A 57,671-nucleotide genomic window follows, 5' to 3' on the forward strand; every position below is an offset into this window, starting at 1 on the left:
TCCGGCACCGGGTCACCGAAGTCGTCGGTGACGGTGGCGGTCACGGTGTGCGTCTGGCCGGGCGTGCCCAGCTCGTTGACCTCGTGCTCGGGCTCCACGTCGATGGCCGCGGCGCACCCGCGCACGTTCACCGTCGGGTTGTCGAACGCCACCACGTGACCCTCGGCGTCGGTGTAGGCGACCGACGGGTTGACCGCCAGTGCGCCGCCACCGGCGGCCGGGAGGTGGGTCGCGGTGAACGTCAGCGTCACCGATTCGGTGCCCAGCTTGTCGATGGTCCAGGTGAGCTGGTTGCCCGCCTGGTTGACGACGCCCTTGGACACCGCCGCGCCGCTGACCGAGAACTGCGGCGCCACCGTGTCGACCACGGTCACGCCGGTCGCCGCGGGCACCACGATGGCCGCGCCGATCGCCTCGAAGACCTCCTGCAAGTCGCCCGCGCCGGGGGCGAAGAAGTAGTGCGTCCCGTCCGGGTCCGTGGTCCAGTCCTTGATCTCGGCCTCGTTGACCGAGCCGAGGCCGATGCCGAAGATCTCGGTGCCGGCCGCGCGTGCCGCCGCCGCGTCGCCGCTCGCGTCGCCGCCGGCGGTCGTCTCGCCGTCGGTCATGATGACCATCTTCTTGGCGTTGCCGGGCAACGAGCCGGCGAGCTGCGCCTGGCCGGTGGAGATGGCGTCGGAGTGGTTCGTGCTGCCGTTGGCGACCAGCGCGTCGATGGCGGCCTTGACCGCGTTCGCGTCGGACGTGAGCGGCGTGTCCACCGAGGCGGAGGAAGCGAAGCTGACCACGCCCAGCCGGCTGCCGTTGGCCACGACGCCGTTCAGCGAGCCGTCGGTGGCCTCGTCGATGATGTCGACGAACGCCTTGGCGGCCACCTTCAGCGCGTCGATCGGCTGGCCCTGCATGCTGCCGGACCGGTCGAGGACCAGTTCGATGTCCACCGGGTTGCCGGCGATGCCGTTCTCGGCGTCGAGCGTCACGGTGACCGGGACCGAGCCGCCGCAGGCGATGTCCGTCGCGCCGAGCGTTTTGGAACCGGTCACCGTCCCGCCCGCGGCCGAGGCCGCGGGGGTGGTGGCGAGTGGGGCGGCGAGTGCGGCCAGCAGGACCGCGGTCACGCCGAAAGCCCGTCTTCGAGTGTTCTTGTGCATTCGGTGTCGCACCTCCTCGTGCGTGCCGACATAACGTGAATTCCACCCTGGAATCACGTTTGCACATTCCGGCGAAGCCGGGTTTGTCAGTCCCCGAACAGGCGTGGACCAGGAACGATCCGCCCAATGACGGTTCCGTGCGAGTCGGGTGGCGTCGGCAGGGTGAGATTAATGGCAGCGAGGGTGAACGCCCAATATGTTCACCCGGACGGCCTATGGGGGAATTCGTGGTCGTTCCGGGGTGGTAGATCGTTACATTAGTCGATTGAATTGTGACGGCAAAGCGCCGGGTGAAGCGGTTTGTGGCACGTTTGTACTAATGACGTCGGCGCGGGACGCACTCTCAGTGGTCCAGTTGCGGCCCGAACAGCGCGTGCGGCTGGAATACTCCGCGTCGTGGCGCGAATCGAACTCGTCCTGGGCGACATCACCGAGCAGCACGTCGACGTCGTGGTGAACGCCGCGAACTCGTCCCTGCTGGGCGGCGGCGGTGTCGACGGCGCCATCCACCGCAAGGGCGGCCCGGACATCCTCGCGGAATGCCGCAAGCTCCGAGCGGGTCACTACGGACGTGGCCTCAAGACCGGCCAGGCGGTGGCCACGACCGCCGGCCGCCCGCCCGCGACCGGCTGAGAGGCCGGGCCGGGACCGGGGGTCAACACGGTCGCTCTGAAATGCGGCGGGCTCTACGCTCGCGCCATGACGGTCGCTCCGACGTGCGGCGGGCTCTACCCTTGCGCCATGACGGTCGAATTCCAGTGGCCCTACGTCCCGCCGGATGGCTGGACGGCGGCTGATCTCGATCACATCAGCGCGGACGGCCCCAACGGCGAACTCGACGTGCTCAAGCACATCGAGTTGATCGACGGAGAACTCATCGTCATGAGCCCGCAGACCGAGTTCCACCGCCGAGTCGTGCAGCGCTTGTGTGACGAACTCGATCGGCAGGCTCCGGAACCTCTCACCGCGACTCGCGAGATGGATGTCGTGCTTGCCCCACGGCAGCGACCGTGCCCGGACGTGTCGGTCGTGACGAAAGCGGCGGCGGCCGATCTCGATCGCACGTACTACGAGCCGGCTGATGTGGTTCTCGTAGTGGAAGTGGTGTCGAAGTCCTCGGAGATCCGCGACCGCGAGACCAAGCCGAGGCGGTACGCGCAGGGCGGCATCAAGCACTTCTGGCGGATCGAGAACAGCGACGGGCAGCCGGTGGTCTACGTGTACGAACTCGACCCGGCCACGACCACCTACGCGTTGACCGGAATTTTCCACGACCGGCTCAAGACCGGTGTTCCGTTCCCCGTGGACATCGCCCTCGACGCGCTGGTCCGGTAACGACGGAAGGGCCGCCCACCCGGAGGTGGACGGCCCTTCACGCGCGATGACTAGCTGCGGACCATCTTGCGCAGCACGTACTGCATGATGCCGCCGTTGCGGTAGTAGTCGGCCTCACCGGGGGTGTCGATGCGGACCACCGCGTCGAACTCCACCTTCGAGCCGTCCTCCTTCGTCGCCACCACGTGCACCGTGCGTGGCGTCTCGCCGTCGTTCAGCGCGGTGATGCCGGTGAAGTCGTAGGTCTCCGTGCCGTTCAGACCCAGCTCCGCGGCGGACGAGCCGTCGGGGAACTGCAGCGGCAGGACGCCCATGCCGATCAGGTTCGACCGGTGGATGCGCTCGAACGACTCGGCGATCACGGCGCGCACGCCGAGCAGCGAGGTGCCCTTCGCGGCCCAGTCGCGGGACGAACCGGAGCCGTACTCCTTGCCCGCCAGCACGACCAGCGGCACGCCCGCCGACGCGTACGCCTCGGACGCGTCGTAGATCGTGGTCTGAGGCGCGCCCTCCTCCAGGAAGTTCCGGGTGAACCCGCCCTGCACGTCGTCCAGCAGCAGGTTGCGCAGCCGGATGTTGGCGAACGTGCCCCGGATCATCACCTCGTGGTTGCCGCGGCGCGAGCCGTACGAGTTGAAGTCCTTGCGGTCGACACCGTGCTCGGTCAGGTACTTGCCCGCGGGCGAGTCGGCCTTGATCGAACCGGCCGGCGAGATGTGGTCGGTGGTGACCGAGTCGCCGAGCAGCGCCAGCACGCGCGCGCCGCTGATCTCCGTCACCGGAGCCGGCTCCATCTGCATGCCCTCGAAGTACGGGGGCTTGCGCACGTAGGTGGACTGCGCGTCCCACTCGAACGTCTTGCCGGTCGGCGTGGGCAGCGACTGCCAGCGCTGGTCACCGGCGAACACGTCGGCGTAGCCCTTGGAGAAGCCCTCCGGGGAGATCGACGACGCGACGACCTCGGAGATCTCCTGCGGCGACGGCCAGATGTCGGCCAGGTACACCGGCTGACCCTGCTGGTCGACGCCCAGCGGCTCGGTGGTGATGTCCTTGTCCATCGAACCGGCCAGCGCGTACGCCACCACCAGCGGCGGGGACGCGAGGTAGTTCATCTTGATGTCCGGGTTGATCCGGCCCTCGAAGTTCCGGTTGCCCGACAGCACCGACACCGCGGCGAGGTCGCCGTGGCCGATGCCCGCCGAGATCTCGTCCTGCAACGGGCCCGAGTTGCCGATGCACGTGGTGCAGCCGTAGCCGACCAGGTGGAAGCCCAGCTTCTCCAGGTACGGCAGCAGCCCGGCGCGCTCGTAGTAGTCCATGACGACCTTGGAGCCGGGCGCGAGCGTGGTCTTGACCCACGGCTTGCGCTCCAGGCCCTTCTCCACGGCCTTCTTCGCCAGCAGCGCCGCGCCGAGCATCACCGACGGGTTGGACGTGTTCGTGCACGACGTGATCGCGGCGATCGCCACGGCGCCGTGGTCCAGCTCGAACTCCGCGCCGTCCAGGGTGACCTTGACCGGGTTGGACGGCCGGCCCTCGCTGCCCTCGGCGGCGGAGGCGAACACGCGCGGCTTGCCGTCGCCGTTCTCCGGGTGGCCGTAGGCCGGGGCGTCACTGGCCGGGAACGACTCGTCGGACGCCTCGTCCACCGGGGAGGTGCTGGTGGGCTCGGTGTGCGAGACGTAGGCGCCCAGCGCCTGGCGGAACGCCTCCTTGGCGTTGGTCAGCTCGATGCGGTCCTGCGGGCGCTTCGGCCCGGCGATCGACGGCACGATCGTCGACAGGTCCAGCTCCAGCGTCTCCGAGTACACCGGCTCGACCGCCGGGTCGTGCCACAGGCCCTGCTCCTTGGCGTAGGCCTCGACCAGCGCCAGCTGCTCGGCGGAACGGCCGGTCAGCTTCAGGTAGTCGATGGTCTCGCCGTCGATCGGGAAGATCGCGCAGGTGGAGCCGAACTCGGGGCTCATGTTGCCGATGGTGGCGCGGTTGGCCAGCGGCACCGCGCCGACGCCCGAGCCGTAGAACTCGACGAACTTGCCGACCACGCCGTGCTTGCGCAGCATCTCGGTGATCGTCAGCACCAGGTCGGTCGCGGTCGCGCCGGCGGGCAGCTCGCCGTGCAGCTTGAAGCCCACCACGCGCGGGATCAGCATGGACACCGGCTGGCCGAGCATCGCGGCCTCGGCCTCGATGCCGCCGACGCCCCAGCCCAGCACGCCGATGCCGTTGACCATGGTGGTGTGGCTGTCGGTGCCGACCAGCGTGTCCGGGTACGCCTGCCCGTTGCGCACCATGACCACGCGGGCCAGGTGCTCGATGTTCACCTGGTGCACGATGCCGGTGCCCGGCGGGACGACCTTGAACTCGTCGAACGCGGTCTGGCCCCAGCGCAGGAACTGGTAGCGCTCCTTGTTGCGCTCGTACTCCAGGTCCACGTTCAGCTCGAACGCGTCCGGCCGGCCGAAGATGTCGGCGATCACCGAGTGGTCGATGACCAGCTCGGCGGGCGCCAGCGGGTTGACCTTCGTCGGGTCGCCGCCGAGCTGGGTGACCGCCTCGCGCATGGTGGCCAGGTCGACCACGCACGGCACACCGGTGAAGTCCTGCATCACCACCCGGGCGGGCGTGAACTGGATCTCGGTGTTCGGCTCGGACGACGGGTCCCAGCTGCCCAGCGCGCGCACGTGGTCGGCGGTGATGTTCGCGCCGTCCTCGGTCCGCAGCAGGTTTTCGAGCAGGATCTTCAAGCTGTACGGCAGACGCTCGGCGCCGTCGACGGCGCTCAGTCGGAACACCTCGTACGAGGCGTCGCCGACGGTGAGCGTCCCGCGGGCGCCGAAGCTGTCTTTGCTGGGTGCAGTCACGTGAAACTCCATCTGGTGACGCGCGAAGTCGGTTGGGGAACTTCTGCTGAGTCTTCCGCACCGGGTGGCGCGGCGCCCTCTCGCCCCAAACAGTACGCGCGTCCTGTATTCGGCTTCAAGTCGGCCCTACCTTGATCCGGGCATCATCACACCCGTGGTGCGTCTTGATCGAATCGGCAAGCGCTACGGCCGCGGTCCCTGGGTGCTCCGCGACGTCTCGCTCGCGGTGGAGCCAGGTGAGGTGGTCGTGCTGCGCGGCGGCAACGGCTCCGGCAAGTCGACGCTCCTGCGCATCGCGGCGGGCGTGACGGCGCCGTCCAGCGGCCGGGTCAGCCGTGGTCCGTCGGTCGGGTACGTGCCGGAGCGGTTCCCGACCGGGGTGAAGCTGTCCGCGCGCGACTACCTGCGCCACCTCGCCGCCGTGCGGGGCGTGCCGGTGCGGTGGGAGCTGGTGGAGGCGCTCGGGTTCGTCGGCGACCCGTCCGCGCCCATGGCCACCCTGTCGAAGGGCAACACGCAGAAGGTCGCGCTGGCCCAGGCGCTGCACGCGACCGACCTGCTGGTCCTGGACGAGCCGTGGTCCGGGCTCGACGCCGCCGCGGCCGGGGTGCTGGGCGGGCTGGTGGCGTCGTCGGAGGCCGCTGTCGTGCTGACCGACCACCACGGGCACGACGTGCCGGGTGCGCGTGAGGTGGCGCTCGGCGCGGTGCGGTCGGGTGGCGTGGTGATCGAACTGGACCGGGTGGGGGAGGCGTTCACGCTGATCAGCTCGTTGGAAGGGGTGTTCGCGGCACACGAGGTCGGTGGCGGGGCGCGGGTCGAGGTGCGGGCCGGGTTCAGCGACGGCGTGCTGGCCGAGGCGCTGCGGCTGGGCTGCTCGGTGCGGAGCGTGCGGTCGTGACGTCGTTGGTGCGGTACCTGCTGGTGGACGTGCTGCGCACCCAGCGCTGGCTGCCGCCGTTGCTGCTGTACGTGGCCGTGCTCGGGATGCTCTACGCCTCCGACGCCGGGCCGCCGCTGCCCGCGTACGCCGGGACGTGCGTGCTGGTCTACCCGGTGTCGGTGTGGCTGACGGTGGTGATCGCGACCGCCGAGGACCCGGTCCGCCGGACGATCACGGTGGTCACGGCGGGAGGCTGGGCACGCGCCCAGGCGGCGGTGACCGCGCTGTCGGTGCTCGCGGCGCTGGGCCTCGCCCTGGTCGCCGCGCTGGTGCCGGTGGTGACGCAATCGCGCCCGTACCCGCCGGCCACGGTGGCGGAGGGGTTCGTGGCGCTGGCGGTGTGCGCGCTGGTCGGCGTGGGTGTCGGCGTGCTGTGCGGCCGTCCGGTGATCACGCAGGCCGGCTGGTCCGTGCTCGCCGCGACCGCGCTGGTCGTGCTGGTGTTCCTGTTCGGCCGCACCCCGCCCGTGGGCAACGTGCTGTGGTCGCTGTCCCACGACGACGGCGTCACGTCCGCGTTGACGATCTCCGGCGTGCTCGCGGTGCTGTTCGTGGTCGGCGCGACCTGGCTCGGGACAGCGGTCGGCCCCCGCCGCGGGTAGTGCGTCGCGACGGGGGCCGACCGGTGGAGCGACAGCGGGTTACTTGATGGCCTTGATGAGCTCGTCGATGTCCGTCGGCTCCAGACCGCGCATCAGCGTCAGGGACAGCTCGCTGTAGGTGCGGAACGGGCTGACGTACCACTTGCCGTCGACCTCGGTGGCGACCACGCCGATGCCGTCCTTCAGCACCTGCGCGCCGATCCGGGCGATCACGTCGACCGCCGCCGGCGGGATGTCGCTGCCGCCCTGCTGCTCGACCAGCTGCGTGATCTCGTCCGCGCACAGCCGCTGCGTCTCGCCCTTGGCGCTGGCGTTGTAGCAGTCGCCGTCGCGGCTGATCTCGACCTGCTCGCCCTCGGCCTCGATCACCAGCTTCCGGATCGTCAGCAGGGAACCGCCGGTGACGTCCTTGGCGTCGGTCTCCAGCTCGATCAGCTTCCCGCCCGTCGCGGGCACCCGGCCGATCTGCTCGAGGATCACCGGGCCGACGTCCTGGAGCACGCCCATCTCGTCCGGGGGCAGCAGCGCGATGACGCCCTTGATGTCACCGGCGAGCGCCTTCTCCACCATCTGCTTCGCGGCGTCGTTGCCCGAGCCGGCGCCGGCCGGCGCGATGCCCTGGGCGGGCCACTTCAGGTCTTCTTCCTCCAGCGCGGCGTTCGCGATGGTGTAGAAGAGGCTCGGGTACCAGTCGTCGCCGACCTTGATGGTGGCGATGCCGAACGGCTTGCCCTTGCGCTCGGTCTTCACCTCGGCGAAGTCGATCGTCTCGGTCTGCGGGCCCTTGGTCGCCTCGGCGCCCATCGCGTCGACCAGCTTGTCGGTCAACGGGATGTCCTTGACGTCCGAGGTGATCGTGATCTTGCCCTCGACCACCTTGTTGATCGTCAGGCGGTCGTTGACCTTCTCCGCGGCGGCGTCGTCGAACTTGATGCCCTCGGCCTTGAACTGCACGCCGGTGAGCTTGTTCGGGTCGGCGTCCGGCTTCAGGATCTCCAGCCGCTTGGCCTCGCTGACGGTGGCCTCGGTGTAGTCCTTGCTGAGCTTGGCCTCGGCGGGCGCCAGGCCGTTCATGATGCCGAGGACGTCACCGCTGCCCAGCGCGTTGAGCAGGTTGTTCGCCGCGGTGGACGGGCTTTCGGAGCCGGCGGCGACGTCGTCGGAGCTGCGCAGCGCCCACACCGTGGCGACCGTGCCCGCGGCCAGCGCGAGGACGGCGACGATCGCGGTGATGACGAGGCCGGTGCGCTTCTTCTTCGGCGGCTCGCCACCCGCGTAGCCTTGCGGCGCCTGGCCGTAGGGCTGCTGGCCGAACTCCTGCTGGTAGCCCGGCTGCTGGGGCTGCGCGAAGCCCTGCGGACCGGTCTGCGGGTAACCCTGCTGCGGCTGGGGGCCGGTCTGCGGGTAGCCGCCCTGCTGGGGGTAGCCGCCCGGCTGCTGGCCCTGCTGGGGAAAGCCGCCCGGCTGACCCTGCTGCGGGTAGCCCCCCTGCTGCGGCTGGCCGTACGGGTTGTTCTGCGGTGGCCATTCGCCTCCGCCGCCACCTGGGTACGTCACGGTGCTCCTCCTGGAGTGCTGATCGCTGTGCGGGTTCTCGCGGTGAGCACGGTGATCGCCCCTGCGACCCCCAGCACAGCACCACCGAGTGTGACTACCGGTCCGATCACGCTGATCCCGACCAGTGCCGCCTCGTTGCCCCCTTGGACGGCGGCAAGTGCCGCCACCGTTCCCGCAATCGTGCCAAAAATAAGGGCGAGGCAAGCGGCGATTCGCCGAAATCGCACCGCCCACAGGACCACACAGCACACCGCCAATGGGGTGAGTCCCACCCAAACACCGCGCACGACCTCGCCCGACACGCCGTCCAACCCGGCGAAACCACGCAGAGCGAGCACTTCGTAACTGGTCCTCGTGACGCTGCCGGACCGCAGCCAGGGCAGGAACGTGCCCACCACCGCTGTGATCAAGCCGATAACTCCGAGCACCGCGCCCGTCCGTCGTCTGACTGTCGGCTCCGCCGACGGTGTCCCGCGCATTCCGCCATGCTCGCAGGCGTGTGGGACGGTGGGGGCATGAGTGCACGGGACGTGATGGCCGTCGCGCGGCGGATCACCGCGCTCACCGGCGCCGGGGTGTCCGTCGAGTCGGGGGTGGTGCGGTTCGGGTTCGACGCGTCGTCGTTCCTGACATCGGCGGAGGTGCGGCGGGAGGCTTGGGAGTCCTGGCTGGGCGATTCCTTGTGGACGGCCGCGCCGAACGCCGCGCACCGCGCGCTGGCCGGGTTGGCGCGGGCCGGGCGGGTGCGGTCGCTGTTGACGCAGAACGTGGACGGGCTGCACCAGCGGGCCGGGTCGTCGGTGGTGGAGCTGCACGGGTCGATGTCGCGCTTCGTGTGCGTGGCGTGCGGTGCCACCGGTGCGATGAGCGAGGCTTTGGCACGGGTGCGCGGCGGTGATTCGCCGCCGGATTGCCTGGTGTGCGGCGGGATTCTCCGACCGGCGACGATCGCGTTCGGTGAGCCGTTGGCGCCCGATGTGTTGCGCGCGGCCCGCATGGCGGCGTTGGACTGCGACGTGATGTTGGTGGCCGGGACGTCGCTCACGGTCGAGCCGGCGGCGCAGCTGGTGCCGTTGGCGGCGAGGGCGGGCGCGTCGGTGGTGATCTGCAACCTGGACCCGACGCCGTACGACTCGCTGGCGGCCGCCGTGGTGCGCGAGCCGGCCGGTTCGGCGTTGCCGGAGCTGGCGGCGGTGCCCGTGGTGGCGACCGGCCCGGTCCGCACGTGGGGCGACCCCAGCACCTGGTGACCACAGGTGACCCCAGCACCTGGTGACCACAGCACCTGGTGACCACAGCACCTGGTGATCACCCGTTCGCGCAGCTCAACCATCCTCTCGTGATCAGCCGCCGGTGGCAGCATCGACGGCGTGGGAGAGCAGCAGTCACCGATCAACATCCGCGGCGCGGTGGTGGTGCCGCGGCTGGCGCAGGAGCTGGAGGTGCGCTGGCGGGCGGACCAGTTCAGCGCGGCCGAGGAGGGCCACGGCTGGCGCTTCCGCCCGAAGGGCGAGCACGTGGTGTGCCTGGCCGACCGGGAGTTCCGGCTCGACAACATCCACTTCCACCGGCCGAGCGAGCACTGGGTCGACGGTCGGGCGCGTGGTGCGGAGATGCACGCCGTCCACGTGCGGGCGGACGACGTCCTGCGGGCGTGCGTGGTCGCGGTGTTCGTCGACCTCGGTGAGCCCGGCGCGTCGAACTCGAAGCCGCCGAGCGGCATCGACCTGCCCGCCCTCCTCCCGGACGGCGGCTTCCACCGCTACGAGGGCTCCCTGACCACGGGCGAGTTCGACGAGGTCGTGAGCTGGGTGGTCATGAAGGAGCCGGTCCAGGTGGAGGACCCGGCCCTGCGCGCCTTCGTCCGGGCCCACGCCGACCGCGCCCGCCCCGTGCAGCCGGTGAACCGGAGGTTCGTCCTCTCGACCGGGTGACGTGGCGCTAGCCGGAATCGAGCCCTGTTCAATAAAGTCAACCCGTATGCGCGTACCCCTGACCGTCGCCGATTTCCTCTACCGGGCGGAGCAGGTCTTCGCCGACACGACGGCCACCGTCGACGAGCCCGAACAGCCCGCCGCGCCCGTGCCGACCACCACCTACGGCCAGTTCGCCACCCGCGTCCGCGCCTGGCAGGCCGGGTTCGACGCGCTCGGCCTCGCCGAGGGCGAACGGGTCGCCGTGGTCAGCCACAACTCGGCCCGGCTGCTCGAACTGCTGCACGCCGTGCCCGCCACCGGCCGCATCGCGGTCCCGGTCAACTTCCGGCTGCGCCCCGACGAGGTGTCCTACATCGTCGAGCACAGCGGCGCGTCGGTCCTCCTCGTGGACCCCGAGCTGGACCTCGACGGGGTCACCGCCCGCCACCGGTTCGTGCTCGGCGAGCAGACCGAGTCGGAGCTGATGCGCTTCGACACCGAACCCCGCCCCTGGAGCGAGCCGGACGAGGACGCGACCGCCACCATCAACTACACCTCCGGCACGACAGCCCGACCCAAGGGCGTCCAGATGACCCACCGCAACATCTGGATCAACGCGGTCACGTTCGCCATGCACGCCCGCGCCTGGGAGCGGGACGTCTACATGCACGTCCTGCCGATGTTCCACTGCAACGGCTGGGGCATGCCGTTCGGCCTCGCCGGGCTGGGCGTGCCGCAGGTCGTGCTGCGCAAGGTCGACGGCACCGAGATCCTCAACCGGGTCCGCGACCACGGCGTCACGCTGATGTGCGGCGCCCCGGCGGTCTGGAACGCCGTGCTCGACGCCGCCCAGGAGTGGGACGGCGAGATCCCCGGCCGTGACCGGGTCCGCATCATCTGCGCGGGCGCGCCGCCGCCCAGCCGCACCACCGCCCGCGTCGGCGAGGAGCTGGGCTGGGAATTCCTCCAGCTCTACGGCCTGACCGAGACGTCACCGCTGCTCACGTTCAACCGCTCACGGCCGGGCGACGACGCGCTGTCGCCGGACGAGCGGGCGCGGAAGCTGTCGCGGGCGGGCGCGCCGGGGCTGGGCGTGCGGCTGAAGGTGTCCGAGAGCGGCGAGGTGCTGGCCCGCGGGAACGTCGTCATGGCCGGCTACTGGGAGAACCCCGAGGCGAGCGCCGAGGCGTTGGAGGGCGGCTGGTTCCACACCGGCGACGGCGGCGTGCTGGACGACGAGGGCCACCTCACGATCTCCGACCGCAAGAAGGACGTGATCATCACCGGCGGCGAGAACGTGTCGTCCATCGAGGTGGAGGACGCCCTGTTCAACCACCCCGCGGTGGCCGAGGCGGCGGTCATCGGGGTGCCGCACGACAAGTGGGGCGAAACGGTCAAGGCGCTGGTCGTGGTGGCCGAGGGCGCGGAGGTGACCGAGGCGGAGCTGATCGCGCACTGCAAGGCCCGGCTCGCCGGCTACAAGGCGCCGACGTCGGTGGAGTTCCGCGACGCCATCCCGCGCACCGCGACCGGCAAGGTGCAGAAGTTCAAGCTGCGCGAACCGTACTGGTCCGACTTGGAGCGCAAGGTCAACTGACAGGCGGTCACTCCCCGCAACCGACCGTCCTCCCGCTGCGCCTGCTGTGACCCGTGTGGCTGATGTTCACGCCTGGTCGACTGGAGGCGTTGAAGCGGTAGTGGCACAGTCGCTCTCTGTGACGCCATTCGGCGTAACGCGGATAGTCCGAGTGCGCGGGGAGGCGGAGTCGTGACTCGATGGGTGATTTCGACCGTGGTCGCGCTGACCGCCGTCCTGGGCGTGACGGGCACCGCGCTCGCCGCGCCGCCACCGCCGCCCAACCCCGACGACGCCGAGATCAGCGCCGGTCGGCGGCAGGCCGACGCCAAGGCCGCCCGCGTCGGTGAGCTGACCAGTCAGCTCACCGCAGCCGAGGCACGCCTGCAGGAGCTGACCGACGACGTCGCGTTCAAGATGGAGCTGGCCAACAAGGCGCGGGTCGACCTGGAGACCGCCCGGGACGAGGCGGAGAAGGCGCGCCGGGACGCGGACGCGGCGAAGGTCGAGGCCGACGCCGCCGGTCGGGCCGTCGAGGACACGCGCGTGCAGCTGGACGAGTTCGCCGCCGCCAGCTTCCGGCAGGGCAGCGTCATCGGCTCCGTCGCCGCCTACTTCGGCGCGTCCAGCCCGGAGGACCTGCTGGCCCGCGCGCAGCTGCTGGAGGCCGTCGGCGAAGCCGGTCTCGACGCGCTGGACGACGTCGAGCGCAGTCGGAGCGAGCAGGCGAACAAGGACTCCGCCGCCCGCGCCGCCCTCGATCTGGCCAACCAGAAGCAGGCCGCCGCCGACCGGGCCAAGCAGGACGCCGACGCGGCGCAGGCCACCGCCGTGCAGGCCCAGCAGGGCCAGGCCGCCGCCGCGCGGAGCATCCAGGACGACAAGGCTCGCGTGGAGGGTGAGCTCGCCCAGGCGTTGAACGCGGTCGAGGGCCTGGAGGGTCAGCGCGTCCAGTACCACAAGTGGCTGGACGACAAGCGCCGTGAGGACGAGGAAGCCGGACGCCAGGCGGCACTGGCCGCGGCGGCGCCGAAACCGCAGGCTCCCCGTCCGCAACCCGTGGTGGCGCCGAACAGCGGCGGCGTGGAGACCGTCATCGCCCGTGCCATGCGGCAGCTGGGCGTGCGGTACTCGTGGGGCGGCGGCAACTACAACGGCCCGACCCTCGGCATCCGCGACTGGGGCGTCGGCGACGCGCACGGCGACTACTACAACGTCGGCTTCGACTGCTCGGGGTTGATGATGTACGCGTTCGCGGGTGTCGGCGTGTACCTGCCGCACTACAGCGGCTACCAGTACAACGTCGGCCGCAAGGTGCCGCTGGTCCAGGCGCAGCGCGGCGACATGCTGTTCTGGGGTCCGGGCGGCGGCACCCACGTGGCCCTGTACCTCGGCGGCGGCATGATGATCGAGGCGCCGTACTCCGGTTCGTCCGTCCGCATCGCCCCGGTCCGGTACGGCGGGATCATGCCGTACGCCACGCGCGTGCTGTAGCGCTGACGCCGCGTCCGCCGCCGGCCGGCTCAACCTCGATCGCCCACCGGTTCCAGGCGCAGCGCCCGGACTTCCTCGCGCAGTGCCTTGATCTCGTCCAGCAGGCGGTCGTCGGGCGGGCTCGCCGGCGCGGGCGCCTCGGACTCCATCGCGCTGCACACCACCGCGATGAACAGGTTCAGCATGGTGAACGTGCCGACCAGCAGGTAGACCAGGAAGAAGACCCAGGCCAACGGCTGGGTCGCCATCAGGTCCCGCATCACGTCCGACCAGCCGTCGCCGGTGGTGATCTGGAACAGGGTCAGGATGGTCGACCCGAGGTCGTCGAACCGGGGATCGCCGCTCGCGCGGAACAGGTTGATCGCGACCACGCTGCCGACGTACAGCATCAGCACGAGCAGACCGGACAGCGACAGCAGGCCGGGGATCGACTTCACCAGCGCGGCCACCACGCGGCGCATGCTCGGCACCATCGAGACCAGCCGCAGCACGCGCAGGATGCGCAGCGACCGGATCACCGACAGCGGCCCGGCGGCGGGCAGCAGGGAGATGCTCACGACGACGAAGTCGAAGCAGTTCCACGGGTCGCGGAAGAACCGGAGGCGGTGCGCGTAGAGCCGCGCGACCAGTTCCGCGACGAAGATCGCCAGGGCGGCGCGGTCCAGCGCGGTGAACAGGTCGCCGTAGGACGCGACCAGTGCCGTCGACGTCTCGCAGCCGAGGGCGATCGCGTTGACCACGATCACCGCGATGATCATCCGCTGGAAGCGCCTGCCGTCCACCACATCGCGGACGCGATCGCGCAAAGCCATGCCGAACTCCTCCAACACGCGTCGGGGATCTTGCTCGATCGAGCACCCGCCCATCGGCGTGCCGCGCATACGGCTTGAGTCGATTCACCTGGTCGAGCGGAAGAACTCCGATTTCGCGCGGGTGTAGTCGTCGTAATCGGCGTCGTCGGCGTGTGTTTCGGCCGCGCGGGCTTTAGCGGCCTCGTACGCGTTCCGCACGGCCGGGTCGGCGCGCAGCCGGTCGCGGAATCGGACCGTTGCTTCGGGCCAAGGGCTGCCGAACCGCCGCACGTGCAGGATCGCGGGCTCGACCGGATCGGGGCGGACGTAGAGCCGTTTCCGGTAGAGGTCGGGTGCGATCGCCGGGTCGGTGTGCCAATCGCGGTCCACGCCGGGGGAATCCGGGCGGGCGCCCTTCGCGGCGCGGAAACCCAATGCGGCCACCGCGTGGTCGAACGCCGAGTCGTGGTCCGGCAACGCGGTCACGCCGAGTTGGAGGTCGATGAAACGCTTGGCGCGCAAGCCGGGCACGGCGGTCGAGCCGATGTGGTCGTAGTTCCACGGCTGCTCGGGGAAACAGCCGCGCAGCCGGTCGAGCAGTCGTCGCGCGGCGACGGGCAGGCGGGGGTCGTGGTCTTCCAGGACCGGCGGTGTGCGCGGTGGCGGGTCGATGCCCGCGAACCGACGGGCGAAGGGCGCGATCCGGTCGGACCACAGCGCGTCGACTCGAGGCAGGGCCAGCACGACGTCCGCGCGTTCGTGCTCGACGTCCGACACGACGAGCGCGGCGGGTCCGGGCCGGTCGAGCACGGTCACCAGCCCGGTCACGTCCAGTTCGCGCAACCGGTCGGCGATGGCCGGCCCGGACACCACTTCGACGCGCAGTCGATGATCGCTCATGGGTCCATGATGGCGCGGGCCCCGGAGGTCCGGGACCCGCGCACCGCGTCAGCGGTCCATCAGGGCGAACACGCCCCAGCCCAGGTATTCACGCTGGTAGCGCGCGTACCTGGCCGGTTCGGTGTCGAGTTCGGCGCGCATGGTCGGCGCCAGCTCGTCGTCCGGGTTCCCGTCCAGCCAGCGGCGGGTGTTGAGCCACTGCGCCGCGGCGTAGCGGTCCCAGCTGTCCTGATCGGCCAGCACCATCTCCACCACGTCGCAGCCCAGCTCGCCGAACTGCTCGATCAGCTCGGGCAGCGGCAGGAACTCGTCCCGGCTGGTCGCGTGGCTGCCTTCGACGGCCGCCTGATCCGGCGGGTCGAGCCGCCAGAACGGGTGGCCGATCAGCAGCAGACCGCCGGGACGCAGGCTGCGCCGCAGCAGGTCGACCGTGCCCGGCACGCCGTCGCCGATCCACGCCGCGCCGATGCACGCCGCGATGTCCACCGGCTCGTCCGCGACGTGACCCGACGCGTCGGCGTGCACGAACTCGATCCGGTCGGCCACGCCCAACTCGGCGGCACGGGCCTTCGCGGAGGCGAGGAACGTCGCGCTGAGGTCGACGCCCGTGCCGGTCAACCCGTGATCACGGGCCCACGTGCACAGCATCTCGCCCGAGCCGCAGGCCAGGTCGAGCAGCTGCGAGCCGGGTGTCAGGCGCAGTGCCCCGCCGAGGACGGCCAGCTTGGCGTCGTCGAGCGGGTTGTGGATGCGGTGGCCGCTCTCGCGGATGGTGAAGCTACGGGGTATGTCCACTTCCGGTTGTCCTCACGTCCAAGGGAAAGGTCTGCGTGAACGGCCGCTCGGCGGCCGTGACCCGGACGGACATCAAATGCACCTCTTCGACGTCGGGAGGACAGAACGCGGCCGAGGGTAGGCACGCTCCGGACGCGTCGTCCACCGGTTTTCGTCGCGTCTCAATTGGCCTGCCCATTGTGGACCGCGGGTGGATATGTCCCCCTATTGGGTGCAACCCCAGGAATTCGCCCCCAGAAATGAGGCGGTGTCGTCCTGATCACCTGAATGCGCGGCGTGGATTCGGTAGCGTTTGAGGCCTGAGGGAGGAAGTCAAGTCCAGGGGGGACCATGACGGCCGGCCGTTTGATGCTCGCTGACGGGGAATTGAGTTACGAAAGACGTGGCGATGGGCCACCGGTCGTGCTGCTGCACGGCGGCGGGCTCGCGCGCCTCCGTGCCACCACCGATGTGGACGACGCGGCGGAGTGCCTGCTCCGGATGTGGGTCGACGGTCCTGAGTGGTCACCGGGGGAGGTCGACCCGGCGGTGCGCGAGCTGTGCCGCGGGTTGATCGTCGGCGACCTCGACTCGTCGGACATCCACGTGGTGGCCGATCTGGTGCACGGGTCCGCGCCGCGTGCGGAGAAGGTCGTCGTCGAGGGCGCGGGTCACCTGGTGAACCTCGACCGGCCGGACGAGTTCGACCAGGCCCTGCTGCGGTTCCTCAGCGCGTCGCGATGAACGGCGGCTTCCACCAGGCGGTGCTCGAACGGGCCGACGCCGCCGTGCTGGTGGTCGATCCGAGCGACCTGGGCGTCCGGTGGGCGTCCCCGGCGGCCCGGCGGTTGTTCGGCGGCGCGTCCGGCCTGCTGCCCGATCTGGTGGCGACCGGTGACGCGGCGGCGATCGGCACGTTCCTCCAGGCGGCGGGCCGCACGGGCGCGTCGCGCTGCACGTGCGCGGTGCCCGTGGAGGGTTCCGCGCACCGGCGGGTCGACCTGGTCGCCCGCGACCTGAGCACGGACCCGGACGTGCGCGGTCTGGTGGTGGTGGCGCTCGACGTCACCGGGTGGGCGGAGACGGCGGACGAGTTGGGCAGCCGGCTCAACACGGACGCGTTGACGGGCCTGGCGAACCGCGCCGGGTTCCTGCCCCGGCTGGAGCAGGCGGTGCGCGGCGCGCCGGGGCCGGTGCTGGTGTTCCTCGACCTCGACCAGTTCAAGGAGGTCAACGACCGCTACGGCCACGCCGCCGGTGACCACGTGCTGCGCCTGGTGGCGTCCCGGCTCGCCGCCGTCGTGGCCGGTCGCGGCACGGCGGCGCGGCTCGGTGGTGACGAGTTCGTCGTGCTGCTCGACGAACTGGACCAACAGCAGGCGATCGCCGCCGCACGGGAGATCCTGGCCGTCATCGCCACGCCGGTGACGTTGGACGAGGGCGTGATCCGGGTGTCGGTGTCGGCGGGCATCACGTTCGTGCGGCCGGGTCACGGCGCGGAAGACCTGCTGCACCAGGCGGATGTCGCGATGTACCGGGCGAAGACGATCGGCACCGTGGGCGTGGCCGTCTACCACGAGGACCTGGAGGACTGGGCGCTGGCGCGCAAGCACCAGGTCGACCGGCTCGCGGAACGGCTGGAGGAGCTGCACGCGGAGAACCGGGCGCTGGCCGAGGCGGCGACCATCGACCAGCGGACCGGCCTGCCGAACCCGGCGACGTTCGACGCCGACCACGCCCGCCGCAACCGGGTCGGCGAGCCGTACAGCCTGCTGCTGGTCGACATCGACCGCTTCCACACCTACAACACGCTGTACCGCTACCTGGCCGGGCACGAGACGTTGCGCCGGGTCGGCCAGGCGATCAACCGCACCGCCCGGTCGGCCGACCGGGTGTACCGGTACGGGGGCGAGGAGTTCACCGTGCTGATGCCGAACACGCGGCTGGAAGGTGCGATGGCGTTGGGGGAGCGGATCAGGCAGGCGGTGGAACGGCTCGGCGTCGAGCACCGGGGCAACGCCGGCGGGGTGGTCACGGTGTCGATCGGAGCGGTGGAGGTCCTGCCCGGCGCTTCGGTCATCGACGCGGTGGAGGAGGCCAGCGTGGCGGTCCTGGAGGCCAAGGACGCCGGCCGCAACCGGGTGGCCGGTCGGCGGACCGGCGCGTGACTCCGGTGACAGTCCTGAACAGGATTGCCGCTCTGCGCAAACACCTCGCCACCGGACCTGGTCGGCAGACCGCCGTGCTCACCACCGCAGTTCGGCCGGGAACTGGTGGTCACGCTGGACAGCGCGCCCACGATGTCCAGCATGATCCGGGTCATTCGTTCCGCTCCGGCGGAGTACCCCACCACTCCGGAGAACCCGGCGGCGGCTCAACCCCCAGCGGCTGGTCGACCGGCGGGTGCGGGCCCGGCACGGACCCGGCCATCGGACGGCCTTGTCGCGGCGCAAACCAGACGCGGACGTCGTAGCTGAACAGGTTGACCAGGACCAGCACGCACAACGCGATGTTGACGACGTTGGTGACCACCCCGGACGCGACCGCGATCACCCCGCTGACGACACCGAACAACTCGACGACCGCCACCGGGACGCGCGCCCAGGAAATCCCCCGGGTCAGCAGGATGGCGCCGCCGAGCAGCACAATGCCGATCACCACCGACACCCACCCGAGGATGTACAGCTCCGGCGCTTCTCGGTTGTGCTCGGTCTCCTCAGCGGCGAGGGCCAGTACCAGGGCTCCTCCGCCAACGTTGAACACCGTCTGGACGTACAGGATGATGATCGCGGTCCAGAGCTGCCGCGGGCGTTTCGCAGGGACGTAGGTAGTCATATGGGCCTCCTCGCCAGCACCGGCACCGTCCGCGCGGTCGTGCTCATCGTGTCCCTGGGCCTGGTGACCGGATCCGTGCCCGGCATGAACCTGCCGGCGCGCGAGCCGTCGACCACGGCCGTGACGACGTCGAGCACCGCCCGGTGACCGGGCACGAGCCCGCCGCATCGGACGCAAGGTCCTGATCCGCACCGACGCCGCCGGCTGCACCCACGAGTTCGTGGAATGGCTGCACGCGAGGAAGTCGGGCTACTCGCTCGGGTTCACCCTGTCCGACGACGCGGTCGAACGCCTCGCCGGAATCCCCGCGCGGGCGTGGACTCCCGCCTACGACGACGAGGTCCCCCCCGCAACGGCGCGTGGGTGGCCGAGGCCACCGGCGCTCGCATCGCCCGCCGTCCGGGGGCATCACCGTGCGCAGGATCGCCGGCGTGGCCGGTTCTGAGGGGGCGGGGATCCTGCACTGGATCCCCGCTACCCGACCACCCGGCCACTCGTTCACTCGTTCACTCGTTCACCCGCATGGAGCACCGCCGAGTCGCCCAGGCGCGCGAATGGATACTCACAGTAGATTAATTCGCGGGCTTTACCTGAACGTGATCACGCAGGGTTACGTATGGAATAGTGTCACGCTCTCGGGGAAGGGCGGGGCGCACTTCTGAAATCACGGATCGGTGCCCTGTGAACCACGATTCGATACAGCACTTCTCTGCCGGCGCCACCACGTTCGTGATCGCGTACGTCGTCTCGGTCATCGGCGCGCTGATCGGCCTGGCCTGCATGTCGAGAGCCCGCGCCGAACCCGCCAAGGCCGCCAGGGTCCGCTGGACCGCGTTCGGCGCGTTCGCCATCGGCGGCGTCGGCATCTGGCTCATGCACTTCATCGCCATGCTCGGCTTCGACGTCCCCGGTGTCACGATCAGGTACTCCGTGCCGCTGACCGCGCTGTCGGCCGTGGTGGCGATCGCGATGGTCGGGGTCGGGCTGTCCCTGGTCACGCTCATCCGGTTCACCAGGGTGCGACTGCTCGTCGCGGGCGCGGTGGCCGGGCTCGGCGTGGCGGCCATGCACTACCTGGGCATGGCCGCGATCCGGTTCCGGGGCGGGATCTCCTACGACCCGGTGATGGTCGTGCTGTCCTGCCTGGTCGCGGTGGTCGCGGCAACGGCCGCGTTCTGGTTCACCGTGGTCGTCCGGACCGCGCCGGCCACGGTCGCGGCCGGGCTGATCATGGGGGTGGCGGTCACCGGCATGCACTACACCGGCATGGCCGCGGTACGGGTCGGCCCCGATCCGGGCGCGGCCGTGCCGCGGGGCGCGAGCGTGTTCGACCTCGTGTTCCCGGTGTTCGTGGCGGGCGGCCTGGTGATGGGCGTCCTGCTGTGGATGCTCTTCACCACCGATGACGACGACGTGCTGGGCGAGACCGCCTAGGCCGCGGCTACCGTTGGGCCCGTGTCCGAACCCGAGCCGTCCTGGGCGGCGGTGGTCCTCGCCGGTGGTCGGGGCAGCAGGCTGGGCGGGGTCGACAAGGCGTCGGTCGTGGTCGACGGCCGCACGCTCCTCGACCACGTGCTGGACGCCGTCGCGTCCGCTCGACCGACCGTCGTCGTAGGGCCGCGGAAGGACGACGTTCCCGGCGTGACGTGGGCCCGCGAGGACCCGCCCGGCGGGGGACCGGTGGCAGGCCTGGCCGCCGGGCTCGCGCACGTCGACACCGACCTGGTGGTGGTGCTCGCCGTGGATCAGCCGGGGATCACGCAGTCCACAGTGGACCGACTGTTGGCGGGTGTCGGCGAGACCGGCGCGGTGCTCGTGGACGACGAGGGCCGGGCGCAGTGGCTCACCGGAGCGTGGCGCACCGAAGAGCTGCGCCGAGCCCTGCCCGCAGACCCGCGCAACGCCTCGATGCGGTCGGTCCTCGGCCCGCTCGACCCGGTGCCCGTCGCGGCCCGGCCGGGGGAGGCCCGGGACGTGGACACCCCGCAGGACCTCGCCCGCTGACGACGCCCGCTGACGACGCCCGCTGACGCGCCCGAGGCCCGCTGAACGAGCGCCGAACGCGGGTCCAAGATCATGTGAGAACGGCGTGAGCTGCGTCGCTGCCCGATTCGGGCACCAACCCCTTCACAAGAGCCATACCGCCGGCAGGGGAGACTGGTCCACAGTCGCACAACCCTGTCGAGGAGGACCCTTGTCCGAGCCCGCCGCCGAGGCGCCCAACACGCCGGCTCGTGACGCCCAGTTGCTCGAACGCACCGTGTTCGAGGTCAAGCGGGTGATCGTCGGTCAGGACCGGCTGGTCGAGCGGATGCTCGTCGGTCTGCTCGCCAAGGGCCACCTGCTGCTGGAGGGCGTGCCCGGCGTTGCCAAGACGCTGGCCGTCGAGACGTTCGCGAACGTCGTGGGCGGTTCGTTCTCGCGCGTCCAGTTCACCCCCGACCTGGTGCCCGCCGACATCCTCGGCACCCGCATCTACCGCCAGGGCAGCGAGACGTTCGACGTCGAGCTCGGCCCCGTGGTGGCGAACTTCGTCCTCGCCGACGAGATCAACCGCGCGCCCGCCAAGGTGCAGTCGGCGATGCTCGAGGTGATGGCCGAGCGGCACGTGTCCATCGGCGGCAAGACGTTCCCGATGCCCACCCCGTTCCTGGTCCTGGCCACCCAGAACCCGATCGAGAACGAGGGCGTCTACCCCCTGCCCGAGGCGCAGCGCGACCGGTTCCTGTTCAAGATCCAGGTCGAGTACCCGACGGCCGAGGAGGAGCGGGAGATCGTCTACCGGATGGGCGTCGAGCCGCCGGTGCCCAGCCAGGTGCTCGGCCCGGACGAGCTGGTCCGCCTCCAGGGCGTGGCCTCCCGGGTGTTCGTGCACCACGCGCTGGTCGACTACGTGGTGCGGGTGGTCATCGCGACCCGCGCGCCCAAGGAGCACCAGCTCACCGACGTCGCCGGGTGGGTCGCGTACGGCGCCTCGCCGCGTGCCAGCCTCGGCATCATCGCCGCCGCCCGCGCCCTGGCGCTGGTGCGCGGGCGCGACTACGTGCTGCCGCAGGACATCGTGGACGTGGTGCCGGACGTGCTGCGCCACCGCCTGGTGCTGTCCTACGACGCGCTGGCCGACGGCGTCCCGCTGGACCACATCATCACCCGCGTGCTCCAGACCGTGCCGTTGCCGCAGGTCTCGGCGCGTCCGCAGACGCCGCAGCCCGCGGGCAGGCCGTGACCGAGCCGAGCGGAGCGACCTCGGAGCGTCCGAGCTGGGCGCCGCCGGTCCTGCACGGCGGCCGGATGGAAGCGGCGCTGCGCACGCTCGAACTGGAGGTCCGCCGCCGGCTCGACGGCCTGCTCCAGGGCAACCACCTGGGCCTCGTCCCCGGGCCGGGTTCCGAGCCCGGCGAGGCGCGGCCCTACCAGCCCGGCGACGACGTGCGGCGGATGGACTGGGCGGTCACCGCCCGCACCACCGTGCCGCACATCCGGGAGACGGTCGCCGACCGCGAGCTGGAGACGTGGCTCGCGATCGACCTCTCGCCGAGCCTCGACTTCGGCACGGCGGTGTGCGAGAAGCGTGACCTGGTCGTCGCCGCGACGGCCGCGGTGGCGCACCTGACGCGTGGTGGCGGCAACCGGATCGGCGCCCTGGTGTCGACCGGTGACCAGCTGGTCCGGGTGCCCGCGCGCGGTGGTCTGGCGCACTCGCGCGGTCTCATCCGCAAGGTCGCCGAGACGCCGCGTGCGCCCGAGGGCACCCGCGGTTCGCTGGCCGAGGTGGTCGAGCAGTTGCGCCGCCCGCCGCGTCGGCGCGGCCTGGTCGTGGTGATCTCGGACTTCCTCGGCGGCACGGAGTGGCAGCGCCCGCTGCGCGCGTTGTCCGCCCGGCACGACCTCGTGGCGATCGAGGTCGTCGACCCGCGTGACATCGACCTGCCCGAGGTGGGCACGGTCGTGCTGGCCGACCCGGAGTCGGGCCGGCAGCGCGAGGTGGTCGCCTCACCGCTGCTGCGCCGGGAGTTCGCCGCCGCGGCGGCCGAGCACCGTGCCGACGTGGCGGCCGGTCTGCGCCGTGCCGGCGCCGGCCACCTCGTGCTGCGCACCGACTCGGACTGGATCGCCGACACCGTGCGCTTCGTCGTGGCACGCAAGCGTCGCTGGTCGGGAGGGGTGGCCTGATGAGCCTGTCGGGGTTCACCGCGCCGTGGTGGTTCCTGCTTCTGGTCGTGGTGGTGGGGCTGACCGCGTTCTACGTGGTGCTGCAACGCGTGCTGCGCAAGCGGACGCTGAGGTTCGCCAACCTGCCGATGCTGGAGAAGGTCGCGCCCAAGCGGCAGGGTTGGTACAAGCACGTGCCGGCGGCGTTGCTGCTGGTGGCGTTCATCTTGCTGACCGTGGCGCTGGCCGGGCCGACCGCCGAGCAGAAGGTGCCGCGCAACCGCGCCACGGTGATGCTGGTGATCGACACGTCGCTGTCCATGAAGGCGACGGACGTCAAGCCGTCCCGGCTGGAGGCCGCGCAGGTGGCCGCCAAGTCGTTCGCCGACGGGCTCACGCCGGGCATCAACCTCGGCCTGATCTCGTTCGCCGGTTCGGCCACCGTGATGGTCGCGCCGACCACCGACCGCGGTGCGGTCACGCAGAGCATCGACGGGCTCAAGCTGGCCCAGTCGACCGCGACGGGTGACGCGATCGTGGCCGCGCTGGCGGCGATCGACTCGTTCGGCAAGGTCGTCGGCGGCGCTGACGGCCCACCGCCCGCGCGCGTCGTGCTGATGACCGACGGCAAGGAGACCGTCGGCACCCGCAAGGCGTTCGACGCGGCCGAGGACGCCAAGAAGGCCGGTATCCCGATCTCCACGATCTCGTTCGGCACCGAGGAGGGTGTGGTCGAGATCGAGGGGCGGCAGCAGGACGTGCCGGTGGACGACGACTCCATGCGGGAGATCGCCAAGCTGTCCGGCGGCGAGTTCTTCAAGGCCGCGAGCGCCGAGGAGCTGCGCCGGGTGTACGACACGCTGGGCGAGCAGATCGGGTACGAGAAGAAGCAGTCCGACGCGTCGCGTCCGTGGGTGGCGGTGGGCACCGTGCTCGGGATGATCGCCGTGGCCGGTGCGCTGATGTTCGGGCAACGCCTGCCCTGAGCGGGGTCTGCTGGTTCAACGTTCGCGTCCGGGCGCGGGTACCTGAGTGTTGAATTCAGGGGTCGCGAACGTAGGACACACCTGTTCTGAACGTAGGACACACCGCACGCGAACGTAGGACACACCGCACGCGAATGTAGGACTCTCGCGCTTTTGGGTCAGCCGTGTAGGTCTTGGTAGGTGGTGGCGGCGCCTGGGTGCAGGGGGAGGCCCGCGGTGCCGATCAGGCTGCGGACGTCCAGGAACTGGGTGCCCAGGGCTTGTTGGGGGACCAGGGCGGCGGCGCGGGAGATCAGGGTGCGGGTGATCGCGGCGGCTACGGCGTCCGGCATCGAGGCCCGGCAGACCAGCAGGTTGGCCACGCCTATCGTGGGCACCTCGCGGGTCGCGCCGTAGACGCCCGCCGGCACGGGCACCTGTTCGTACACCGAACCGTGTGCCGCGCGCAGGCCGGGCACCAGTTCGGCCAACGGCAGCAGGCGGATGCCGGACAGGCGGGCCAGCGTCGGCGTCGGCACGCCGCCGGACCACAGCAGGGCGTCGATCCGCCGGTCCGCCAACGCCTGCGCGGCGTCGGCGATCCTCAGGTGCTCCACCCGCACGGAGTTCCGCAGGCCCAGCGCGACGAGCATCCGCTCACCCGACAGCGACGCGCCGGAGCCCTCCGCGCCCAGGGACACGGTCCGCCCGGCCAGGTCGGCGGGCAGCCGTGCCGGATCGTCCTCGCGCACCACGAGCTGGAGGTAGTTCTCGTAGACCCGACCCAGGGCACGCAGTTCGAGGCCGGGGTCGGCGACGCGGGCCGAGTCGGCGAGGGTGAGCGCCACCTGCGCCTGACCGTCGGCGAGCAGCGCCAGGTTCGCCAGGCTGCCCTCGGTCTCCAGCACCCGGCCGCGCACGTCGGTCAGCTGCTCCGCGAGCAGGGTGGCGAAGTCGAAGTACATGCCCCCGCGCTCACCTGCGGCGATGGCCAGCTCGCCGGACGGCGCGCCGGACGTGCAGCCGGCTGAGAGGCAGGCCAGGCCGAGGAGGAACACCCGGCGGTTCACAGCGACGGCTCCAACGGCAGGGTGATGCGGGCGGTGAACCCGTCCGCCGACGACAGGCTCAGCACGCCCTGCCGCGCCTTGACCAGCTGGTCCGCGATCGCCAGGCCGAGACCCGTGCCGGGCTGCCCGGACCGGCCCCGCCAGAACCTCGCCGTGGCCAACGCCAACTCCTCCTCGGTGAGCCCGGGCCCGTCGTCGTGCACCTCGACCCACCCCTCGCCCGCCGCCCGGTCCGCGCCGAGCGACACCCGCACCGCGCCGCCGTACTTGACCGCGTTGTCCAGCAGCACGTCCAGCACCTGCGCCAGGTCCGATTCCGGGCAGCGCACCAGCACCGTCAACGCCGGCGTCTCGGGCAGCGGCACCTGCCAGAACCCGGCCCGGTCCACCGCCACCGCGCCCAGGTCGGTCAACTCCGGCTCACGCCCGCCCGCCGCGACCTCGGTCGCCACGCTCTCCGCCGACGCCAACGCCAGCAGGCCGTCCAGCAGCGATTCCAGCCGTTCGATCTCGGCCACGCCCGCCGTGTACGCGCGCACACCCTCAGGTTTCACCTGACCGCTCAACGTGTCCATGCGCAGCCGCAACGCCGCCATCGGGTTGCGCAGCTGGTGCGAGGCGTCCGCGATCAGCCGCCGCTGCTGGTCGGCGGCCTCGGTCACGGCGTCCGACATCCGGTTGAACGACTCCGACAGCTCGCGCACCTCCGGCGGCCCGCTGCTCCCCGCCACGTGCGCCCGCCGTTCACCCGCGGCCACCGCGCGGACCCCGATCGCCAACTCGGCCAGCGGTTTCAGCAGCCACCTGGTGACGGCCAGGACCAGCAGCACCGAGATCACGGCCGCCGCCAGCGCGCCACCGAGAACCAACAGCCACTGCGTGGTCACGTCCGCCGCCGCACGGTCCACCGACGCCTTGAGCACCACCGCACCCGCCACCCGCGTGCCCGTGCCGACCGGGCGGGCGAACACCACGTGCCCGGACGACCACGGCTTCACCGTCGGCACCGACGACGCGGGCTGGTTGCGCAGCGCCGCGTCCAGCACCTGCGCCAACGCCGGGTCGTCCGCGGTGAGACCGGCCTGGGCGACCGGCTGCCGGCGCGCGTCGACCACCACGACCGGCTCGCCGTACAGCTCGACGTACGCGGCGACCTCGTCCACCAGGGCGGTTCTGTCGCCCGTGGTCTCGGCCTGCTGCGCGAGCGCGGCGAACCGGTCCAGGTCGCCGGTGCGGGTCAGCACGAACCGCTGGGTGCGCTCGGCGGCCGTGGCCGACAGCAGCGGCACGGCGAACCCGGCCACGGCGGCGGCGGAGAACAGCAACAACACCAACAGCAGGCGGCGGCGCATTCACTCACCGAGCCGGTAGCCGAAACCGCGGATGGTGGTCAGCAGGCCGGGCCGGTGCAGTTTCGCCCGCAGCCCGGCCAGGTGCACGTCCAACGACCGCGACACCGCCAGGTACGCGTCGCCCCAGACCTCGTCCATGAGCTGCTGACGGCTCACCGCCGTGCCCGCGCGGCTGGCCAACGCGGCGAGCACCTCGAACTCCTTGGTGGTCAACGAGACCTCCGCGTCGCCGACCACGACCCGTCGGCCCTCCAGGTCGATCTCCACGTCACCGACCCGCACGGTCCGGTCCTTCGGGCCGGTGAGCGCCGCGCTGCGCCGCGCGACCGCGTCCATCCGGGCCAGCAGCTCGCCGAGCCGGACCGGTTTCACCAGGAAGTCGTCCGCGCCGAGGCGCAGGCCGCGCACTGTCGACCGCTCGTCACCCCGCGCGGTGAGCACCAGCACCGGCACCGACGAGACCTTGCGGATCTTGCGCAGCACCTCCAGGCCGTCGGTGTCGGGCAGGCCCAGGTCGAGGAGCAGCAGGTCGAAATCGCGGTGGACGAGGAGCGCGTCCGCGCCGCGGGCCACCCGGCTCGGCCGGTGGTCGTTCGCCTCCAGCGCCTCGACCAAGGCGTCCGCGACCCCGTCGTCGTCCTCGACCAGCAGCACGCGCACCCGGCGACCCCCTTCTGTTGGGGCGATTATGTCGTCAGGGGTGTAGAAAGGGCTGTGACCATCGAGGAACACGTACCGGCGAGCCTGTTGGACGAGGCCAGCGAGGCTCTGGAGGAGCTGGCGAGTGTGCTGGCCGGCGGCCAGACGCTGAACGAGGCCCTCCAGCAGCTGGCCGAGTCGGCGTCGCGCGTCATCCCCGACGCGGAGAACGTCAGCGTGACCGTGGTCGGTCCGGACGGCGCGTCCACGGCCGCCGCGACCGACGAGAAGGTCATCGCGATCGACAAGGACCAGTACGACGCGGGCAACGGGCCGTGCCTGATGGCGGCCCGGATCCAGCGGCCCGTGCGGGCCACCGCGGAGGGCGGCCGGGAGAAGTGGCCCGAGTTCGCCGCGGCGGCCGAACGCGCGGGCGTGCGGACGTACCTGTCCGCGCCGATCGTGGTCGAGGACCAGGTGGTCGGCGCCTTGAACCTCTACAGCTCGCAGGAGAGCGCCTTCGACCCGTTCGACGAGGCGTTGTTGCGGCTGTTCGTCACCGCCGCGTCCACCTCGATCACCGGGTTCCGGCGGTACGAGCGGTCACGTCGGCTGGTCGAGCACTTGCAGCACGCGCTGTCGTCGCGGGCCGAGATCGACCAGGCCAAGGGCGTGCTGATGGCCGCGCACGGGGTGGACGCCGAGGAGGCGTTCGCCCGGCTGGTCACCGAGTCGCAACAGCGCAACACCAAGCTGCGCGACGTGGCCCGGAACCTGCTGGACTCGGTTCGCAGACCCTGATCGACCAACCCTGGTTGTCACGCGGCTGACAAAACCGGTATTCGATTTTTGGTTTTCGCAACAGCCGTGAATTCGTCGGCCCGAGTGCTTCTCGATGCGGTTAGAGTGTCCGGGAAAGTCGATTTCCCCATTCTGGTCCGAGGAGGAGCATGCGCAAGAACCGTGTCGCCGCGGCGGGTTTCGCCGTCGTGGTTTCCGCTGCGCTTTCCGCGTGCACCGACGACCCGTCGTCGACGATGAGGACGTTCGACACGCCGCAGGCGCTGGCCGAGGCGAACCGGGTCGCCGCCGAGGCCAGGCGTTCGGTCACCGTCGACCTGGACCTCGCGACCAACGGCAAGGGCAGTTGCGGGTTGCGCACCGACGATTTCGCGGCATCGTGCCGGATCTCCACCGCCGACGCCGACGCGGTCGCGTACGTGATGGTGCCGGACGGCATCTTCGTGCGGATACCGCAGGGCCAGGCGCCGCAGCCGGACAAGCCGTGGCTCAAGCTCGACCCGGACGACCCCGACAACGCGCTGGGGCGGGCCATGGCGGACGTCGCCGTGCACATCCGTGACACCGCCGACATCCGCAAGGCGCTGCCGGAGGGCGCGCAGATCGTGGAGAAGGCCGAGGAGTCGGTGTCCGGCAGGCAGACCGTCCGGTACACCGCGCACGTCGCGGTGAACGGGCGGGCGTCGGTGTTGAAGCTGTGGGTGGACGACCAGGACCTGCCGGTGAAGACCGAGGTCAGCACGCCGGTCGAGGGCGGCGAGCCGGTGCGGGTGGTCGCGAACTACCGGGACTGGGGCAAGGCGGTCGAGATCACCCCGCCGACGCCGGAGCAGATCAGCGAGCTGCCAGCGTTGCCGGGCTGACGGTCGCGCACGTGGATCGGCCCCCTCCCAGCAGTCGGGAGGGGGCCGATTTCGTTGCTGCCGCAGAGGATCGGTACGGGGGTTCGTCAGGCGCGGCGGCGGGTGTGGCGGAGGTAGAGGAGCACGCCGGCGCCCAGGGCCAGCAGGGCGCCGCCCAGGACCAGCGGGCCGCGGATCGAGGAGCCGGTGTAGGCCAGCTTGCCGTTCTTGTCCGGGTAGTTCCCGGCGGCCGGGGCCGGGGCCGGTGTCGTCGTGGTGGTGGTCGTGGTGCTGGTGGCCGGCGTCGTGGTGGTGGTCGACGAGGCGCTCGTGGTGCTGGAGGACGGCGTCGTGGTGGTCGTCGACGAACCGCTCGTGGTCGTCGTCGTGCTGGTGGTGGTGGTCGTTCGGGACGTTGTCGTTGTCGTGGTGGCACTTGTGGTCGTCGTACTGGTCGACGTCGAGGTCGAGGTCGAGGTCGAGGTCGGAGTCGTGGTGGTGGTGGTCGTCGGCTCAGTGGTGGTCGTGGTGGGGGAAGTCGTGGTGGTGGTCGGATCCGTCGTCGTCGTGGTCGGATCCGTTGTGGTGGTAGTGGGATCGGTGGTGGTGGTCGTCGGATCTGTTGTCGTGGTGGTGGGGTCGGTTGTTGTTGTTGTCGTAGTAGTCGTGGTGGTGGTGTCCGGCCGCACCGTGAACTGGTACAGCTGCGTCGCCTGCCCCGGCTTCAGCGTGCACGGCGAGGTGAACGTGCCGAGACCCGTCTCGCTGCCGTCGGCCGTGCGCGGTGTCAGGGTGGTCTCGAAGTCGCCGACGGTGAACGTGGTGAGGCCCGCGTTGGGGAAGCTCACCGGCGGCGTGGAGCCGGAGGCGATGGTGTCGAACGTGCCCGAGGACGGCACCGGGGTCTTCGCCACGGTCAGGTTCGGCTCGATGTCCAGCTCGAAACCCGCGTTGTCCACCCGCGTCCGAGCCTTCGCGGTGCCCTCGACGGACACCGCGCCGACGAGCGCCAGACCCTGCGTCGCCAGCTCCGGCACCGTCGCCGTGGCCGTCACGCGCGCCTCGGGGATGGGGCTGCCCACCACCGCGTCGTCGGGCAGGTTCTCCACCACGATCTTGACGCTCATGTCCTGCGCCCCGATCAACGGGAACGGGCAGTTGTAGACCAGGGTGAGCGTCGCCGTCGCGGCACTGCCGACGCCCGCGCCCCACAAGGCCGAGCCGCCGACCACCACCGCGCTGACGGCAAGCGCGGCCACCCGGTGTCGCAATCTCATGTCAGGTTCTCTCCTGCGGAAATGCCCCGAGCGGGCCGGCGACGACGCCGACCCGCTCTGTCGAGGCTGGTGGGATCACTGCCTGGCGATCTGGAGGTCGAGCGCGTTGTCCGGACCGGGGATGGTGCCGTTGACCACGGCGGTCACCAGACCGCAGCGGTCGAACTGGGCGATGTCGTACGTGCCGCCGAGGCCGCCGCCGTTGAGCGGGTCGAAGCCGGGCTTCGACGTCAGGTTGATGTCGCTCGGCGTCACCGTCTGGCACTGGTCGGTCGGCTTCACGACCTGGATGCCCAGCACCCGCACGTCGGTCAGCTTGATCGACGCCGTGGTCCGCGCGGTGACCGCGCCCGCGGCGATCGTGCCCGTCGTGCGGCCCTGCGGGAGCAGCCGCACGGTCGCCGTGGTCGGCACGAAACCGAACAGCTTGAACGTGCCGGACGCGTCGGGCAGCGCCAGGTCGCCGGTGAACTTCCCGGCGGCCAGGTCGACTTCCGTGGCCAGCGTGCCCGGTCCGAGCGGCAGGCCGGAGTTCAGCTTCTTGATGGTCGACGAACCGTTGACGCCGAAGTTGATCCGCAGCGGGTCGTTCGGCTGGGTGGTGGTCGTCGTCGTGGTGGTGGTCGGGTCGGTGGTGGTAGTGGTGGTCGTGGTCGTCGGCTGAGTGGTGGTCGTGGTCGTGCTGGTGGGCACGGTCGCCGGCGACACGGTGAACTGGTAGAGCTGCGTGTTCTGGTCGGGCTTCAGCGTGCAGTCCGAGGTGAACGTGCCCAGGCCGGTCTCGGTGCCGTCGGCCTTGCGCGGCGTCAACGTGGTGCTGAAGTTGCCGACCGTGAAGGTGGTGAGACCCGGGTTGGTGAAGCTGACCGACGGCGTGCTGCCGGTGGCGACCGTGTCGAACGAGCCGGAGGTGGGCACGTCCGTCTTGGCCACCACCAGGTCCGGCACGAGGTCCAGCACCGCGCCCGCGTTGTCCACCCGCGTCTGCGCCTTGGCGCTGCCCTCCACGGTCGTCGCGCCGACCAACGACAGGCCCTGCGTCGCGGTCGGCGGCACGGTCGCGGTGGCGGTCACCTCGGCCACCGGGATCGGCTCGCCGACCACCGCGGTGTCGGGCAGGTTCGCCACGTCGATCTTGACGCTCATGTCCTGGGTGCCGATCAACGGGAACGGGCAGCTGTAGACCAGGGTCAGGCTCGCGGTGGCGGCCGTGCCGGTGCCCGCGCCGGCGAACGCAACCGAGCCCACGACCGCGGTGGCCACCGCCAGCCCACCGACGACCGATCGACCAGTTCGTTTCAGCATGTGCCTCTCCTCGTCGAGAGCAGTGCGAAAACAGTGCTTGCGATGTCCCGCAAGAGCTACTGGTGAGTAAAGTAGCTTTGTCGAAGAGTGGCGGCAAGCATTGTTTTCACATTTTCCCGCACCATGTCAGCTGTGCGACAAAACCGGTCGAAAGGTTTGTCACGCGCATGACAAATCGCTGATCGGCGCTTGTGCGGCGACAGTCCCGAAAGTAGTTTTGAAGAATGAGTGGAGCCGGCCGGTGAGGGTCGCGGTGGTCATCGCCGCGGTCGCCGCGCTGCTGGGCGCGACGCTGACCCCGGGCTGGGTCGTGCGCCACGCCGAGGTGCGCGCGCCGCAGCCGGTCGTCATCGTCAAGATCAAGTACAAGGTCGAGGTGGTCACCCGGCTCGCCAGGCTCCAGTCGGACCTCGCCATCGGTCCGGGCACGTTCGACGCCGAGATCGACTTCGAGGACGGCACCATCACCGGCGTCCTGTGGCTGCCGCCTGCCTACGGCTATTTCGTCGTGTTCGGCTTCGTGCCCACCACCTCGCGCGTCGACCTGATCCCGGCGGGGGAGGGCGCCGGCCGGATCCAGGACGGCCAGGTCAAGATCAACGTGAAGGTCTTCGTCAAGCTCGGCGAGGTCGCGGTCGACCGGCAGCCGCTCGACGTCGGCCAGACGTGCCAGACCGCCGAACCGGCGTCGATCGACCTCGAAGGCCCGTTCGGGCTGGACCGGATGGTGTTGAAGGGCGTCTACCCGATCCCGTCCTTCGGTGGCTGCCAGGGCCGGGAACGGCTCGACCCGCTGATGACCGGTCTGGTCTCCGGGCCGGGCAACACGATCGAGGTCACGCTGACCGCGCTCCCGTCGACCCCGTGACTCCCGTCGGCCCAGCCGATCCCGCGGCCCCGGTCGCTCCGGTCGATCCCGTCGCTCCGGTGAGCAGGCGCAGCGCCCGCAGCGCGATGCCCATGTCGAACAGCGCGTCCGGGTCGTGCAGCTTCTCCCCGAACAGCTCCTCCAACTGCCGCAAGCGGTAGCGCACCGTCTGCGGGTGCACGGCGAGGCTGGACGCGACCTCCGGCGCGCTGCCCCGCGTCTCCACCCACGCGGTCATCGTCTCCAGCATCCGTTGCTGCTGTTTGGGTGTCAGCCCTTCGAGCGGCGCCAACGTCCGCTTCACCAGCTCGTGCACCAGCTCCTCGTCACCCAGCAGCAGCAACGTCGACAGGTGCTCGGTGGTGTCCACCATCGGCTTGTCCTCGATCACCCCGGACTGGATCAGCGTGATCGTGCGGCGCGCCCAGCGCAGCGACTGCCGCGCCGAGGCCAGCGGCACGATCGGCCCGACCGCCGCGCGCCACCCGCCGAGCTTCTGCTCCAACGCGACCAGCTGCCGTTCCGGTTCGGTGAGCAGCAGGCACGGTTCGCTGCCCTCCAGGTCCATCAGGATGTCCTCGTGCAGCGCCGGTATCGGCAGCTGGTGCTGGTCGGTGCGCCGTTCCAGCGCCACCACCAGCACTTTCTCCGGCAGCCGCCAGTGCGCCGCCTCGGCCAGCTCGGCCAGCGCGTTCGGGTGGTAGCCCGGCTCGCCGAGGAGCAGCTCCAGCAGCCGCTTGCGCCGCCGTTGCAACGCGCCCGCGTGGCGTGCCTGCGCCTCGGCGTAGCCCTCCATCGACCGCAGCGACAGCTCGTCGATGTAGGCGAAGATCGCCTCGGCGATCAGGCACATGGTGGCCAGCGGCACGCGTTCGGTCTGGCCGAACTCCGAGATCCGCCGCCACGCCACCCGGGCGCCGATCCGGTAGGCGGTCTGGAGCAGGTCGAGGCTTCGGCCCGCGCTGACCTCCAGCTTGCCGAGCAGCCGGAACAGCTTGGCGCGGTCCTCGCGCTGCACGGTCGGGTCGACCATCCGGTCGATGAACTGGTGGATCGCCTGTTCCACCCCTTCGACCACCACTTGGCCGAACATGCCCTCCAGCTTTTGCGAGTATTCGGCGATCTGGTTCTGGATTTCCCGGACCATGTCCACGGCCACGTCGCCGGCTCTCGCCCGGAACTTCGGCGCGAGGTCGGCCGGCAGTTGCTCCCACAGGTCCGCGTTCCCGATGAGCGGTAACTCGGAGGCTCGGAGTTCTCCGGTTCTGTTCATGCTGTTCGCCCACCACCAAACGATTGGGTGTGATTCCGAACACTGTATTTTTGATCATGAACGCGGTCAACCGGTGCATCCACCAGTCCACCAGTGCCCGATACGGCACGTGCACGGCCGATGGTGCAGGCGGGTTCGAGGCCGAGTCGGGCATCACCCAAGTGGCCGCACACGTGCGTCCCGATTTGTCGTCGACGGACACATTGGTAGCCGCCGGATCGGTCGGCGCGCCAGGGGGAACCGGGTTTTCGTATCTGGGTGAGTGTTTCGCGGACCATCTTTGTCACCCGCCTGACAAGCCCTTTCGGCTGCTTGTGCGGTCGGACATCCGTTAGTAACGTACTCGTCGGTAATGTTATTTCCGGCTCATTCACACACCCTTCCCGGAGAATACCCGTGGCATTGCGCCGACGCCTGCTCGGGCTGGTGTTCGCGGCCCTTCTGGTCGCGCTCTGCGGTTTGTCCATCGCCGCGTACCAGAAGGTGTTCACCACTCGGGTGACCGTGCTGCTGCGCACCGACCACGTCGGCAACCAGCTCCAGTCCGAGTCGGACGTGAAGCTGCTCGGTGTGCTGGTGGGCGAGGTGAAGGCGATCCGCTCGCACGGTGACGGCGCCGAACTCGAACTCGGCCTGCACCCGGACCAGGTCGGCCGCATCCCGGCGAACGTGTCCGCCCGGCTGCTGCCGAAAACGCTGTTCGGGGAACGGTTCGTCAGCCTGGAACTCCCGGAGGACCCGACCGGCGCGCTCGACGAGGGCGACGTGATCGAGCAGGACCGCACGTCCGGCGCGATCGAGCTGGAACGGGTGCTCAGCGACCTGCTGCCGACCCTCCAGGCGGTGCGGCCGGACAAGCTCTCGTCCGCGCTGACGTCGATGGCGCAGGCGTTGGACGGGCGCGGCCTGACGCTGGGCCAGACGATCGTGGAACTCGACGCGTACCTGCGCGAGTTGAACCCGCAGCTGCCCGTGCTCAAGCAGGACATCACCAAGTTCGCCGACGTCACCGGCGTGTACGCCGACGCAGGCCCGGACCTGGTGCGGGCGTTGAAGGACGCGACCTCGGTCAGCCGCACGATCGCCGAGCAGCGCGCGAACCTCGACGCCGTCTACACCAGCCTCACCACCGCGGCCGCCGACCTGACCGGGTTCGTCCGCGGCAACGGCGAGACGCTGGTCGCGCTGTCCGACCGGGCCCGGCCGACGGTCGAGCTGTTCGCCACCTACTCGCCCGAGTTCCCGTGCGTGCTGAGCGCGGTCAACGCCCTGCGCCCGCGGATGGACCAGGCGCTCGGCAAGGGCACCGACCAGCCCGGCCTGCACGCGCAGATCACCGTCGTGCCGCCGGCGGAGGCGTACGTGCCCGGCCGCGACGACCCGGTCAACCGCGGTGGCGGCGCGCCGCACTGCCCGGCCGGCCCGGTCAACGCCGTCGCGCCGGACCAGGTGCCGGACTGGGCGGGCCTGCTGATGGGGGTCGAATGAGGAACATCGCCGCGCCGTTGATCAAGTTCCTGGTCTTCGTCGTGGTCACGGTGGTCGCGACCGGGTTCCTGGTGGCGACCATCGCGGGCAGCCAGGTCGGCACGACGGCCACCTACAAGGCCCGGTTCACCGACGTCACGGCGTTGGCCGAGGGCGACGACGTGCGGATGTCCGGGGTGAAGGTCGGCCAGGTCGAGTCGCTGGAGCTGGTCGACGACGAGCTGGTGGACGTCGGGTTCTCGGTCGCCGACGGCCGGTCGCTGTCCGCCGACGTCACCGCGACCATCAAGTACCGCAACCTGGTCGGCCAGCGGTACGTCGCGCTGGAGCAGCCCGCCGGGCGGATCGGCGCGAAACTGCCGCACGGCGGCCTCATCCCGGTCGAGCGGACCAGCCCGGCGCTCGACCTGACCACCCTGTTCAACGGGTTCAAGCCGCTGTTCCAGGCGCTGAACCCGGAGGACGTCAACAAGCTGTCCTACGAGATCGTCCAGGTGCTGCAAGGCGAGGGCGGCACGATGGAGAGCCTGCTCGCGCACACCGCGTCGCTCACCTCCACGTTGGCCGCCAAGGACGACGTCATCGGCAAGGTCGTGGACAACCTGAACGCGGTGCTGGAGACGGTCAACTCGCGTGACGACCGGTTCGGCTCGCTGCTCACCTCGATGCGGCAGTTGGTGTCCGGGTTCGCCGCCGACCGGCAGCCGATCGGCAACGCCATCACCGGCCTGGCGGCGTTGAGCGACAGCACGGCGTCGCTGCTGGAGCAGGGCCGGCAGCCGTTGAAGGACGACATCGCCGCGCTCGGGCTGCTCGCGGGCAACCTCGGCAACGCGCCCGAACTGGAGCCGTTCATCCGGAACCTGCCGGTGAAGTTCGAGGCCATCGGCCGCACCGCGTCCTACGGCTCCTGGCTCAACTTCTACCTGTGCTTCGCCTCCTCGGACGCACCGCCCGCGCCCGGCGGACCACCGGTGGGCATCCCCGTCACCGAATCGAGGTGTCACCGATGACGCGCAGACCGGCGCTGCTGGGAGCCGTCGGGCTCCTGGTCATCGCGCTCACCGCCCTGCTCGCCTTCTTCCTGGAGGACCTGCCGTTCTTCGGCGGCGGTGTCAGGCACACCGCCGAGTTCACCGAGGCGGCCGGCCTGCGCGTGGACGACGAGGTCCGCGTCGCGGGCCTGAAGGTGGGCCAGGTGACGGACGTCGAGCTGCACGAGGGCAAGGTGCGGGTGGCGTTCCGGGTCAGCGGCGTGGAACTGGGCGACCGCAGCCGTGCCGAGATCCGGATCAAGACCCTGCTCGGGCAGAAGTACCTGGCGCTGGACTCCGAGGGCCGCGACCCGCTCACCGACACCATCCCGTTGGAGCGCACCACCTCGCCGTACGACGTGATCGAGGCGTTCAGCGATCTGTCGACCACGGTCGGCGCGATCGACACCGAGCAGCTGGCGGAGAGCTTCCAGGTGCTGTCGGACACGTTCCGCGACTCGCCGCAGCACGTGAAGCAGGCGTTGGAGGGGCTGTCGTCGCTGTCGAAGACCATTTCCTCGCGTGACGAGCAGCTGGCGTCGCTGGTCAAGGGCGCGAACCAGGTCAGCCGCGCGTTGGCCGACCGGAACAACGACTTCGCCGCGCTCATCACCGACGGCAACCTGCTGCTGGAGGAGATCGGGCACCGCCGTGACGCGATCAGCAAGCTCCTGGACGGGACGCGGGAGCTGTCCAAGCAGCTGTCCGGGCTCGTGGCGGACAACAACGAGCAGCTGCGGCCCGCGTTGGAACAGCTGGAACGCGTCACCGACGTGCTGCGGAACAACCAGGACGCGCTGAACCGGGGCCTCGCGTCGGCCGGGCCCTACTACCGGCTGCTGAACAACTCCCTGGGCAACGGCGAGTGGATCGACACCTACGTGTGCGGGCTCGTGGTGGAGCCCGGCGCGCGGCGCGACTGCTCGCCGGGAGGCCGCTGATGTTCATCCGGACGCAGGGCCGTCGGCGGCTGTTCGTGGTGTTGGCACAGGTGTTGGCGCTGGTGCTGGTGGCGACGGCCGCCGTGTGGTGGATCTTCCTGCGGCCCGGGTCGACGCGGATCGCCGCCTACTTCACCGCGGCGGTCGGCGTGTACGAAGGGTCGGACGTGCGGGTGCTCGGGGTGAAGGTCGGCCGGGTGGTCGGCGTGCTGCCCGACGGCGGCGCGGTGCGGGTGGACCTGGAGTTGGACCACGACGTGGACGTGCCCGCGGACGCCCGCGCCGTCGTCGTGTCGCCGAACATCGTGGCCGACCGGTACGTGCAGCTCACGCCCGTGTACACCGGGGGCGACAAGATCGCTCCCGGTGCGGTGATCACGAGCGTGCACACGGCCGGCACGGTCGAGTTGGACGAGCTGTACTCCAGCCTCGACACGTTGCTGACCGCGCTCGGCCCGAACGGCGCCAACCGCGAGGGCGCGTTGTCCGACCTGCTGCGCACGGGCGCGGCGAACCTCGACGGGAACGGCGGCGCTCTGCACGAGTCGATCCGGCAGCTCGCGGACGCGGCGAAGACGTTGGCCGGGTCGCGGGAGGACCTGTTCGGGACCGTGGACAACCTCCAGTCCTTCACATCGATGCTCGCCGCGAACGACGAGCAGGTGGGTCGGCTGGCCGACCAGTTGGCCGACGTGTCCGGGTTCTTCGCCGCCGAACGGGACGACCTCGGTGCGGCGTTGGGGGAGCTGGCCTCGGCTCTGGAGCAGGTGCGGGGGTTCGTGCACGACAACCGGGACCGGGTGAAGTCCAGTGTGGAGGATCTCGCCGTGCTGACCGGAACGCTGGTGCAGCAACAGCAGTCGTTGACCGAGATGCTGGAGGTGGCGCCGGTCGCGCTGCACAACGTGGTGAACGCCTACGACCCGGCGACCGGGACGTTGAACGCGCGGGCCAACCTGAACGAGTTCGTCGCCGACCTGCTGAGCGTGCCTGACCTGGGCGTGCCCGGAGGTGCGCGGTGAGGCGGTTGCTCGCGCTGGGGTTCGTGCTGGTGCTGACCGGGTGCTCGGCGATACCGAGCGCGTACGAGCTGCCGCTGCCCGGCGGCGCGGACCTGGGCGACCGGCCGTACCGGGTGACCGTGGAGTTCGACGACGTGCTCGACCTCGTGCCGCACGCCGGGGTGAAGGTGGACGACGTGCCGGTGGGCAAGGTGGAGGACATCGCGTTGTCCGAGGACGGTTCGACGGCGTTGGTGCGGGTCGCGGTGCGGGGTGACGTCCTGCTGCCGGCCAACGCGTTCGCGTGGTTGCGGCAGTCGAGCCTGCTGGGTGAGAAGTACGTGGAGCTGGCCGCGCCCGACGAGCGGTCGGCGTCGCCGTTGGTGGACGGCGCGGTGATCCCGGTGACGCGGACCAACCGCAACCCCGAGGTCGAGGAGGTGTTCGGCGCGCTGTCGATGCTGCTCAACGGCGGTGGGATCGCGCAGATCCAGGACATCTCGCGGGAGCTGAGCGCGGCGTTGTCGGGCAACGAGGCGGCGGTGAAGTCGCTTCTGTCCACTATGGACTCATTTGTGGGCGCTCTGGATTCGCACAAGGGTGAGATCACGCGTGCTCTGGACGGGATGGACAAGCTCGCGTCGTCGTTGGAGGCGCGCAAGGCGGACATCGGCGAGGTGCTGGACGGGCTGGAGCCGGGGCTGCGGGTGTTGCACGAGCAGCGCGGGCAGCTGGTCGGGCTGCTGAACGCGTTGCGCGACCTGTCCGACGTCGCGGTGGACACGGTGAACCGGAGCCGGGACGACCTGGTGGCCGACCTGCGGGCGTTGGAGCCGACGTTGCGGCGGCTGGCCGAGTCCGGGCAGAACCTGCCGCAGTCGCTGGAACTGCTGCTGACGTTCCCGTTCACCGACGCGGTGCTGGACGGCGTGAAGGGCGACTACCTCAACACGTACCTGACCCTGAAGCCCGGAGGGCGTTGATGATCACCCGGCGGATCAGGTTGCAGATCGCGCTGTTCGCGGTCATCGCGCTGCTCGGCGTCAGTTACGTGAGCGCGAGGTACGTGGGGCTCGTGGTCGTGGACGACGGGTACGTGGTGAAGCTGGAGCTGGCGCGGACCGGTGGGTTGTTCACCGGTGGTGAGGTGACGTACCGGGGTGTGCCGGTGGGGCGGATCGGGCCGATCCGGTTGGGTGACGGCCAGGTCGAGGTCGAGTTGCGCATCGGGGCCGGCGCGCCGCAGATCCCGACGGATCTGGAGGCCGTGGTCGCCAACCGGTCGGCGGTGGGCGAGCAGTACGTCGACCTGCGGCCGCGCGGGAACGGCGGACCGTACCTGTCGGACGGGTCGGTGATCCCGCGGTCGCAGACCAAGCTGCCGTTGCCGGTGGAACAGGTGCTGACCAGCCTCGACGACCTGGCGCGTTCGGTGCCGGTGGAGTCGTTGCGCACGGTCGTGGACGAGCTGGACAAGGCGTTGCGGGGGACCGGGCCGGACCTGCAGGTGCTGCTGGACGCGACGAGCGAGTTCATCGGGACGGCGGGTGCGCACCTGCCGCAGACCACGCGCCTGTTGAACGATTCGCTGGTGGTGCTGCAGACCCAGTTGGACCACTCGGCCGCGATCAACTCGTTCGCGGACAGTGCTCTGCTGGTGGCGTCGCGGCTGCGTGAGGCGGACGGCGACCTGCGGCGGTTGATCACGGCGGCACCGGGGGCGGCGTCCGAGGTCAGCGCGTTGCTGCGGGAGTCCGGCCCGAACCTCGGCATCGTGCTGGCCAACCTGCTGACCACGGCCGACGTCCTGGTGACCCGGCAGGGCGCGCTGGAGGAGGTGCTGGTGACCGTGCCGGACGCCGTGTCGGTGGGCGCTTCGACGGTGGCGAGCGGCCAGGCGCAGTTCGGCCTGGCCCTGACCTTCTTCGAGCCCCCACCGTGCCACGCGGGCTACGAGACCACACCGCGCAAGAGCGGCCTGGACACCTCACCCGGCCCCTTCAACACCGCCGCCTCCTGCACCCTCCCCAAGGGCTCGGCCACCGGCGTCCGAGGCTCCCAAAACGCCCCCCGCTAACCCCCGAACCCAGAACCTGAACGCAGAACTCACCCCTCCCGAACGTTCGACTCTCGCGCTCTGAACGTTCGACTCTCGCGAGAGTCGAACACTCAGGTGGCGTGAGTCGAACGTTCGGGAACCCTGAGTTCTGCGTTCAGGGGGCAGGATCAGGTGGGGGAGAGGTAGAGCCAGGTGCCGTTTTCGCGGACGAAGCGGCTGGTTTCGTGGAGGACGTCGCGTTGGCCCTGCCAGCGGTAGTGGGCGCGGAACTCCACGGTGCCGGTGGTCTGGAAGGGGGTGCCGTCGGTTCGGGACAGGATTTCCAGGTGGGTCCAGCGCTGGTCCGGGTCCAGGTCCAGGGATGCCGGACGGGTGGTCGGGTGCCAGGTGGCCAGGAGGTAGTCCTCGTCGCCCAGGGCGAAGGCGCTGTAGCGGGAGCGCATCAGGGCTTCGGCGGTGGGGGCTTTGCGGCGGCCCTGGTGGAACGGGGCGCAGCACGTCTCGTACGGGTCGCCCTGGCCGCACGGGCAGCGGCGGTTCGTGGTGGAGGTCATTCCGGGCGGTCGCAGGCGGTGCGGCCGGAACGGTCGAAGCGCACCCAGGCCAGCGCGTTCTCCGCCTCGCGGTCGCCGGCGGCGGCCTCCGCCGACAGGGACGCGTGCACCTGGTAGCGCAGGTCGGCGGGCACGGCGGGGTTGGTGAGCAGGTTCGCCCGGATCACCGGGCGCGGGTCGTCGGCGAGCAGCGCCAACGCCTCGGCGGGCGCGGCGGGGTCCGTCGACAGCGCCTCGCGCACCGCGTCGTCCGGGTCGCGGGCCAGGGCGACGCCCTGCGCCACGGACATCGGTTCGGTCACGACCACAAGGATATAGAGGGAAGCGGCTCCCCTCCCGTTGACTGCGAGTCGGGGAGGGGAGCCGCTTCGAGGGCCGGCTACGGCGTCAGCCGCACGCCACACCGTTCAAAGTGGGAGAAGCGAACGGTGGGGTGCTGCCGCTGTAGCTCGCGTTGTAACCGATGGTCGCGGTACCACCGGTGGCGAGCACGCCGTTCCAGGCCGCGTTGCCGACGCGGACGATGTCGCCGCTGTCGGTCCACGTCCCGTTCCAGCCCTGGGAAACGGTCACTCCGGGCGCGGAGAACGTCAGGGTCCAGCCGTTGATCGACGCACCCCGGTTCTCTATGACGATCTCACCGGAGTAACCGCCCGACCACCGGCTCGTCACGCGATGCGTCACCCGACATCCGTCCCCTGGAGACGGAATGGTGGTCGTCGTGGCCGAGGTAGTGGTCGTGGGAGTGTATGTGGTGCTATTCGTGGAGGTGATGATCGGAGGGGTGGTGGTGGTCACGACTCCGTTGATCGCCATGTCGTACGCCCGTTGCGGCACGAACTGGCCCGCGCCCGCGATGCAGCCGTCCGCCTCGCCGGGCGGTTTGACCCACAGGAACGCGTCGACGTGCGAATCGCCGGTGTTGGACGTGCTCGGCGTGCCGATCCCCCGGCCGGGCGGGTCGCACCACTCGTCGCCCAACGGTCCCCTGCCGTTGCGGCTGGTGTCGATGACCGCCTTGAGCCGCGAGTCGCCCAGGTTGTTCAGCACGGCCTTGGTGAACTGGAGTTCGTCGCCGGTGAGCCGGTAGTTCGACACGTTGGTGGCGATGCCGTCGGCGCTGTTGGCGATGTCCGCGCCGCGCAGCCGGTTGGCCGCCTCGGCCGGGGTGAGCCACGCCGAGTGGCCGATGTCGAAGTACACCTTGGCCTGCGCCGAACCGGCCTTGAGCTTCTTGCCCGCGTAGGCCATCGACGCCTTGGTCTCGTTCTGCTGTGCCGGGGTCTGGCAGTTGCTCATGATCGGGAGCACGTCCGGCTCCAGGACGATTGACGCCGGACGGCCGCCCAGACCCGCCGCGAGCTGGTCGATCCACGCCCGGTACGCCGAGTGCGAGGGCGCACCGCCGCCGCTCGCGCCGCCGCAGTCGCGGTTGGGCACGTTGTAGACGACCATGATCGGGATCTTCCCGGCTGCGGCCGCGGCGCCGACGAACGCGTCGACCTGGCCCCTGATCTCGGACGTGTTGGTCGTGGTGTACCAGCGCGCCTGCGGCGTGTTGGCGATCAGGTCGCGGATCACCCTGGCCCGCGAGTCGTTCGGGTTCTGCGCCACCCACCTCGCCGCCGAGGTGTTCGGGTCGACGTAGAACGCCGAGTCGGCCGCCTGCGCGGTGGTCGCGCCACCGCCGATGACCAGGGCGACGGCGCTCGCGACCAACGTGGCGGAGAGTGCGCCCGCCGCGGCCAACCTCGCCCTGTCGCGTGGTCGCCGCTCGTCACGGCCGGGGTCGTGGGCATTGTGTGCTCGCATCTGAAGTGTCCTCGCAGCGTCGGTGCAACGGGGTCTGACTTCGGCTGGGAGCGCTCCCAGATGGCAGGACTGTAGCCAGTCGGAAACGTTGAGGAAAAGAGGGTCCGACCGGCGGAGGAGTCCCGGTGCTTCTCACGTTCTGTGAAGAAATGGCCGGGCGAACCGTGGTTGAGACGGGGCCGAGGCCTGTGAACGGCCTGTCCGTGACGGTGCGTCGACATTTGGTCGCCTGACTGCTCTCAAAGGGTGAATGAGACCTGCGTCACCGGCGGTTCGAAGTTGATGTCGAAAAACGGGTCGAATTACGCCGGGAAGTCGAACCGGTGATGGGCTGAAAAGCCCATTACTGGTGCAGAAAAACGGACAATCGTAGCCTGGGAACGCTCCCAGCCGTTCCCGGCCCGTTCCCGGCCCGCTCTCAGCCCCTCTCGGAACCCTCGACCCGGAGGCCACGCAATGACGCGAACTCCCTCCCGACCCGTCGCGGTGGCGGTGACCACGGCCGTCTTGGCCGCCGTCGCCCTGTCCGCCACGGTGCTGGTCCCGCACCTGCGACCGGTGGCCACCGCACAGGTGGCGGCCCAAGCCGACCCGAGGGTCGAGCAACTGCTCGCCCGCATGTCGCTGGACGACAAGGTCGGCCAGATGACCCAGGTCGACCGCGGCGCGCTCGCCGCCGTCTCCGACCTCGCCACCTACCGGATCGGCTCGGTGCTGTCCGGCGGCGGCTCCGCGCCGACCCCGAACACCGCCCAGAGCTGGGCCGACATGTACGACGACTTCCAGCGCACGGCGATGTCCACGCCGCTGGGCATCCCGCTGATCTACGGCGTGGACGCGGTGCACGGGCACAACAACGTGCGCGGCGCGACGATCTTCCCGCACAACATCGGCCTGGGCGCCACCCGCGACCCGGAGCTGGTCAGGCGCATCGGCGCGGCCACCGCCGAGGAGGTCGCGGGCACCGGCATCGACTGGAACTTCGCGCCCTGCCTGTGCGTGGCGCGCGACGACCGCTGGGGCCGCACCTACGAGTCGTTCGGCGAGGTGCCCGAGATCCCGACCGCGATGACCACCTACGTCGACGGCCTCCAGGGCGCGACGCTCGGCGGCACGTCCAGTTCCGTGCTGGCCACCGCCAAGCACTACATCGGCGACGGCGGCACGACCGGCGGTGACGACCAGGGCAACACCGAGATCGGCGAACAGGAGTTGCGCGCGGTGCACCTGCCGCCGTTCAAGGCCGCGGTGGACCGGGGCGTCGGCTCGGTGATGATCACCTACAGCAGCTGGAACGGCGTCAAGGCGCACGGCCACCGCTACCTGATCACCGACCTGCTCAAGACCGAACTCGGCTTCACCGGGTTCGTCGTCTCCGACTGGGCGGGCATCGACCAGATCGACGGCGCGGCCGGGTTCACCGGCGCCGAGGTCGCCGCGGCGGTCAACGCGGGCATCGACATGGTCATGGTCCCGACCGACTACCGGCGGTTCACCAGCCTGCTCAAGGCCGAGGTGCAGGCCGGGCGGGTGACGACGGCCCGGATCGACGACGCCAACCGCCGCATCCTGACCAAGAAGTTCGCACTCGGCCTGTTCGAACGCCCGCTCACCGACCGCTCGCTCACCTCGACGGTCGGCTCGGCGGCGCACCGCGACCTCGCCCGCCAGGCCGTGCGGCAGTCGCAGGTGCTGCTGCGCAACGACGGCGTGCTGCCGCTGGCCAAGTCCGGCAAGTACTTCGTGGCCGGCAAGTCGGCCGACAACATCGGCTACCAGAGCGGCGGCTGGACGATCTCGTGGCAGGGCGGCAGCGGCAGCACCACGCCCGGAACCACGATCCTCCAGGGCATCCGCGACCTGGTCGGGTCCGGCGCGACCGTCACCCACGACCGGTACGGCGCGGGCGTGGACGGCTCGTACACGGCGGCCATCGCGGTGGTGGGGGAGACCCCGTACGCCGAGGGCGAGGGCGACCGGCCGTACGGGCTCGGCATGGACCGCGAGGACCTGGAGACGATCAACCGGCTCCGGTCGGCGGGCATCCCGGTGGTCGTCGTGCTGGTGTCCGGACGTCCGATGGACGTCGCGAGCCAGGTGGGCGACTGGAACGCGCTGCTCGCCTCGTGGCTGCCCGGCACCGAGGGGCGCGGCGTGGCCGACGTGCTCTTCGGTGCGTACAACCCGACCGGCAAACTGCCCGTGACCTGGATGAACAGCGGTTCGCAGCAGCCGATCAACGCCGGTGACGGCAAGGCCGCCCTCTACCCGCTCGGCCACGGGCTGAGCTACAGCCCGCCGACCACAACCACGAGCACGACGAGCACCACGGCACCGCCGCCCGCCGGCTGCGTGGCCACCGCCCGCCTCACCGGCTCCTGGCAGGGCGGGTTCTCGGCCGAGGTCGTGGTCACCAACCAGGGCACCACCCGGATGAACGGCTGGACGGTCACCTGGACCAAGCCCGACGGCCAAACGATCAACAGCGCGTGGAACGGCAGGCTGATCCAGAACGGCAACTCGGTGTCGGTGGAGGACGTCGGGTGGAACGGCGCCCTCGCACCGGGAGCTTCGGGGTCCTTCGGGTACGCCGCCTCCGGTCGGGAGGCGATTCCGCAGCTGACCTGCCTGGCGAGGTAGGACCGCGCCGTGGTCACGTTCTGGGAGCGCTCCCCCACGCTGCGTCATTCGGCGCAGCCCGTGGCAACGTTCGGCCCAGCAGGTGGGAGCGTCTGGGGCGAATTTGTCAAGCGTTTGTGGTCGACCCCTCTTTTCACGGTGTTTCGTTGCCGTTACAGTCCCGGACTGGGAGCGCTCCCAGAACCTCCACCCCCTGCCACCTCGGAGGCGCCGCATGCGACGACGCATGTCCGGAGCACTGGCCGGCACGCTGGCCGTGCTGGTCAGCGCGTTGACGCTGACCCCGTTCCAGCCGTCCGCGACGGCCGCGCCCGCGTTCAACTACGGCGAGGCCCTGCAGAAGTCGATCTGGTTCTACGACGCCCAGCGGTCCGGCGACCTGCCCGCCGACAACCGGGTGAACTGGCGTGGGGACTCGGCGCTGCGCGACGGCAGCGACGTGGGGCTGGACCTGTCGGGCGGCTTCTACGACGCGGGCGACCACGTCAAGTTCGGCCTCCCGTTCGCGTCCACGTTGTCGATGCTGGCGTGGGGCGCGGTGGAGAACCGCGACGCGTACGAGGGCTCGGGCCAGCTGCGGTACCTGATGTCGAACCTCAAGTGGGGCACGGACTGGATCATCAAGGCGCACCCGTCGCCGAACGTCGTGTACGGGCAGGTCGGCGCGGGCAACCCGGACCACGCGTGGTGGGGACCGGCCGAGGTCATGCAGATGGCGCGCCCGTCGTACAAAGTGGACGCCTCCTGTCCCGGCTCGGACCTCGCGGGCGAGTACGCCGCCGCGATGGCGTCGTCCTCGATGGTGTTCAAGCAGACCGATCCGGCCTACGCGGCGACCCTGCTGACGCACGCCAAGCAGCTCTACAGCTTCGCCGACACCTACCGCGGCAAGTACAGCTCCTGCATCACCGACGCGGCCAACTTCTACAACTCGCACAGCGGCTACCAGGACGAGCTGGTGTGGGGCGCGATCTGGCTGTACCGCGCGACCGGTGACGCGAGCTACCTGGCCAAGGCCAAGGCGGAGTACGCGAAGCTGTCCACCGAACCGCAGAGCACCACGCGGTCCTACCGGTGGACCATTGCCTGGGACGACAAGTCCTACGGCGCGTACGTGCTGCTGGCAAAGCTCACCGGCGAGACCGAGTACGTCAACGACGCCAACCGGTGGCTGGACTTCTGGACCGTCGGCTACAACGGCAACCGGGTCCGCTACTCGCCCGGCGGCCAGGCGGTGCTCGACACCTGGGGCTCGCTGCGGTACGCGGCCAACACCGCGTTCGTCGCACTGGTCTACAGCGACTGGCTGCGCGAGCGCGACGCCGCCAAGGCGACCACCTACCACGACTTCGGCGTGCGGCAGATCAACTACGCGTTGGGCGACAACCCGCGCAACTCCAGCTACGTCGTCGGTTTCGGCGCCAACCCGCCGCGCAACCCGCACCACCGCACCGCGCACGGCGCGTGGGCCGACTCCATCCAGGAACCCGTGACCAGCAGGCACGTCCTGTACGGCGCGCTGGTCGGCGGTCCCGGCACGAACAACGACGCGTACAAGGACGACCGCAGCGACTACGTCGCCAACGAGGTCGCGCTCGACTACAACGCCGCGTTCACCGGCGCGCTCGCCCGGCTGTACAAGGAGTTCGGCGGCACGCCGCTGACCAACTTCCCGGTCGCCGAGACCACGGACGGCCCCGAGCTGACCGTGCAGGCCTCGATCAACCAGAGCGCGCCCGGCTTCACCGAGATCAAGTCGTTCATCCTCAACAAGACCGCGTGGCCCGCCCGCATGTTCAACGGGTCGCTGCGCTACTACTTCACCCTCGACGGCACCACCACGCCGGACCAGATCACCGTCACCACGAACTACAACCAGTGCGGCACGGTCAGCGGTCCCAAGCAGCACAGCGGTTCGGTGTACTACGTCGAGGTGCCGTGCCCCGGCGCCTACCCCGGCGGCCAGTCCGCGCACCGGCACGAGGTGCAGTTCCGCATCACCAGCGCCGGCACGTGGGACCCGACCAACGACTGGTCCTACGAAGGCCTGGGCACCGGCAACGCGGTGGCGCTCACCGACCGCCTGGTGCTCGCCCAGGACGGCCGGGTGTTGTGGGGCAAGGAGCCCGGACCGGCCGTCGAGGACCGCGAGGCCCCGACCGTCCCGATCGGACTGCGCCTCGCGAACCTCGGCTCGACCAGCGCCACCCTCAGCTGGGTGGCCTCCACCGACAACGTCGGGGTGACCGGCTACGACGTGCTGCGGGCGGACGGCACGGTCGCAGGTGCCACGGCCACCCCGACGTTCCAGCTCACCGGCCTCACCCCGGGCACGCACAGCTTCTCGGTGCGCGCCAGGGACGCCGCCGGGAACCGTTCGGCTTCGAGCGTGCCGATCTCCTTCACCATCACGGACAACGGCGGCGGCACGGGAGGCGCGGTCTCCGTGCAGCAGCGCGGCAACGGCTCGGCGAGCGCCAACCAGATCGGCGCGACTCTCGCCGTAGTCAACCGCGGCACCACGGCGGTGGACCGGTCCACCATCACCACGAGGTACTGGTTCACCGGTGACACGGCCAACGCCACCTACCAGGTGTTCTGCGACTGGGCGGTGGTCGGCTGCGCGAACGTGCGCGCCACCGTGGTGAAGCTGCCGAACGCGCGCCCCGGCGCGGACTCCTACCTCCAGGTGTCGTTCACCGCGGGCTCCCTCGCCGCGGGCGCGAGCACCGGCGACATCCAGTTGCGGGTGGCCAAGTCCGACTGGTCCACCTTCAACCAGGCCGACGACCACAGCTACCGGGTCAGCGCGACGCTGACCGATTTCGACCGGGTGACCGCGTACACCGGCGGCACCCTCGCCTGGGGCGTGGAGCCCTAGCACCAGGACTCGGCACGGGGCGTTCTGCGCGCCCAGGCGTCCCGTGCCGACCCCAACCCACCGCCACCGCCCTTTGAAGCTCGCGGATCAATGGCTGATCCGTGCAGGAGGAGGACGCATGAGGTACCGCACCAGAGCGGGACGGTTGCGCACCGGACCACTCGCGCTGATAGCCGCGGCGGCAACCGCCGCGGGTGTTATGCCGTTCGTCGCGCCGGTGGCGAACGCGGCCGTGGCTTGCACGGTCAACTACCAGATCACGAACCAGTGGCAGGGTGGTTTCGGCGCCAGCGTTTCCGTCCGGAACGAGGGTGACGCGGTCAACAACTGGCGCCTCACGTGGACCTTCCCGGACGGCCAGCGCGTGCAGTCGGGCTGGAACGGCACGTTCACGCAGAGCGGTGCCGGTGTGACCGTGGCGGCCCCGGGTTGGGCGCCGAACCTCGGCACCGGCGCGACCGTCACGCCCGGCTTCAACGGCTCGTGGACCGGCCAGAACCGGCCGCCGACGGACTTCGCGCTCAACGGCACGCGGTGCACCGGGCCGAACGTCAACGCCGACCCGACGGCGTCGCTGACGTCGCCGACCTCGGGCACGGCGTTCCAGGTCGGCCAGGCCATCCCGATGGCGGCCACCGCGGCCGACACCGACGGCACCATCGCCAAGGTCGACTTCCTGGCCGACGGCGTGGTCGTCGCGACCGACACCTCGGCCCCGTACAACGGTTCGTGGACCGGCGCGACCGCCGGTGAGCACACCCTCGTCGCGCGGGCGACGGACGACAAGGGCGGCGTGGGAGCTTCCACGGCTGTCGGCGTCCGGGTGATCGCGGGCCAGGCGGTCCAGGTGAGTCCGCCGTCGCTGAGCGTGCGTCAGGGTGGCACCAACACCTTCGGCGTCTCGCTGGCCACCGCGCCCACCTCGTCGGTGACGGTCGTCGTCGCGCGTTCGGCGGGCAGCACCGACCTGACGGCCGGTCCCGCGTCGCTGACGTTCACCACGGCCAACTGGGCGACCAAGCAGAACGTCACGGTCACCTCGGCGGCCAACGGCGGCGACCTGGCCTCGGCCACGTTCACCGCGAGCGCCACCGGCGCCACGGCGGCCACGGTCGAGGTCAAGGAGATCTCCGACACCGCGTCGCCCTTCGAGCAGGCCTTCCTCGACCAGTACGCCAAGATCAACGACCCGGCGAGCGGCTACTACCGGACCTTCTCCGACGGGCTGAAGGTGCCGTACCACTCGATCGAGACGCTGATGGTGGAGGCGCCGGACCACGGTCACCAGACCACGTCCGAGGCGTTCAGCTACTACCTGTGGCTGGAAGCCAGCTACGGCAAGATCGTGGGTGACTGGGCGCCGTTCAAGAAGGCCTGGGCGTCGATGGAGAAGTACATCATCCCGGCCAAGGCGGACCAGCCGACCAACGACAAGTACGACGCGTCCAAGCCCGCGACCTACGCCCCGGAGCACCCGCGGATGGACCAGTACCCGTCGGTGCTCGACTCCGGTGTGGCGGTGGGGCGCGACCCGATCGCGGCCGAGCTGCGGTCGGCGTACGGCAACAGCGACATCTACGGCATGCACTGGCTGCTCGACGTCGACAACACCTACGGCTTCGGCCGGTGCGGCGACGAGTCCGACGCGCTGCCCGCGTACATCAACACCTACCAGCGCGGTTCGTCGGAGTCGGTGTGGGAGACCATCCCGCAGCCGTCCTGCGACACCTTCGCGCACGGTGGCCCCAACGGCTTCCTCGACCTGTTCACCAAGGACGCCAGCTACGCCAAGCAGTGGAAGTACACCAACGCCCCGGACGCCGACGCGCGTGCGGTGCAGGTGGCCATGCTGGCGCAGGAGTGGGCGACCGAGCAGGGCAAGGGCACCGAGGTGGCGCCCGAGGTGGAGAAGGCCGCGAAGATGGGCGACTACCTCCGCTACGCCATGTTCGACAAGTACTTCAAGAAGATCGGCAACTGCGCCAGCCCGAGCTGCCCGGCCGGTACCGGCAAGGACAGCGCGCACTACCTGATGTCCTGGTACTACGCGTGGGGTGGCGCGACCGACACGGCCGCCGGTTGGGCGTGGCGCATCGGTGACGGCGCCTCGCACCAGGGCTACCAGAACCCGATGGCGGCCTACGCGCTGGCGAACGTCCCCGCGCTGAAGCCGAAGTCGGCGACCGGCCAGCAGGACTGGGCCACGTCGATGACCCGGCAGCTGGAGCTGCTCCAGTGGCTCCAGTCCTCCGACGGCGCCATCGCCGGTGGTGTCACGAACAGCTGGGAGGGTTCCTACAGCGCGCCGCCCGCTGGCACGCCGACCTTCTACGGCATGTACTACGACGCCCACCCGGTGTGGCGCGACCCGCCGTCGAACCGGTGGTTCGGCTTCCAGGCGTGGCAGATGGAGCGCACCGCCGCGCTGTACGAGAAGACCGGCAACGCCGCGGCCAAGAAGATCCTCGACAAGTGGGTCCCCTGGGCCATCGCGAACACCACCGTCGGCACCGGCGGCCAGTTCCAGATCCCGAACGACCTGACCTGGACCGGCGCTCCGGACAACTGGAACGCCACCAACCCCGGTGCCAACGCGAACCTGCGCGTCACGGTGGCCAACCACAGCCAGGACGTCGGCATCGCCGCGTCCTACGCCAAGACGCTCCTCAACTACGCGGCCGAGTCGGGCAACGCCCAGGCGAAGACCGTCGGTGAGGGCCTGTTGACGGCGCTGCTGGCGCACCAGGACAGCAAGGGCATCGCGGTGCCGGAGACGCGTGCGGACTACAACCGCTTCGACGACACGTACAACACGTCGACGCGCGAGGGCCCGTACGTCCCGACGGGCTGGTCGGGCACCATGCCCAACGGTGACCAGATCCGTCCGGGCGTGTCCTTCGTGGACATCCGGTCGATGTTCAAGCAAGACCCCGAATGGCCCAAGGTGCAGTCGTACCTGAACGGCGGCCCAGTGCCGACCTTCACCTACCACCGGTTCTGGGCGCAGGCTGAGATCGCCACGGCGTTCCAGCTGCACGTGGAACTGTTCGGGTAGGACACCGAAGGTCGCCGGCACCCCCCTCACGACGTGGTGAGGGGGGTGTTCGGCGCGCTGTTCGGCATTGTCTCGATAGTCGAACGCGTTCGACGTCAACGTCGCGAATGAAACAACCTTGAAACTTCGGTGTTGACTCGGGTGAGAGAGCTGTGCCACATTTCTGGCACCCCGCCCCGCTGACCCCCAGGTCGGCGACGTTTTCGCAGCGATCGAAACGATTCGATTCAGTGAGCTGCACATTCGAATAATTCGACGACCGCGAGAGGTGTGCCGTGGACCCGCTGCCGTTCCGCGATCCGGGTCTGCCGGTCGAGGCCAGGGTTACCGACCTGCTCGGCAGGCTGACCGACGAGGAGAAGGTGGCGCTGCTGCACCAGCACCAGCCCGCCGTGCCGAGACTGGGGTTGGCGGCGTTCCACACCGGCATGGAGGCGCTGCACGGCGTCGCCTGGTCGGGTGTGGCCACGGTGTTCCCGCAGGCCGTCGGGCTGGCGTCCTCGTGGGACACCGGGCTGGTGCGGCGGGTCGGCGAGGCCGTCGGCACCGAGGCTCGGGGCTTCCACCACCGGGATCCGGTCGCGCACGGGCTGAACGCGTGGGCGCCGGTGGTGAACCCGCTGCGCGACCCGCGTTGGGGCCGCAACGAGGAGGGCTACTCCGAGGACCCGACGCTGACCGCGGCGATGGGCACGGCCTACGCCACCGGCCTGCGTGGCGACCACCCGCGCTACCTCCGCACCGCGCCGACGCTCAAGCACTTCCTGGGCTACAACAACGAGGACGACCGCTGCGTCACCTCCTCCGACCTGCGGCCGAGGGTCTTGCACGAGTACGAGTTGCCGTGCTTCCGCGGTCCTATCGAGACGGGCGCGGCGGTGGCCGTGATGCCGTCGTACAACCTGGTGAACGGCCGTCCCGCGCACCTGAGCCCGTTGCTGGAGCAGGAGTTGCAGACGTGGTCGCCGGACGGCGTCGCGGCCGTCAGCGACGCCTACGCGCCGTCGAACGTGGCCGGTCTGCAGGCGTACCTGCCGACCCAGGCCGAGGGGCACGCGGCGTTGCTCAACGCGGGTCTGGACAGCTTCACCGACCAGGACGCCGACCCGACGCTGATGATCGAGAGCGTCACCACCGCGATCAAGGACGGCCTGCTGGAGTGGTCCGTGGTGGACCGGGCCGTCGGCCGGGTGCTCGCGCTGCGGTTCCGGCTCGGTGAGTTCGACCCACCAGAGGACAACCCGTACGCCGCGATCACCTCGGACGTGATCGGCACGCACGGCGAGTTGGCGTTGGAGGCCGCACGGCAGGCCGTCGTGCTGCTGCGCAACGACTCCGTGCTGCCGTTCGAGCGCGGCACGAAGCTCGCCGTCATCGGCACGCACGCGGACACGCTGTTCGAGGACTGGTACAGCGGCACCCTGCCGTACCAGGTGACCGTCCGAAGGGGACTGGAGGAGTTCGCCTCCGTCTCCTGCACCGAGGGGGTCGACCGGATCGCGCTGCGCGCGGCGGACGGCCGTTACCTCGGGGTGCGCGGCGGTGTCGTGGGCATGGGGGAGCGGGCGCTGTTCGACCGCTTCGACTGGGGCGACGGCGTGTGGACGTTGCGCGATGTCGGGTCCCGCCGCTTCCTCGGTGTGGCCGAGGACGGCTCGCTCGTCGCCACCGCTGTCATGCCGGGCGGGTGGGACGTGCGCGAACTCTTCGAGCCGCGCTCGACCGACCAGGGCGTGGTGCTGCACAACATCGTCGGCGGAGCCGACAATCCGGCAACGGTGCAGGGCAACCGGTTGGATGTCACAGCCTTCGCCATCGAACGCGTGGTGGACGGCATCGCGTCGGCGGTCGAGGTGGCGGCCCAGGCCGACGCCGTCGTGCTGGTGCTGGGCAACGACCCGCACATCAACGGCCGGGAGACCCAGGACCGCACCACCCTGCGGCTGCCGTCGCTGGACCTGGTGCGGGCGGTCCGCGAGGCCAACCCCAAGACGGTGCTGGTGCTCGTGAGCAGCTACCCGTACGCGCTGGACGGCGAGGAAGAGCACCTGCCCGGCATCGTGTGGACCGCACACGGCGGGCAGGAGCAGGGCCGGGCGGTCGCGGAAGCGCTGTTCGGGGTGTTCTCGCCGTCGGGCAAGCTCACCCAGACCTGGTACCGCTCCGACGCCGACCTGCCGGACATGTTCGACTACGACATCATCCGCGCGGGCAGCACCTACCTGTACTTCACCGGTGAGCCGCTGTTCCCGTTCGGCCACGGGCTGGGCTACACCACGTTCGAGTACTCCGAGCTGGAGTGGTCCGACGGCGTGGCCAGGGTGTCGGTCACCAACGCCGGGCAGGTCGAGGGCACGGAGGTCGTGCAGCTGTACTCCTCGGCGTTGGACTCGCGGGTGCGGCAGCCGGTGCGCAAGCTCCAGTCGTTCCAGCGGGTGCGGCTCGCGCCCGGTGAGACCGCGGTGGTCGAACTGTCCGCTGAGCAGCTGTGGCACTGGGACGTCACCACCGGGCGCCGGGTGGTCGAGGCCGGGCGGTACGAGTTGTGCGCGGGCTCCTCGTCGCGGGACATCCGGTCGCGGCTGGTCGTGAACGTGCCGGGGGAGACCATCGCGCCGCGCACGGGAGTGCTGCGCGCCTTGGACTTCGACGACTGCGACGGCGTGCGGCTGGTGGACGACGAGGTCGTGTTCACCCGGGCCGGCGCGTGGATCGCCTTCCACGACGTGACCCCCGAGCCCCGGTCCGCGCCACCGGGAACCAAGATCTCGGTCGCCGGCGCATCGCTCGTGCTCATCGCGGACGAGGCGGGCGTAAGGGTGGGGGAGGTGCGCTGACGTGGTCACCATCGCCGATGTCGCGCGGCACGCCGGGGTAGCGCCCAGCACCGTGTCGTACGTGCTGACCGGCCGCCGTTCGATCTCCACGGCCACCAAGGCCAGGGTCGAGGCGAGCGTGCGGGCGCTGGGTTACCACCCGCACGCGGGCGCCCGGTCGCTGGCCAGCAACCGCGCCAACGTGCTGGCGCTCGTGCTGCCGATGCGCGAGGGCATGCACATGCCGGTGCTGATGCAGTTCGTCGTCGCGGTCGCCAACGCGGCCCGCCGGCACGACCACGACGTGCTGCTGGTGACCGCCGACCAGGGCGCGGCGGGCCTGCGCCGGGTCGCCGGGAGCGCACAGGTCGACGGCCTGCTGGTGATGGACGTGGAGATGCACGACGAGCGCGTGCCGGTGCTGCGGGACCTGGACCGGCCGTCGGTGCTCATCGGCTTCCCCGCCGACGCAGCGGGCCTGACCTGCGTGGACCTCGACTTCGCCGAGGCGGGCTCGCGGTGCGTCGACCACCTGGCCGACCTCGGGCACACCTACGTGGCACTGGTCGGCGCGCCGCGCGCGGTCTACCAGCGCGACACCGGGTTCGCCCACCGCACCATGGCCGGGTTCAGCGCGGCCGCGATGCGCCGCGGCGTCTCGTCGACCACCCTGCCCACCGAGGCCGACCACGAGTCGGTGCGGGTGGCCATCACCGGTTTACTGGAACGGCACCCGGCGGTGACCGGTCTGGTGGTGCACAACGAGGCCGCGTTGCCGTCCGTGGTCGAGGTGCTGCGGTCGCTGGGCCGCAAGGTGCCCGACGACGTGGCCGTGATCGCGATATGCCCGGACGACCAGGCCGAGCGCCTGATGCCGCCGTTGACGTCGGTGGCCGTGCCCGCCGAGCAGTTGGGCCACCACGCGGTGGCGCTGCTGATGGCCAAGCTGGACCGGACCCCGACGCCCCCGTTGACGTTGTTGCCGCCACGGCTCACCGAACGGGCGAGCACGACGCGCTGACACCCCGCGTGCCGTTCCGCGGGGCATCGCGCACCCTTCAGCGCTTCGACTCATCAGGAGGGGACACCGAATAGGCTTTCGCGAGATCACTGGCGGTCTCGACTGGCGCGACGGCCGCCAGGTGGTGCGCGTCGAGGCGTGGGCCCCGACGCGGTGCGGGTGCGGGTCGGCCTGACCGGTGACCGTGACGACGTGCCCGGCGCGCCGGTTCCGTCACGCTGGAGAGGTACGGCGTCGCGGCCCTGGTCCCGCTAGCCTCCGGTGGATGAGCGACAACCACGTCGTGGTCATCACCACCACCGACAGCGAGGACGCGGCAGGCACCATGGCGCGGGCGATCGTGGAGGCCCGCCTGGCGGCGTGCGTGCAGATCAGCAGCCCGATCCGCAGCGTCTACCGGTGGGACGGCGAGGTGCACGACGACCCCGAGTGGCAGCTCTGGATCAAGACCGCCTACGACCGGGTGGACGAGCTGACCGAGTTCGTCAAGGCGAACCACGGCTATGACGTGCCGGAGGTGCTGGCCCTGCCGGTGCTCGGCGGCAACACCGACTACCTGGCGTGGATCACCGAGGAGACCAGGCCGTCGGCGTGATCGCTCCAGCCGGGTGGCGGCCCGCGCCCCTGCGGACCGCCACCCGTCCGGTCACGTGGTCTCGACCTCGGGCGCCCGCTGAGCGCGGTCCTGGCCGAGCGACGCCTGGAACGCCTTCAGCTCCCGCTTCACCACCGGCGCGAGCAGGTACAGGCCGATGATGTTGAACAGCGCCAGCGTGAACAGCACCGCGTCGGCGAAGTCGAGCACGCTGCCCAGCGTGAGCACCGAGCCGACCACGGTGAACGCGCAGAACAGCACGCGGTAGACGGCTTCGCTGCCCTTGCTCTTGCCGAACAGGTAGACCCACGCCTTCTCGCCGTAGTAGCTCCACGTGATGATCGTGGACACGGCGAACAGCACCACGGCCACGGTCAGCACGTACGGGAACCACGGCAGCACGGTGCCGAAGGATTCCGACGTCACCGTGACGCCGTCCGGACGCGGCCCGCCCGCGGCGACGGTCGCCTGGGCGTCCTTCCAGAACTGGGTCTGGGCGACCACGATCGTCAGCGCGGTCATCGTGCAGATGACCACGGTGTCGATGAAGGGTTCGAGCAGCGCCACGTACCCCTCGGTGACCGGACGGCGGGTCTTCACCGCGGAGTGGGCGATGGACGCCGAACCCAGCCCCGCCTCGTTGGAGAACGCGGCCCGCTGGAACCCGACGATCAACGCGCCGACAGCCCCTCCCACGACGCTGTCGGCGCTGAACGCGCCCGTGACGATCTGGCCGATCGCGGTCGGGATCGTGGTGATGTTCAGCAGGATCACGATGAGGCACGCCGTGACGTAGATGATCGCCATCGCGGGCACCAGCTTGCCGGTGACCCGGCCGATGGACTTGATGCCGCCGATGATGACCGCGCCGACCACGAGGGCCAGGATGATCCCGAACACGAGCGCCGCGCCGTCGCCGCCGAGCGCGCCGTCCGCGCCGCCGGTCACCGTGCGCAGCTGCGCGAACGTCTGGTTGGCCTGGAACATGTTGCCGCCGGCGATCCCGAAGAACAGGATCATGATCGCCGCGCCGACGGCGAGCACCTTGCCGATCCCGCGTCCCGCCGGGTTGGGGAAACGCTCGGCGAGGCCCTTGCGCAGGTAGTGCATCGGACCGCCGGAGACGGATCCGTCCTCGTGCACGTCCCGGTACTTCACGCCCAGCGTGCACTCGACGAACTTCGTGCACATGCCGAGCAGGCCGGCCAGGATCATCCAGAACGTGGCGCCCGCGCCGCCGATGGTCACCGCGACGCCGACACCGGCGATGTTGCCCAGTCCGACCGTGCCCGACACGGCGGAGCTGAGCGCCTGGAAGTGGGTGATCTCGCCCGGGTCGTCCGGGCTGCTGTGCTTGCCGCGCACGATCCGGAGGGCCGTGCCGAAGCCGCGGAGCTGGATGACGCCGAAGTAGGCGGTGAAGATCGCGGCGGCCAGCACCAGCCAGCCGACGATCCACGGGAACGTGACGCCGAAGACGGTGATCTCCGCGAAGATGAACCCCGAGACGGCCTCGGAGACGGGGGTGAACGCGTTGTTGATGGCTTCCTCGACGGAGGACAGCGTGCCGCCCTCGGCGGCGAGTGCGGTCGGTGGTGGGGACAACGGTGGACTCGTGGTCATAGTCGGGTAGTCGACCGGATACGGTGCGTCGGAACAAGGTGGACTTGACCATTCCTTGAGGTTCGGTTTACCTCTCCGCGTTCCGCGCATCCAGGAACGCGGTGATCTGTGCGGCGCCGGTGGTCGCCAGCCACGTGCGCAGGTCGAGCAGGCCCGGGTGCAGTCGGCGGGTGGCCGCGACGTCGGCCCGGTAGCCGCGCTCGTTCAACCACTCGTTGGCGTGCGCGAAGTCCTCGCTCACCTGCCTGATCAGGTCGATCGGGATCTGCCGGTACGGCATCGGCCGGCCGGTCGCGGTCGAGACGGCCGACGCGATCCCGACCGGGGTCAGCTCGTCGCCCGCGATGTCCGCCGCGCGGCCGATCCACGTGCCGGGGTCGGCGAAGGCCAGTGCGACGAACGCGGCGACGTCGTCCACCGCGATGATCTGCTGCGGGACCTCCGGAGCCAGACCGGTGGACACCGCGCCGCCTTGGAGGGCGTAGCCGCCGGTGAAGTTCTCCATGAACGACACCGGGCGCAGGATGGTGGCGGGCAGTCCGAGCGCGGCGACGTGCCGTTCGATCCGGTGCTTGCTGACGACGTTCACCGGCAGCACCTCGGTGGAGTGCCGGCCCGCGCCGGCGACCGAGCTGAAGACGAAGTGCGCCACACCCGCCCGGTGCGCGGCTTCGGCGACGTTGACGCCCCAGCGGACCTCGTCCTCGGCGGTGAAGTCCGGCGCGGTGCCGGGTGAGCCGACGGTCGGCTGCACGCTGAACACGCCGTGTGCGCCGTCCATCGCGGCCACCAGGGAGTCCACATCCTCCATCTCGGCCCGCACGAGCGGCGCCGGAGACTGCGCCCTCGCCGGGTCACGGGTCAGCGCG

At 70.4% G+C, this 57,671-nt stretch carries 49 protein-coding genes and 2 pseudogenes (2 of these 51 only partly in view); 32 read left to right on the top strand and 19 right to left on the bottom strand.

Translation table 11 applies throughout. The features are described from left to right. Nucleotides 1-1,151: the 5' portion of a VWA domain-containing protein gene (locus tag FM051_RS07510; protein ID WP_158842092.1), read on the bottom strand. The gene continues 553 nt to the left of window position 1, outside the view; only the first 1,151 of its 1,704 coding nucleotides appear in the window; it begins with the start codon at nucleotides 1,149-1,151; its stop codon lies off the left edge, out of view. A gap of 396 nt (nucleotides 1,152-1,547) precedes the next feature. On the opposite strand from FM051_RS07510, the pseudogene FM051_RS07515 reads away from it, so the two are divergent. Continuing rightward, nucleotides 1,548-1,775 (top strand): annotated as a pseudogene (locus FM051_RS07515) (macro domain-containing protein); the annotation flags it as partial. 117 nt (nucleotides 1,776-1,892) lie between these two features. Further along, nucleotides 1,893-2,486, top strand: a complete 594-nt coding sequence (locus FM051_RS07520; RefSeq protein ID WP_158842094.1) for a Uma2 family endonuclease — start codon at nucleotides 1,893-1,895, stop codon at nucleotides 2,484-2,486. Between the two features lie 50 nt (nucleotides 2,487-2,536). Here FM051_RS07520 and FM051_RS07525 read toward each other — a convergent pair whose 3' ends face one another. Then, complete coding sequence (locus tag FM051_RS07525; protein WP_158842096.1) at nucleotides 2,537-5,350, bottom strand: aconitate hydratase; 2,814 nt, start codon at nucleotides 5,348-5,350, stop codon at nucleotides 2,537-2,539. A 154-nt stretch (nucleotides 5,351-5,504) separates the two neighbouring features. Here FM051_RS07525 and FM051_RS07530 point away from each other — a divergent pair, with 154 nt between their 5' ends. Next, nucleotides 5,505-6,251 (top strand): ABC transporter ATP-binding protein, encoded by a 747-nt coding sequence (locus tag FM051_RS07530; RefSeq protein ID WP_338019461.1) that lies wholly within the window; start codon nucleotides 5,505-5,507, stop codon nucleotides 6,249-6,251. Beyond that, nucleotides 6,248-6,895: a hypothetical protein gene (locus FM051_RS07535; RefSeq protein ID WP_158842098.1), complete on the top strand. Its 648-nt coding sequence runs from the start codon at nucleotides 6,248-6,250 to the stop codon at nucleotides 6,893-6,895. The genes FM051_RS07530 and FM051_RS07535 overlap by 4 nt, the downstream gene beginning before the upstream one ends. Nucleotides 6,896-6,934: 39 nt before the next feature. On the opposite strand, the gene FM051_RS07540 is transcribed toward FM051_RS07535, so the two are convergent. Both FM051_RS07540 and FM051_RS07545 read right to left on the bottom strand, forming a co-directional pair. Continuing rightward, entirely contained in the window at nucleotides 6,935-8,452 is a 1,518-nt protein-coding gene (locus tag FM051_RS07540; RefSeq protein WP_158842100.1) for a proline-rich domain-containing protein, read from the bottom strand. Continuing rightward, nucleotides 8,449-8,847, bottom strand: coding sequence for a hypothetical protein (locus tag FM051_RS07545; RefSeq protein WP_158842102.1), 399 nt, complete (start codon nucleotides 8,845-8,847; stop codon nucleotides 8,449-8,451). The genes FM051_RS07540 and FM051_RS07545 overlap by 4 nt, the downstream gene beginning before the upstream one ends. Nucleotides 8,848-8,967: 120 nt before the next feature. Between FM051_RS07545 and FM051_RS07550 the strand changes: the two genes are divergently transcribed. The 4 genes from FM051_RS07550 (at nucleotide 8,968) to FM051_RS07565 (ending at nucleotide 13,438) form a co-directional block, all read left to right on the top strand. Continuing rightward, nucleotides 8,968-9,702 carry an SIR2 family NAD-dependent protein deacylase gene (locus tag FM051_RS07550; protein ID WP_202918728.1) on the top strand — a complete coding sequence of 245 codons (735 nt, stop codon included), beginning with the start codon at nucleotides 8,968-8,970 and terminating at the stop codon, nucleotides 9,700-9,702. 120 nt (nucleotides 9,703-9,822) lie between these two features. Beyond that, on the top strand, nucleotides 9,823-10,386 hold the full coding sequence (locus FM051_RS07555) for a carbonic anhydrase family protein (protein ID WP_158842104.1): 564 nt from the start codon (nucleotides 9,823-9,825) through the stop codon (nucleotides 10,384-10,386). Nucleotides 10,387-10,432: 46 nt separating this feature from the next. After that, entirely contained in the window at nucleotides 10,433-11,965 is a 1,533-nt protein-coding gene (locus FM051_RS07560) for an AMP-binding protein (RefSeq protein ID WP_158842106.1), read from the top strand. A 171-nt stretch (nucleotides 11,966-12,136) separates the two neighbouring features. Continuing rightward, nucleotides 12,137-13,438: an NlpC/P60 family protein gene (locus FM051_RS07565; RefSeq protein WP_158842108.1), complete on the top strand. Its 1,302-nt coding sequence runs from the start codon at nucleotides 12,137-12,139 to the stop codon at nucleotides 13,436-13,438. Nucleotides 13,439-13,467: 29 nt separating this feature from the next. On the opposite strand, the gene FM051_RS07570 is transcribed toward FM051_RS07565, so the two are convergent. The 3 genes from FM051_RS07570 to FM051_RS07580 form a co-directional block, all read right to left on the bottom strand. Further along, nucleotides 13,468-14,250 carry an ion transporter gene (locus FM051_RS07570; RefSeq protein ID WP_158842110.1) on the bottom strand — a complete coding sequence of 261 codons (783 nt, stop codon included), beginning with the start codon at nucleotides 14,248-14,250 and terminating at the stop codon, nucleotides 13,468-13,470. Between the two features lie 84 nt (nucleotides 14,251-14,334). Next, nucleotides 14,335-15,129: a GrpB family protein gene (locus FM051_RS07575; protein ID WP_158842112.1), complete on the bottom strand. Its 795-nt coding sequence runs from the start codon at nucleotides 15,127-15,129 to the stop codon at nucleotides 14,335-14,337. Between the two features lie 48 nt (nucleotides 15,130-15,177). Next, nucleotides 15,178-15,924: an SAM-dependent methyltransferase gene (locus FM051_RS07580; RefSeq protein WP_158842114.1), complete on the bottom strand. Its 747-nt coding sequence runs from the start codon at nucleotides 15,922-15,924 to the stop codon at nucleotides 15,178-15,180. A gap of 402 nt (nucleotides 15,925-16,326) precedes the next feature. Between FM051_RS07580 and FM051_RS07585 the strand changes: the two genes are divergently transcribed. Together FM051_RS07585 and FM051_RS07590 are read left to right on the top strand one after the other, a co-directional pair. Beyond that, nucleotides 16,327-16,647 (top strand): alpha/beta fold hydrolase, encoded by a 321-nt coding sequence (locus FM051_RS07585; protein WP_238412211.1) that lies wholly within the window; start codon nucleotides 16,327-16,329, stop codon nucleotides 16,645-16,647. Beyond that, nucleotides 16,644-18,071 carry a sensor domain-containing diguanylate cyclase gene (locus tag FM051_RS07590; protein WP_158842124.1) on the top strand — a complete coding sequence of 476 codons (1,428 nt, stop codon included), beginning with the start codon at nucleotides 16,644-16,646 and terminating at the stop codon, nucleotides 18,069-18,071. Before FM051_RS07585 ends, FM051_RS07590 begins: the two co-directional genes overlap by 4 nt. 151 nt (nucleotides 18,072-18,222) lie before the next feature. Here the strand turns inward: FM051_RS07590 and FM051_RS07595 are convergent, their stop codons facing one another. After that, the gene (locus FM051_RS07595) at nucleotides 18,223-18,738 is read right to left on the bottom strand and encodes a hypothetical protein (RefSeq protein ID WP_158842126.1); all 516 of its coding nucleotides are present in this window, start codon (nucleotides 18,736-18,738) and stop codon (nucleotides 18,223-18,225) included. Between FM051_RS07595 and FM051_RS07600 the strand changes: the two genes are divergently transcribed. The 6 genes from FM051_RS07600 (at nucleotide 18,739) to FM051_RS07630 (ending at nucleotide 23,876) form a co-directional block, all read left to right on the top strand. Then, nucleotides 18,739-18,885 (top strand): hypothetical protein, encoded by a 147-nt coding sequence (locus FM051_RS07600; RefSeq protein ID WP_158842128.1) that lies wholly within the window; start codon nucleotides 18,739-18,741, stop codon nucleotides 18,883-18,885. A gap of 534 nt (nucleotides 18,886-19,419) precedes the next feature. After that, nucleotides 19,420-20,172 (top strand): MHYT domain-containing protein, encoded by a 753-nt coding sequence (locus FM051_RS07610; RefSeq protein ID WP_238412212.1) that lies wholly within the window; start codon nucleotides 19,420-19,422, stop codon nucleotides 20,170-20,172. Nucleotides 20,173-20,193: 21 nt separating this feature from the next. Next, nucleotides 20,194-20,742 (top strand): molybdenum cofactor guanylyltransferase, encoded by a 549-nt coding sequence (mobA, locus tag FM051_RS07615; RefSeq protein ID WP_158842130.1) that lies wholly within the window; start codon nucleotides 20,194-20,196, stop codon nucleotides 20,740-20,742. A gap of 190 nt (nucleotides 20,743-20,932) precedes the next feature. Further along, on the top strand, nucleotides 20,933-21,964 hold the full coding sequence (locus FM051_RS07620; RefSeq protein WP_158842132.1) for an AAA family ATPase: 1,032 nt from the start codon (nucleotides 20,933-20,935) through the stop codon (nucleotides 21,962-21,964). A 65-nt stretch (nucleotides 21,965-22,029) separates the two neighbouring features. Continuing rightward, the gene (locus FM051_RS07625; protein WP_238412236.1) at nucleotides 22,030-22,911 is read left to right on the top strand and encodes a DUF58 domain-containing protein; all 882 of its coding nucleotides are present in this window, start codon (nucleotides 22,030-22,032) and stop codon (nucleotides 22,909-22,911) included. Further along, nucleotides 22,911-23,876, top strand: a complete 966-nt coding sequence (locus FM051_RS07630) for a VWA domain-containing protein (RefSeq protein ID WP_158842135.1) — start codon at nucleotides 22,911-22,913, stop codon at nucleotides 23,874-23,876. Before FM051_RS07625 ends, FM051_RS07630 begins: the two co-directional genes overlap by 1 nt. 158 nt (nucleotides 23,877-24,034) lie before the next feature. On the opposite strand, the gene FM051_RS07635 is transcribed toward FM051_RS07630, so the two are convergent. From FM051_RS07635 to FM051_RS07645, 3 genes are read right to left on the bottom strand one after another with little or no spacing between them, the layout of a single operon-like run. After that, the gene (locus FM051_RS07635; RefSeq protein WP_158842137.1) at nucleotides 24,035-24,925 is read right to left on the bottom strand and encodes a TAXI family TRAP transporter solute-binding subunit; all 891 of its coding nucleotides are present in this window, start codon (nucleotides 24,923-24,925) and stop codon (nucleotides 24,035-24,037) included. After that, on the bottom strand, nucleotides 24,922-26,277 hold the full coding sequence (locus FM051_RS07640; RefSeq protein ID WP_158842139.1) for a sensor histidine kinase: 1,356 nt from the start codon (nucleotides 26,275-26,277) through the stop codon (nucleotides 24,922-24,924). The genes FM051_RS07635 and FM051_RS07640 overlap by 4 nt, the downstream gene beginning before the upstream one ends. After that, nucleotides 26,278-26,937, bottom strand: coding sequence for a response regulator transcription factor (locus FM051_RS07645; protein WP_158842141.1), 660 nt, complete (start codon nucleotides 26,935-26,937; stop codon nucleotides 26,278-26,280). Between the two features lie 54 nt (nucleotides 26,938-26,991). On the opposite strand from FM051_RS07645, the gene FM051_RS07650 reads away from it, so the two are divergent. Continuing rightward, nucleotides 26,992-27,717 carry an ANTAR domain-containing response regulator gene (locus tag FM051_RS07650; protein WP_158842143.1) on the top strand — a complete coding sequence of 242 codons (726 nt, stop codon included), beginning with the start codon at nucleotides 26,992-26,994 and terminating at the stop codon, nucleotides 27,715-27,717. A 149-nt stretch (nucleotides 27,718-27,866) separates the two neighbouring features. Next, a complete protein-coding gene (locus FM051_RS07655) occupies nucleotides 27,867-28,580 on the top strand; it encodes a hypothetical protein (RefSeq protein WP_158842145.1) in 714 nt (237 codons plus the stop codon). A gap of 86 nt (nucleotides 28,581-28,666) precedes the next feature. Here the strand turns inward: FM051_RS07655 and FM051_RS53055 are convergent, their stop codons facing one another. Next, nucleotides 28,667-29,836 carry a DUF6801 domain-containing protein gene (locus FM051_RS53055; protein WP_158842147.1) on the bottom strand — a complete coding sequence of 390 codons (1,170 nt, stop codon included), beginning with the start codon at nucleotides 29,834-29,836 and terminating at the stop codon, nucleotides 28,667-28,669. Between the two features lie 75 nt (nucleotides 29,837-29,911). Continuing rightward, nucleotides 29,912-31,141 (bottom strand): DUF6801 domain-containing protein, encoded by a 1,230-nt coding sequence (locus FM051_RS07665; RefSeq protein ID WP_158842149.1) that lies wholly within the window; start codon nucleotides 31,139-31,141, stop codon nucleotides 29,912-29,914. A gap of 241 nt (nucleotides 31,142-31,382) precedes the next feature. Between FM051_RS07665 and FM051_RS07670 the strand changes: the two genes are divergently transcribed. Further along, nucleotides 31,383-32,009 (top strand): hypothetical protein, encoded by a 627-nt coding sequence (locus FM051_RS07670; protein ID WP_158842151.1) that lies wholly within the window; start codon nucleotides 31,383-31,385, stop codon nucleotides 32,007-32,009. Here FM051_RS07670 and FM051_RS07675 read toward each other — a convergent pair. Then, nucleotides 31,978-33,282 (bottom strand): PucR-like N-terminal domain-containing protein, encoded by a 1,305-nt coding sequence (locus FM051_RS07675; protein WP_158842153.1) that lies wholly within the window; start codon nucleotides 33,280-33,282, stop codon nucleotides 31,978-31,980. The two genes, FM051_RS07670 and FM051_RS07675, sit on opposite strands and share 32 nt — an antisense overlap. A 396-nt stretch (nucleotides 33,283-33,678) precedes the next feature. Here FM051_RS07675 and FM051_RS07680 point away from each other — a divergent pair, with 396 nt between their 5' ends. Genes FM051_RS07680 through FM051_RS07705 form a run of 6 tightly spaced genes read left to right on the top strand, consistent with a single transcriptional unit; the run spans nucleotide 33,679 to nucleotide 39,823 of the window. Next, nucleotides 33,679-34,770, top strand: coding sequence for an MCE family protein (locus tag FM051_RS07680; RefSeq protein ID WP_158842155.1), 1,092 nt, complete (start codon nucleotides 33,679-33,681; stop codon nucleotides 34,768-34,770). Further along, a complete protein-coding gene (locus FM051_RS07685; protein WP_158842157.1) occupies nucleotides 34,767-35,783 on the top strand; it encodes an MCE family protein in 1,017 nt (338 codons plus the stop codon). Before FM051_RS07680 ends, FM051_RS07685 begins: the two co-directional genes overlap by 4 nt. Further along, nucleotides 35,780-36,745, top strand: a complete 966-nt coding sequence (locus tag FM051_RS07690) for an MCE family protein (RefSeq protein ID WP_158842159.1) — start codon at nucleotides 35,780-35,782, stop codon at nucleotides 36,743-36,745. Before FM051_RS07685 ends, FM051_RS07690 begins: the two co-directional genes overlap by 4 nt. Then, nucleotides 36,745-37,767: an MCE family protein gene (locus FM051_RS07695; protein ID WP_158842161.1), complete on the top strand. Its 1,023-nt coding sequence runs from the start codon at nucleotides 36,745-36,747 to the stop codon at nucleotides 37,765-37,767. The genes FM051_RS07690 and FM051_RS07695 overlap by 1 nt, the downstream gene beginning before the upstream one ends. Further along, nucleotides 37,764-38,729 (top strand): MCE family protein, encoded by a 966-nt coding sequence (locus FM051_RS07700; protein WP_158842162.1) that lies wholly within the window; start codon nucleotides 37,764-37,766, stop codon nucleotides 38,727-38,729. The genes FM051_RS07695 and FM051_RS07700 overlap by 4 nt, the downstream gene beginning before the upstream one ends. Further along, nucleotides 38,729-39,823, top strand: coding sequence for an MCE family protein (locus tag FM051_RS07705; RefSeq protein WP_158842164.1), 1,095 nt, complete (start codon nucleotides 38,729-38,731; stop codon nucleotides 39,821-39,823). The genes FM051_RS07700 and FM051_RS07705 overlap by 1 nt, the downstream gene beginning before the upstream one ends. 149 nt (nucleotides 39,824-39,972) lie before the next feature. On the opposite strand, the gene FM051_RS07710 is transcribed toward FM051_RS07705, so the two are convergent. The 3 genes from FM051_RS07710 to FM051_RS07720 all read right to left on the bottom strand — a co-directional run bounded on the left by FM051_RS07710 (nucleotide 39,973) and on the right by FM051_RS07720 (nucleotide 42,171). Beyond that, nucleotides 39,973-40,359: a YchJ family protein gene (locus FM051_RS07710; protein WP_158842166.1), complete on the bottom strand. Its 387-nt coding sequence runs from the start codon at nucleotides 40,357-40,359 to the stop codon at nucleotides 39,973-39,975. Next, the gene (locus FM051_RS07715) at nucleotides 40,356-40,661 is read right to left on the bottom strand and encodes a hypothetical protein (protein WP_158842168.1); all 306 of its coding nucleotides are present in this window, start codon (nucleotides 40,659-40,661) and stop codon (nucleotides 40,356-40,358) included. The genes FM051_RS07710 and FM051_RS07715 overlap by 4 nt, the downstream gene beginning before the upstream one ends. 85 nt (nucleotides 40,662-40,746) lie before the next feature. Next, complete coding sequence (locus FM051_RS07720; RefSeq protein ID WP_158842170.1) at nucleotides 40,747-42,171, bottom strand: glycoside hydrolase family 6 protein; 1,425 nt, start codon at nucleotides 42,169-42,171, stop codon at nucleotides 40,747-40,749. Between the two features lie 456 nt (nucleotides 42,172-42,627). Here FM051_RS07720 and FM051_RS07725 point away from each other — a divergent pair. The 7 genes and pseudogenes from FM051_RS07725 to cutA all read left to right on the top strand — a co-directional run. Then, nucleotides 42,628-44,463: pseudogene (locus tag FM051_RS07725) on the top strand (glycoside hydrolase family 3 protein); the annotation flags it as partial. A gap of 60 nt (nucleotides 44,464-44,523) precedes the next feature. Then, the gene (locus tag FM051_RS51560) at nucleotides 44,524-44,811 is read left to right on the top strand and encodes a cellulose binding domain-containing protein (protein ID WP_274383520.1); all 288 of its coding nucleotides are present in this window, start codon (nucleotides 44,524-44,526) and stop codon (nucleotides 44,809-44,811) included. Nucleotides 44,812-45,025: 214 nt separating this feature from the next. After that, nucleotides 45,026-47,692: a glycoside hydrolase family 9 protein gene (locus FM051_RS07730; RefSeq protein ID WP_158842174.1), complete on the top strand. Its 2,667-nt coding sequence runs from the start codon at nucleotides 45,026-45,028 to the stop codon at nucleotides 47,690-47,692. A 118-nt stretch (nucleotides 47,693-47,810) separates the two neighbouring features. Then, entirely contained in the window at nucleotides 47,811-50,747 is a 2,937-nt protein-coding gene (locus FM051_RS07735) for a glycoside hydrolase family 48 protein (RefSeq protein ID WP_158842176.1), read from the top strand. Nucleotides 50,748-51,022: 275 nt separating this feature from the next. Continuing rightward, the gene (locus FM051_RS07740; protein WP_202918729.1) at nucleotides 51,023-53,584 is read left to right on the top strand and encodes a beta-glucosidase family protein; all 2,562 of its coding nucleotides are present in this window, start codon (nucleotides 51,023-51,025) and stop codon (nucleotides 53,582-53,584) included. A gap of 1 nt (nucleotide 53,585) precedes the next feature. Next, the gene (locus FM051_RS07745) at nucleotides 53,586-54,584 is read left to right on the top strand and encodes a LacI family DNA-binding transcriptional regulator (RefSeq protein ID WP_158842178.1); all 999 of its coding nucleotides are present in this window, start codon (nucleotides 53,586-53,588) and stop codon (nucleotides 54,582-54,584) included. Between the two features lie 265 nt (nucleotides 54,585-54,849). Then, a complete protein-coding gene (gene cutA, locus FM051_RS07750) occupies nucleotides 54,850-55,179 on the top strand; it encodes a divalent-cation tolerance protein CutA (RefSeq protein ID WP_158842180.1) in 330 nt (109 codons plus the stop codon). Between the two features lie 51 nt (nucleotides 55,180-55,230). Here cutA and FM051_RS07755 read toward each other — a convergent pair whose 3' ends face one another. Then, nucleotides 55,231-56,802, bottom strand: a complete 1,572-nt coding sequence (locus FM051_RS07755; RefSeq protein ID WP_158842182.1) for an alanine/glycine:cation symporter family protein — start codon at nucleotides 56,800-56,802, stop codon at nucleotides 55,231-55,233. A gap of 67 nt (nucleotides 56,803-56,869) precedes the next feature. Next, nucleotides 56,870-57,671: the 3' portion of an NmrA/HSCARG family protein gene (locus tag FM051_RS07760; RefSeq protein WP_158842184.1), read on the bottom strand. 89 nt of this gene lie beyond the right edge of the window; the window shows 802 of its 891 coding nt (coding positions 90-891); the start codon falls outside the window, past its right edge — the gene reads right to left on this strand; the stop codon is at nucleotides 56,870-56,872.

The sequence above is a fragment of the Saccharothrix deserti genome (assembly GCF_009769385.1).
In the GTDB taxonomy this organism is placed as follows: domain Bacteria; phylum Actinomycetota; class Actinomycetes; order Mycobacteriales; family Pseudonocardiaceae; genus Actinosynnema; species Actinosynnema deserti.

What these genes read in the sequence shown, in the direction of transcription:
- FM051_RS07595 (WP_158842126.1), bottom strand. Translation starts at nt 18,738, where the DNA reads ATGACTACCTACGTCCCTGCGAAACGCCCGCGGCAGCTCTGGACCGCG.
- FM051_RS07675 (WP_158842153.1), bottom strand. Translation starts at nt 33,282, where the DNA reads ATGAACAGAACCGGAGAACTCCGAGCCTCCGAGTTACCGCTCATCGGG.
- FM051_RS07695 (WP_158842161.1), top strand. Translation starts at nt 36,745, where the DNA reads ATGTTCATCCGGACGCAGGGCCGTCGGCGGCTGTTCGTGGTGTTGGCA.
- FM051_RS07625 (WP_238412236.1), top strand. Translation starts at nt 22,030, where the DNA reads ATGGAAGCGGCGCTGCGCACGCTCGAACTGGAGGTCCGCCGCCGGCTC.
- FM051_RS07570 (WP_158842110.1), bottom strand. Translation starts at nt 14,250, where the DNA reads ATGGCTTTGCGCGATCGCGTCCGCGATGTGGTGGACGGCAGGCGCTTC.
- FM051_RS07730 (WP_158842174.1), top strand. Translation starts at nt 45,026, where the DNA reads ATGCGACGACGCATGTCCGGAGCACTGGCCGGCACGCTGGCCGTGCTG.
- FM051_RS07755 (WP_158842182.1), bottom strand. Translation starts at nt 56,802, where the DNA reads ATGACCACGAGTCCACCGTTGTCCCCACCACCGACCGCACTCGCCGCC.
- FM051_RS07560 (WP_158842106.1), top strand. Translation starts at nt 10,433, where the DNA reads ATGCGCGTACCCCTGACCGTCGCCGATTTCCTCTACCGGGCGGAGCAG.
- FM051_RS07705 (WP_158842164.1), top strand. Translation starts at nt 38,729, where the DNA reads ATGATCACCCGGCGGATCAGGTTGCAGATCGCGCTGTTCGCGGTCATC.
- FM051_RS07550 (WP_202918728.1), top strand. Translation starts at nt 8,968, where the DNA reads ATGAGTGCACGGGACGTGATGGCCGTCGCGCGGCGGATCACCGCGCTC.
- FM051_RS07575 (WP_158842112.1), bottom strand. Translation starts at nt 15,129, where the DNA reads ATGAGCGATCATCGACTGCGCGTCGAAGTGGTGTCCGGGCCGGCCATC.
- FM051_RS07665 (WP_158842149.1), bottom strand. Translation starts at nt 31,141, where the DNA reads ATGCTGAAACGAACTGGTCGATCGGTCGTCGGTGGGCTGGCGGTGGCC.
- FM051_RS07520 (WP_158842094.1), top strand. Translation starts at nt 1,893, where the DNA reads ATGACGGTCGAATTCCAGTGGCCCTACGTCCCGCCGGATGGCTGGACG.
- cutA (WP_158842180.1), top strand. Translation starts at nt 54,850, where the DNA reads ATGAGCGACAACCACGTCGTGGTCATCACCACCACCGACAGCGAGGAC.
- FM051_RS53055 (WP_158842147.1), bottom strand. Translation starts at nt 29,836, where the DNA reads ATGAGATTGCGACACCGGGTGGCCGCGCTTGCCGTCAGCGCGGTGGTG.
- FM051_RS07735 (WP_158842176.1), top strand. Translation starts at nt 47,811, where the DNA reads ATGAGGTACCGCACCAGAGCGGGACGGTTGCGCACCGGACCACTCGCG.
- FM051_RS07690 (WP_158842159.1), top strand. Translation starts at nt 35,780, where the DNA reads ATGACGCGCAGACCGGCGCTGCTGGGAGCCGTCGGGCTCCTGGTCATC.
- FM051_RS07685 (WP_158842157.1), top strand. Translation starts at nt 34,767, where the DNA reads ATGAGGAACATCGCCGCGCCGTTGATCAAGTTCCTGGTCTTCGTCGTG.
- FM051_RS07710 (WP_158842166.1), bottom strand. Translation starts at nt 40,359, where the DNA reads ATGACCTCCACCACGAACCGCCGCTGCCCGTGCGGCCAGGGCGACCCG.
- FM051_RS07590 (WP_158842124.1), top strand. Translation starts at nt 16,644, where the DNA reads ATGAACGGCGGCTTCCACCAGGCGGTGCTCGAACGGGCCGACGCCGCC.
- FM051_RS07720 (WP_158842170.1), bottom strand. Translation starts at nt 42,171, where the DNA reads ATGCGAGCACACAATGCCCACGACCCCGGCCGTGACGAGCGGCGACCA.
- FM051_RS07630 (WP_158842135.1), top strand. Translation starts at nt 22,911, where the DNA reads ATGAGCCTGTCGGGGTTCACCGCGCCGTGGTGGTTCCTGCTTCTGGTC.
- FM051_RS07600 (WP_158842128.1), top strand. Translation starts at nt 18,739, where the DNA reads ATGGGCCTCCTCGCCAGCACCGGCACCGTCCGCGCGGTCGTGCTCATC.
- FM051_RS07640 (WP_158842139.1), bottom strand. Translation starts at nt 26,277, where the DNA reads ATGCGCCGCCGCCTGCTGTTGGTGTTGTTGCTGTTCTCCGCCGCCGCC.
- FM051_RS07655 (WP_158842145.1), top strand. Translation starts at nt 27,867, where the DNA reads ATGCGCAAGAACCGTGTCGCCGCGGCGGGTTTCGCCGTCGTGGTTTCC.